Origin of the sequence: Rhodococcus sp. Q (genome assembly GCF_005503035.1) — a bacterium.
Lineage (GTDB): Bacteria > Actinomycetota > Actinomycetes > Mycobacteriales > Mycobacteriaceae > Rhodococcus_G.
On sequence record NZ_SCOY01000018.1, the window covers coordinates 1 to 57,185 of the forward strand.

The following is a 57,185-nucleotide window of genomic DNA, read 5'->3' on the forward strand; positions in this document are numbered from 1 at the left end:
CCGGTGGGTCCGGGGAATTGGACTTTGTAGGGGAGGTTTCGGGGTGCGAGGACGAGGGCCTCGAAGGTTTCGAGGAAGCGGCGTTTGGCGACGGTGTGCATGTCGAGGCTGTGGGTGATGCCGTCGCTGTCGAGGTAGTCGAGGAGGGCGCGTTTGAGGACGGGGTTGTTGTGTCCGTAGTTGAGTGCGCCTGCGCCTGCGAAGAAGTCGAGGTAGTCGCGTCCGTCTTCGGTGCGGAGCCAGGATCCTTTGGCGGAGGTGAAGACGGTGGGCCAGGACCTGCTGTAGCTGCGAACCTCCGACTCCCGCGTCTCGAAGATCGTGATGTCGGGTGAGTCCGTGGTGACTGCGCTCATCGGTGTCCGTTCTCGTGAATCGGTCCTATGGTGTACAGGTCTTCGGCCGTGTGCCCGTCCGGGAAGTGGTCCGGAGTGAACAGTGGCCGTGCGTAGATGCCGGCGCCACGGCGGTCGGCGAGGGTCGTGAACATCGACTGCGAGGCCGCGTTGTCCCCGGTGACGGTCGTTTCGAGGAACCGGACTCCGAATGATGTTGCCTGACCGAGCACCCGGTCCAGCATCGCGACACCGATCCCGCGGCCGCGTGCCCTCTCGTCTACGGCGACCTGCCAGATGAAAAGTGTGTCCGGGGCTTCGGGTCGCACGAACCCGGTGGCGAAACCGATTATCTCCGAGTCGATCTCGGCGACGATCGACGTTTCGCGGAAGTCGCGGCACCACAACAGGTACGCGTAGCTGGAGTTGACGTCGAGGACGCCGGTGCCCTTCGCGATCCGCCACATGTGACCCGCATCGGAGAGGCGCGGCCGACGGAGGAACGCGGTGTCGTCTCGGTACCGGTTCGTGTCGTGGGCAGGGCGGTCGACGAGCTCGGGCACGGGAAGCTCCTTCGGCTGGTCCGGGCACGGAGCGGTGATCCGTCCCCCCGGCGGCTGGGACACCCACCCTGCCCGAGCGACATTGAGCTGGTCCTGCCGACTACTTTGCGATCGTGTTACGACCGTGACGGTCAGTCGAGAAGCCGCGGAAGGCGCATCGTGAACCGTGCGCCGCCGCCGGGGCGATCGCTGTATCCGATCGTGCCGCCGTGCGCCGCGACCGTTTCCGTGACGAGCGCCAGCCCGAGCCCGGTGCCGGAACCACCCGCGGTTCGGCGACCGAGACGGCCCGTGGTGAAGCGCTCGAAGATTCGTTCCCGATCCGAGGGGGCCACACCGGGGCCCGCGTCGTCGACGTCGATCGCGGTGAACGCGCCGTCCCGGCGGACCGTCACCGCCACGAGCCCACGCCCGTGGCGATCCGCATTGTCCATCAGGTTCACCAGTGCCCGTTCGAGCGACAGCTTCCGCGCGGCGACCCGGTCGTCGGTGCTCACGGTGAGCAGGTCCACCGAACGCTTCGACCGGATCAGGGTGTGGGTGAGGAGGGTGCGAACCGACACCGGTTCGAGGTCGCCGGGATGCAGGCCCGCCTCGGACCGCGCCAGAGCGAGCAGGTCGTCGAGGAGTCTGCGCAGGTGATCGAGTTCCGCGCTGATCAGGTCGAGTGCCCGCCCGGAGCGTTCGGGCAGGTCCAGCCGCTGGCGATCCAGGACGGACACACTCGTCACCAGTGTGGTCAACGGTGTCCGAAGCTCGTGGCTGACGTCGCCGAAGAACCGTCGCTCGTGCTCGATCCGGCGTTGCAGTGAATCGACCATGGCATTGAACGAGGTCGTGATGGTGTCGAGGTCGCGGTCGCGCGAACGCACGAGTCGGGTGTCGAGGTCGCCGCCCGAGATCCGGGCGGCAGCGCCTGCCATGTCACGCAGTGGCCTGAGCACTCGACGGCTGGCCCAGAACCCCATCGCGGCACCCGCCGCGGTCGTGACCAGTGCGGACGAGGCGAGGGTGATGCGCAGGATCTGCAACGTCGACTGCAGCTCGATGACAGGCGACAACTCGTACAGGTTGTCGCCTGCATCGTTGAGAACCATCCGCACTCCGATGTACGACTGCCCCGCGACGGTGACGTACACGGTCGCGTTCCCCGCATCGGGCTCCGAGGGCAGCATCTCGTCCGGCAGCGGCGGCCCGTCGGGGTCCGAGGTGGACCACGCCCCGCCCCGTTCCAGGAAGAGGACCGATCCGGCAGGCAGGTCGACCGACTGCAACACGAGGTCGGGTGACGCGTCGGAGGAGTACAGCACGCTGCGGACGAAGTCGGCGTGGCTCGCCGTCTGGCGCTCCGCCGAACGTTCCCGCTGTCCCGTGAGGTACTCGCTGCTGGTGGCGAACACCGCCACGGACAGGACGAGGGACAGCAGTGCGGCGCCGAGCGCGAACGTCAGGATCACCCGGCCGCGCAACCCCAGGCGGCCGCGCAGCGACAGCAGTGCAGGCACGCTAGCGGGGGGCATCGAATCGGTACCCGAGTCCGCGGACCGTGAGGACGATTCGTGGATCGGACGAGTCCTGCTCGATCTTCGTACGGAGTCGTCGCACGTGCACGTCCACGATCCGCTCGTCGCCGAAGAATCCGCGATCCCACACTCTTTCCAGCAGGACACTGCGGCTGAGGACCATGCCCGGCGACTGTGCGAGTTCGCACAGCAGCCTGAACTCTGTGAGCGTCAGGTGCACCGGGTCGTCGCCGCGTCGGGCCACCCCGCCTGCGGGTGAGAGAACCAGGGGGGTGTCCCGATCGTCGTCCAGGACGATGTCGGCGGGCAGGTTCGGTTCGCCCGCGGCGCCGGCCCGGCGCCGCAGTGCCCGTATGCGCGCGGTGATCTCCTTGACCTCGAACGGCTTCGTCACGTAGTCGTCGGCCCCGGCTTCGAGGGCTGCGACCACATCGTGCGTGTCGTCCCGCGCACTGACCACGATGATCGGCACGTCGTGATGGCGCCGAACCTGGCGGATGCAGGTGAAACCGTCCATGTCGCCGAGCACGAGGTCCACGATCATCACGTCGGGCGGACCGTTGCGTTTGAGCTGATCGAGGGCGGTTTCCGCATCCGGAGCCTCGTCGACGTCGTAGCCCTCGTCCTCCAAAGCCATTCGGAGTGCGGCGCGGACACGGTCGTCGTCCTCGACGATCAGCAGATTGGCACCCATCACCCCATAGTGGCAAACCCGGGTCGGGGGTCGGGGTGCCGGAGGGTCAGTGCCAGCCGAATGCGGTGGTGGCGGCGTCGACCGCGGCGGGAACGGCGTCGCTCTTGTCGGGGGCGAGGTCGTGGCCTCTGCCGTCGACGAGGACGAGTGTGTGGGGTGCCGAGATCAGCGTGAGTGCCGCGCGCATCTCGTCGGGCGTGCCGAACGGGTCGCGGGTGCCGTGGACGAACACACAGGGGCAGCGCAGGTCCGGAAGGTGCGCGGTGCGCGCCTTCTCCGGTCTGCCGGGCGGATGCAGCGGGTACGAGAACGACAGGAGTCCGTCGCAGATGTCGGGGCGTTCCGCCGCGAGCATCGACGCCTGACGTCCGCCGTACGAATGTCCACCGAGAATTACCGGTGCGGAGGACAATTCACGGACCGCGGCCACTGCCGTCGCGATTCCGTCGCGATCCTGCGCTGCGGTTGACGGGCTCGGGGGGCCTTTCGGCCTGCGCTGCCGGAACGGCAGGTCGAACCGCAACACCAGGGCACCTGCAGCCGCGAACTCGGTCGCTGCGCGCCGCAGCAGGGGCGCATCCCGGTTGCCGCCCGCGCCGTGTGTCAGTACGAGTGCGGCGACCGGATCGCCGTCCGGCCGGTACAGGTCCCCGACCACGCCGTCGCGTTCGAACAACTCGCTCATACCGTGAAACCTACGGGACGGGCACGTCCACTTCGACCTCGTCGAGGGGGTACGGGGGCGCGCCGGTACCGCTGATCCGCAGGTGACCCCATGGATCCTGCTCGCCGAGCGTCGCCGGACACGCGTCACCGTCGGCGATCGTCAGTGTCAGTGATGCGCGGTCGCGGCCGGTGAGTGCGCCGAGGTCGGAGCCGTCGATACGCCCGTACCAGTGGAAGTGTCCGTCCAGAGGTTCGAAGTGCCCGTTCAGGTGGACGACGGTGTCCAGTGCGGCCGAACCGGTGGTGAGCACGGCAGGCCCGGCGTACGCGACGTCCGGTTCGAGCATCGCGGGGTCGATCGACGGTTCGGTCGCGCGTCTGCGCCTGCGGCGAATCACAGGAACCCTGCCCGCCGCCACATCGCCCGTGACGGCGCCCGCATCAGTCCGGTCTCCTCGAGAAACGCCGCGAGGTCCCCGAATCCGCGGCGCTGCATCTTCCGGAAATGGGGATTCGACAATGCCTGCCGCCGTGCCTCTTTCGGGTCCAGTCCCACCCGCGCGTACATCGCGGGATTGGTGAACAGGCGTTGCAGCAGTGGGCCGCCGACGCCCTGGACGGTGCCCACCCACCACGTCTCGATCCTGCGGCTGCCTGCGACGCGCCTGCGCACCCCCTCGCGGGCGAACTTGATGTGGCGGGCCTCCTCGGTGACATGGATGCGCATCAACCGCGACATCATCGGTTGGAGCTCCGGATCGTCCATGACGCGACGCTGCGTGGCATCGAAGATCTCCTCGCCGATGAGCGCCGCGACCCACAGCATGGTGCCGCGAAAGGTCTTCGGCAGCAGGTTGACCACCACGGCTTGATGCCATCGCAACTGAAACGGCTTGGCGCCCATGGCCGCCACCGCGCGTCCGAACATCGTCATGTGCCTGCACTCGTCGCCCATCTCGGTGAGGACGTACCGGGTGTGCAGCGAGGTCGGGTCCTGGTGCATCAGGTTCCGAAGGAGTGCCTGCAACAGGATGTTCTCGAACCAGGCCCCGACGCTGAGGATGTTCGCGGCTTCCTGCCGGGACAGCTCGATCCGCTGCGTCTCCGTCATCGACTCCCACATCGGGGTGCCGTACAGGGACAGGACGGCCGGGGGCAGGAAATACCGCCCCTCGACGAGTGGGGCGTCCCAGTCGAGGTCGACGACGGGATTGTAGGAGCGCTTGACCGACCCGGCGAGCAGGCGACCCGCGACCACCTCGCGGTCGGTCGGTGTGGGGGCGGGGCGATCGGTGTGTTCGGTGGTGCGCGGCATGCGGCGGCCCTCCGTGGTGTCGGATGTTTCCGTGACACGAGGAACGTAAGGCCGCCGGCACGCCGGGTCAATAGGTGTGTGTAACCAAAGTTCACATGTTGTTTGGCGTGACCGTCACTTGGCGACGGTCAGCAGGAACGCGACGTCCTCGACGGCCTCGACGCGGTGTCGTGTCGACGGAATGACGAGAAGATCCCCGGCCGATCCCTTCCACGAGTCCTCGCCTGCGATGAGCGTCAACGTGCCGCTGAGGACGACCAGCGTCGCCTCGCCGGGCGAATCGTGCTCCGCGAGTTCCTCGCCCGCGGTCAACGCCACCACCGTCTGACGCAGGCTGCGCTGGTGGCCGCCGTAGATCGTCTGCGAACTGCGACCGCTGGACGCGGTGTTCGCCAGCTTGAGTTGTTGCCGCGCAACTGCGGTCAGCGACTTCTTGTCCATGGGCGTGCCTCTCGCTGGGCCAGACCGAATCTTCACGTCGTGCCTCTGCAGTATGGCCCACTCGGCGCGCCCCGGCGCCGCACTTGCCGAACCCGCGTGCCCGGCGTCGTGTCGAGGTCGCTTACTGCTGCCCGGGTGGCGCGGCGAAGGAGTCGAGCTGCGGAGCGGCATACGCCGTACGCAACCGCTCGTAGCGGTAGCGGTTGTAGGCCAACGGTTCGAGGAGGGCCCATTTCGGCAGATGCTTGCGTGCGGTACGGATCGTCGCGGTGTAGATGCGGAACTCCCACGCGCGCCGCGAGTTCCACTCGACACCGAGGAGTTCGCGCATGCGGGGATGGGCGGCTGCCTCCGCGCAGATCCGTGCGGGCCTGGAGAGCAGCGGCGTCGCCACCCGCCACAGCGGGGTGATGAGGACGTGCAGCCAGTGCGGACCGAACAGCGTCGGGACGGGCATCGCGTCGAAGCTCGCGTTCGCCCACTGGAGGAAGTCGTTGTCGGCGAGTTCGGTCGCGGCGACGGAGTTGTAGTACTCCTCCACCTCGGCGACGGTGGCGGGTACGGCGGCCTGGTCGCTGTTCAGGTCGTAGTCGCTCATCGCCAGGATGGTCCGGTAGACGATCTCGCGCTGCTCGGCGTCGAGCTGTTTCGCGTAGGTGGACACGTAGCCGGTGTAGAGGACGAGCAGGCTGCTCGTTCCGACCCATTTCCACAGCGCGGGGTTGAGTGCGCTGTACCGCTCGCCCTCGAACTCTCCCTTGCCTCGGCCGCGTACCTGACCGTGCATGTTCTTGAGGCGCGTCGCGGTCGCGCGGCGGTCGTCGTCGTCGCCGAACAGCATCAGCGGACCCCACATGTAGCTGCGGATGCCGCGGTTGGTGAAGTTCGCGGCGAAGCGTCCGCTCGCGTCGACGGCCGCGGCGACCTCGCGGTAGGCCACCTGGTCGAGGGCGAGCCTGCCGTACAGGCCGAAGGCGAGCGGCATGCCCATCCACCATCGGACGTCGGCGGCGAGCTCATGGTGGGGTTGGCCGGGATGCCACGGCGGGACGGCCGACGCGGTGGTGTCGCTGCCGGTCTCGGGCGGCGCAGCGGTGGTGCGGCGCATGGTTCCCCCTCGAAACTGATTGTGAAAACGCCTGTTGTCAGATTAGCAGCGGACTGCATCTGAGGACGTGCGTATTCAGATCATTTTCGGAGGTGTCGGCGGTGTGCCGGTGACCTGCTTCAGCGACGCGCGTAGGTGACGAACCGGAAGCGCACGCCGTCACGGCTCGACGTCTGCCAATCGCCGGTGGCCGCGGCAACCCACTCCGGGCCCAGCTCCGGTGCGTAGGCGTCACCGTCGACGTCCAGATCCACCTCGGTGACGATCAGACGATCGGCCCCGCCGAGCGTGGCCGCGTAGATCTCGCCGCCGCCCATCACCCAGGTCTCCCCGTCGCCGGCGAGCGCGAGAGCGTCGTCGATCGAGTGCGCTACCTCGGCGCCGTCCGCAGACCAGTCACGGTCACGGGTGACGACGATGTTCCGGCGATCCGTCAGCGGCCGGAACCGCGGCGGCAGCGAATCCCACGTCCGGCGGCCCATCACCACGGGATGACCCGTCGTGACCTCCACGAAGTGCGCCATGTCCTCCGGGATGCGCCACGGGATCGCGTTGTCGCGGCCGATGACCCCGTTCGAGGCCTGGGCCCAGATCAGGCCGAGCATCAGACGGCGACCGGTGCCTTGATCGGGGGGTGGTGCCGATAGCCTGTGATCTCGACGTCCTCGAAGGTGTAGTCGAAGATCGAGTCCCGCTTGTGCAGCGTCAGCGTCGGATACGGGTACGGCTCCCGCGAGAGCTGTTCGGTGACCTGGTCGACGTGGTTGTCGTAGACGTGGCAGTCGCCGCCCGTCCAGATGAACTCGCCGACCTCGAGGCCCGTCTGCTGCGCCACCATGTGGGTGAGCAGTGCGTAGCTGGCGATGTTGAACGGCACGCCGAGGAACAGGTCGGCGCTGCGCTGGTACAGCTGGCAGCTGAGCCTGCCGTCCGCGACGTAGAACTGGAAGAACGCATGGCACGGCTGCAGCGCCATCGCGTCGAGCTCCGCGACGTTCCACGCCGAGACGATCATCCGACGGGAGTCCGGGTTGGTCTTCAGCGTCTCGATCACCTTCGTGACCTGGTCGATGTGCTCGCCGTCCGGTGTCGGCCACGAGCGCCACTGCACGCCGTACACCGGTCCGAGCTCGCCGTCGGCGTCCGCCCACTCATCCCAGATCGTCACGCCGTGCTCACGCAGCCACTCGACGTTCGAGTCGCCGCGCAGGAACCACAGCAACTCGTACACGATCGACTTGAGGTGCACCTTCTTGGTGGTGATCAGCGGGAAACCCTCGCGCAGGTCGAAGCGCATCTGGTGGCCGAACACGCTGCGGGTGCCGGTTCCGGTGCGGTCCGCCTTCGGGGTCCCGGTCTCCATGACCAGCCGCAGCAGGTCCTCGTACGGGGTGTGCACGGGAGCGGGCGTCGGGGAAGTCACGGCCGCCAGTCTAGGCCGTGTCCCTCGGGCGATAGCCTCGCGGCATGCGTGAACTCCTCGTGATCGGCGTCGGCGCCGGTGACCCCGACCAGGTGACGATCCAGGCAGTCAAGGCCATGAACCGGGCCGAGGTGTTCTTCGTCATCGGCAAGGGCGAGCAGAAACAGGACCTCGTGGACCTGCGCACCGGCCTCCTCGACGAGCACATGCGCGGCGACTACCGGATCGTCGACATCGTCGATCCGCCCCGCGATCGGACCCCGAGCAACTACGAGGGCGTCGTCGACGACTGGCACGACCGCCGAGCCCAGGTGTTCGAGGAGGCGTTCGCGGCCGTCGACGGTGTCGGCGCAATCCTGGTCTGGGGTGACCCGTCGCTGTACGACAGCACCCTGCGCATCGTCGAGCGGGTCCTGCGGCGCGGCGTCGTCGGCTTCGACCACACCGTGATCCCCGGAGTGACCAGTGTGTCGTCGCTGGCCGCGCAGCATCGGATCGTGCTCAACCGGATCGGCGAGCCGGTGCTCACCACGACGGGACGGCGGCTCCGCGACGAGGGCCTGCCCGACGGCGTTCGGGACGCGGTCGTGATGCTCGACGCCGAGAACAGCTTCACCACCCTGGACGGCGACTGGGACATCTGGTGGGGCGCATACCTCGGCACGCCCGACGAGACCCTGATCGCGGGTGACCTGCACTCCGTCTCCGACGAGATCGTTCGCACTCGCGCCGAGCTGCGTGAGCGCAAGGGCTGGATCATGGACACCTACCTGGTCCGGAGGCGCTGACCCACTCGTGCGCGCTCGGGGGTCCCCGGAGGCTTCACCCGCGCACGAGCCGCGGAGCGGCCTACGCTGTGGGCATGCCCGAACTGCCCGAGGTGGAGGCCCTGGCCCAGTTCCTGCGCGACCATGCGGTCGGCGCGGTCATCGGACGGGTGGACGTGGCGGCGTTGAGCGTGCTCAAGACGTTCGACCCTCCGATCGACGTCCTCGCCGGCCGTGACATCACCGGCGCCGCCCGTTTCGGCAAGCACCTCGGACTGCGGTGCGGTCAGGAGGACGGTCTCTGGCTGATCACCCACCTGTCCCGGGCGGGGTGGCTGCGTTGGCAGGACAACCCGAGCCAGACGCCCCCCAAGCCGGGCAAGGGTCCGCTGGCGCTGCGGATGCACCTGTTCGCGCCCGACGGAACCACGCCGGCCATCGACCTGACGGAGGCCGGCACCCAGAAGCGACTCGCGGTGTGGCTGGTGCGGATGCCTGCCGAGGTCCCGGGCATCGCGAAGTTGGGCCCCGACGCCCTCGACGTCACCGAACCGGTGTTCGCGGAGCTGCTCGCGAAGTCGTCGGCCCGCATCAAGAACGCACTCACCGATCAGTCGGTGCTCGCGGGCGTCGGCAACGCGTACTCCGACGAGATCCTGCACACGGCGAAGCTGTCTCCCTTCGCGACCGCGAACAAGCTGACACCCGAACAGGTTTCGGAGCTGCGTGTGGTGATGCGCTCGGTTCTCGCCGACGCCGTCGACAGGTCGACCGGGCAGGACGCCGCCAGGTTGAAGGGGGAGAAGCGATCCGGGATGCGAGTGCACGCGCGGACCGGACTGCCGTGCCCCGTCTGCGGCGACACCGTCCGCGAGGTGTCCTTCGCCGACCGGTCGTTCCAGTACTGCCCGACCTGCCAGACGGGTGGCAAGATCCTCGCCGACCGCCGGATGTCGAAACTGCTCAAATAGCGCGTCCGAGTGGCGTCAGCGGCGGTGCTGGTAGCCCACCCACGCCCGTCGCTTGTCTCCGTCGGGGTCGTTCACCACTCGGGCGACGGTGTCGACGACGAGCGTTTCGCGGCGCTCGAGGCTGTAGGCAGGCCACGTTTCCCTCGGACGACCGTGACGGGCGAAGTGCAGCCAGTGGGACTGGACGAGGTTGGTGGCGGCGCGCAGACCGCTACGGCCACCGAGGGCGGTGGCAGCCTTTCCGAGTGGACTGTCGACCGACCCGAACACCGCGAAGAGCTCGGTGGCGTGCGTGGCGCCGAAACCGGTCCAGCGCAGCAGATTCGGTGCGAAATCGTACCTGTAGGAATAGGTGGGTGCGGAGCGGGTGTGACCCTGTGCGACGAGTACCGACGGTTCCCAGAAGCTGACGTCACCGCCGAGTTGGACGGCGGCATGCCGGTCGGGATAGCGCGGGTACGCGGCGAGGATCCGGGACTTCACCACGGGATCCGTCTCGGCGAACATCTTCTCGATCCGGACCGGATCGGTCGGGATGATGTCCAGGAAGCGCGGAAAGATCGTGCCCTCGCTGGCGTTGGTGCCGATGATGAGCGGGACGGGGTGCGCGAGTCCCGCGGCGAACGTGTCCAGCGGGTGCCGGGGCAGCAGGTCGCCGTCGACGACCGGGGCGAAAGCGCGGGTTCCCGGTGCCTCGTCGGCGCCGCGGGCAACGAGTGCATCGCCGACGCGGACCAACTCGTCCACCGCCGCTCCTCCGAGTGCCCGTACCGGGTCGGGTTCGTCCAGCATCTCGAGGAACTCTTCCGCCCATGCCCGGGCACGGCTGCGGCCGTACGCCGATGCCGCGGGCGGACTTTCGGCGATCGCCTGTCGGAACAGGCCGGCCGCGGCGGGAATGCACAGCAGGGTGGTGACCGCGTTCCCGCCCGCCGACTCGCCGAACAGTGTCACGTTGTCGGGGTCGCCGCCGAATGCCGCGATGTTGCGCTGGACCCACTGCAGGGCGGCGATCTGGTCCCGCGGACCGAGGTTGGAGTCGAACGTGCGGTCGCCGGTGGAGTGGTCCGTGAAGTCGAGATACCCGAGTGCGCCGAGCCGGTAGTTGATCGACACGTACACGATGTCGCCGCGCCGGACCAGGCCGTCGCCGCGGTACAGCGGCGTCGTCGGTGATCCGCCGCTGTACGCGCCGCCGTGGATGAACACCATCACCGGGCGCGGTGTCGCACTGCGCGTGGCCGGGGTGACGACGTTGAGCGTCAGGCAGTCCTCGCCCATCCGCATCCGGCGGGTTTCCAGACCGGACTGCGGTGCGACGCAGCCGAATCGGGTTGCGTCACGCACCCCCGACCACGGTGTGACGGGATGGGGAGCGCGCAGTCGCAGGTCGCCGACGGGTGGCGCCGCGTAGGGGATTCCGCGCCAGGTGCGCAGCCCGTGCAGTTCCCGGCCCAGGACCGCGCCGTCCGCGGTGTGGACCACGAGCGGATCAGCCACGCCTGGCCTCCAGCAGTCGCAGCCACACCTCGGACACCGTCGGGTAGGCGGGGACTGCGTGCCACAGTGTGCTCAGTGGCACCGCACCTGCCACCGCGACGGTGGCGGCGTGCACCAGTTCCGCGACCTCGGTGCCGACGAAGGTGGCTCCGAGCAGGACGTCGTCGCCGCGGTCGATCACGAGTTTTGCTCGGCCGGTGAAGTCGTCGCGCGACAGTGACGACCCGGCGACGGCGATGTCGATCTCGACGGTGTCGACGTCGAATCCTTCAGCACGTGCGGTCTTCTCGGTGCGTCCGACCGACGCGACCTCGGGGGTCGTGAACACCACCTGCGGCACGGCGGACCGGTCGGCGATCGCGATGTCGCGGGCCGCGTCGAGCGCCCGTGACTCGGCTCGGGCCGCGATCACGTCCCCGCACACCCGGCCGTGGTACTTGCCCATGTGCGTCAGCGGGGTGCGGCCGCTGACGTCGCCGACGGCGTAGAGCCAGCCTTCCGGCACTCCGGCGACGGTGAGCTGGTCGTCGGTGCGCACCTCGCTCAGGCCGACGCTGTCCAGGCCCAGTGCACCCGTGGCGGGCCGGCGTCCTGCGGCGACGAGCAGTTCGTCGACCGTCACCTCGCCGCCGTCGAATGACGTGGTGACGGCACCGCCGTCGAGTGACACAGTGACGGCACCGCCGTGGACGCGCCCGATTCCCGTGTCCTGCGGCGAGTCCCGCCGGACGGCGTTCACGGCGGTGTTCGTCAGTACCGTCGCGCCTCGTTCGCGCAGTGCCGCCGCGACGGCGTCGCCCGCGAACGGTTCCGCGGACGCGAGCAGCCCGGACCCGCGAACGAGCAGGGTCACTTCCGCGCCGAGGTCGAGGAGCCAGGTCGCGGCCTCACAGGCGACGACCCCACCACCGACGATCGCGATGCGGCCGGGGACTTCCTGCAGGTTCGTCGCATCGCGGGAGGTCCACGGCAGTGCGTCGCGGAGTCCGGGCGTTGCGGGGATCGTCGCCGTCGACCCGGTCGCCAGCACCACCGCGTGCCGGGCCCGCAGCATCTGGGTTCCGTCGGCACCGGTGACCTCGACGACGCGTTCCCCGGCGAGTCTGCCCGATCCGCGCACCACGTCGATTCCGGCTCCGGACGCCCACTGCACCTGACCGGCGTCGTCGCGGTGGGAGGTGAACGTGTCGCGCCGCTGCAGGACAGCGGCAACATCGAGGGTGCTCTCGCCCACGGCTTCTCGCGCTCCGGGCATCGCACGAGCCGCGCCGAGGACGCTGCCCGGCCGCAACAGCGCCTTGCTGGGCATACACGCCCAGTACGAGCATTCGCCGCCGAGCAGTTCGTGCTCGACGATCACCGCGGTGCGATCGGAGCCGGCGATCGCGTATTGCGCCGCGATCTCTCCCGCCGGGCCGCCGCCGATGACGACGACGTCGTACTCACGATCCGCTGCCGGGTTGCTGTGGGGAGGCATGGGACCACCGTAGAACGGTCGGTGCTCGCGCGCCGTTATTGCAGGTAGCCCTCGACCTGCGAGGCGGGGCTGACCGGTACCTCGTCGGCGGGCAACCCGGCGTCGGTGCGGGCGCGGCGTTGCCGCAGCAGGTCCCAGCACTGGTCGAGGGTCTTCTCGAGTGCATCGAGCTGGGCTTGCTCTGTGGCGGGGTCGAGGTCGCCGGATTCGGTTCTCGCGCGCAGGGCGTGCTCTTTGTCGACGAGTTCGCGGATGCGGGCGAGAATGTCCTGTTCGCTCATCGGTGGGCTCCACTCGTGTCGGGGTCGGACGGCTCCACCCTATGCCGGGTCGTCCCAGTGGTGCGCGGTCAATCCGTGGGCGGCGAGTGCAGCGGCGGTCCGGTCACGCAGGCCGGGGTCCTTGGACACGAGTGACAACGTGTAGGTCTCGCCGAGTCGGCACAGGTACACGGACAGCCGATTCGCGGATGCCGCGAGTTGCCGGGCATCGATACCGGGATGCACGGCCCGTGTCGCGATCGCCTCGGCGCGGGCACCGCCCAGCGAGCTCAGCGCGACGGGGATCGGCCCGATGTTCGAGCAGAGCACGTCGCGCTCGCCGGGGTCGGGGGCGAGTCGGTACGCGACCCGGTCGGGGACGAGTTGGAGAAGTTCGGCCGGAAAGCCGGCCGGACTGGACATCGGGGGCTGCAGGTAGGCGCCTCGGAGCAGTGCCCGCACCGTGGCAGGGGAGTCGGACGGGTGCACCGTCACCTCCGTCATGTCGATCGCGTTCGACGCGGAGTCGGTGTCGGTGCGGCGGCTGACGGGGATGCTGACCTGCAGTGCGGTGTCGTCGATGCCCGCAATCGCGGCGGCCACCGTGACCAGCAGGGAGTTGGGGGTTCCGCCGGTGCGGGCGGCTTCGGCGTCCCACCGTGCGGCATCCACGTCGACGATCAGCGCCTCCGGCGCTTGTGCGCCATCGTGGTGGTCGGAGCTGTCGGGCAGGCGCACGGGTGCGGATCGCAGCTCGGCTCGCCGGGACGGGTGCCGGACGAGGCCCGCGACGGCGCGGAGCGTGCGGGCGCCGACAACGGTGACCATGCGGGCGGCGTCGGCGAGGTCGTCGCGGGCCGGGTGTTCCGGATCGGGCGGGACGCGCGTCGCTTCTCCCACCATCGCCGCAGCGATGGCTGCGGCCAGCCCGCGGGCGTCGGCGACGACGTGCGAGCACACCAGGGACACCACGGTTCCGCCGCCGCTCAGTGGCGCCGCCGCCATCCGCCAGCCTGCACCCGCGGTCGGGTCGACGGGTCGCTGCGCCACCTCGTCCGCCCACAGCACGACCGATTCACGGGCGATCGGCTGCGTTGCCCACTCGATCGGCCAGGGGGCGGTGCCGTGTTGCCTGCGCGGCCGGGCGCCCGGTACCCGAGGACGAACGACGGTGTGGGACAGGGGGCCCAGCGCGAGGGTGTCGTGCACCCGCTGAAGTTCGGACGCGTCGACGTCGCCGCCGCGCCACAGACCCTGCATCACGACGGGCGTCCCGTAGCCGCGGTGCGTGCGCAGGAACATCTCGTCGACCACCCTCAGGCGCTGCGCGCGGGGACGGCGCACGGGAGGCTCCCGGTCAGTCCGGGTCGGCGAAATTGGCGGCGCGTTTCGTCATGCCCGCGGTGACTGCTTCCAACTGGTTCGGCGAGCCCATCAGGGACACCTGCAGTTCGCTTTCGAGCAGCAGTGCCCCCGCGGGGTCGCCGCCACTCCACGTCTCGTCGTAGAGCCGCTTCGCCGCCCGGACCGCGTGCGGCGACTTCCCCGCGATCTCGTGTGCCAGTTCGAGCGCCGCGGTGAGCGGATCGTCGACGGTGCGCGTCACCAGTCCGAGCGAGTGCGCTTCGGTTCCGGACAGGATGCGTCCGGTGAAGGTCAGTTCCTTCGCGACGTCGATGCCGACGAGTCGCGGCAGGCTCTGCGTGATCCCCATGTCGGGGACCAGACCCCACTTGACCTCCATGACCGACAGCTTCGCGTCCGGGGTCGCGTAGCGGATGTCGGCACCGAGTGCGATCTGGAGACCACCGCCGAAACAGTTGCCGGTGATCGCGGCGATCACCGGTGCGGGAACGCGGCTCCAGTCGACGGAGACGCGCTGCGCGAGGTTGGCGAGCGCTCCCTCCTCCCGCGCGAGCAGGTCGCTCGGGCCGCCGTCGCTCTGCATGAGGCTGGTGATGTCGAGGCCCGAGCAGAAGCTCTTTCCCTCGCCGTGCAGGACGACGGCGCGGACGGTCCGGTCGTCTGCGAGCTGCGCCGCGACGTCGACGATCGCGTCGAACATCGCCCGATCGAGTGCGTTGTGCTTCTCGGCCCGGTCCAGCGTGACCGTGGCGACGCCTGCCTCGTCGATGTCGACACGAATCCTGCGCTCGCTCATGCTTTTCGACTCTCCTCGGATGTCTCGGCCGATCGGTCGTCCGCGACGACGCATCCGCCGCGTGGGCGTGATGCTCACGGCGTGTCGTGAGCGACTGTACAAGACGGCGTACGGCGCGATCGTGGGGTCGGGGGGCGTGCCCGGGTCTGTCCATACTCGGACAAATCCCTCAGACGGTCCACAGAAAACGGGCGCATACTGGAGACTCAAGAGCCGCTGACCAGCGAAGTCGGCGTTCGAGTTCGTTGTGGAGAGTCGTCATGACCCCGAGCACGCAGTGGACCACATGGGGGAGCGAGATCGAGGTGCGCGTCACCGAATGGGCCGCACTCGGTGAGGCCGCGGGCATCGTGCGTGCGGCACTGGAACGGGCGCGGGACGTATGCGACCTCGGCCGGGGTGACGCCGAGATTCACGCGGTCAACCAGGCGCAGGGCACCCCGGTCCGGGTCAGTCCCGAACTCGGCGGTCTGATCCGTGCCGCACTGTGGGCCGCGCGGATCACGGGAGGAGCGGTGTCCCCGCTGGCTGTCGAAGACCCCGAACGAACCGATCGGTCTGAGGGTGCGGCCCCGATCGCGGGAGAGTCCATCGCGGAAGTGGTGTCGCACGCCGAACCCGACTTCGGCGACATCCGGATCGACGCCGACACCGTGTTCGCCCCGTTCGGCGCGTACCTCGACCTCACGGCCACCGCCAAGTCCGTGGTAGCGCACCGCGCCGCCCGACGTGCCGCGGACACCCTCGAATGCGGCGTGTGTGTGCGGGTGGACGACATCGTTGCCACCTGGGGTCACTGCCCGATCGGAGGTTGGCAGGTGACTCTCGACGGAATTCCGGCCGCGGGACGAGAGGAGGTGGAGGTCCGCGCGCATGGCGCGCTGGCGACGGTGCGGGCCCCTGCTGGCGGTGCGGAGTCGGGGCTGGACGCCGTCACGGTCGCGGCGGATGACGGACTCTGGGCGTACGCCGCTGCGGCCGCGGCACTCGGGCAGGGAGTCGCGGCGCTGCGGTGGCTCACGGAACGCGACCTCGCGGCCCGCGTCATCTATCGGCGCGGCAACGTCCGGACCACCGACGCCTGGCTGCACCTGCCTCCGCACGACTACGCGGCGTGACGGCAGAACTCAGCGATGAAAAGAGCGAGCCCCCAACGGAGTTCCGTTGGGGGCTCGCTCTTCACGCGTTCGACTAGCTGGATCCGAACAGTCCGGCCAGCGAGCCGTTGCCCTCATTCGGGTTGCCCGGGTCGGTGGCCGCGCTCACGGTGACGGTCTTGGTCACCGTGCTCGCGGTGCCGTCGACGGTGACGTCGGCGGTCAGCGTGTGGGTGCCCTCGGTGGGCGTCCAGGTGCAGGTCGCGGTTCCGCCGGCATTGGCGGTCGCGGTGCACAGGGTGTCGGCGCCGTTCTTGACGACGACCGGGGAGTTGGCGTCGGCTCCGATGACCGAGATGATCACCGAGGTACCTGCGCGCGGGGAGATCGGGGTCAGGGCGATCACCGCGGTACCCGCAGGCGGGGCGGCGACGGTGACGGTGATCGGCGCGGAGGCGGGGGACGCGCCGACGCTGTTGGTGGCGACGGCAGTGACGGTCAGGGTGCCTGCGGCGGTCGTGGAGATGTCGCAGTGGAACGCGCCGGCCTGGTCGGCGGTGGCGGTGCAGGTCTTGTCGCCCGCGGTGACCGTGACGCTGGAGGCGGCTTCGGCGGTGCCGGAGATGGTGACGATGTCGCCTGCGGTGACGGCGGCCGGGTTGGCGGTCAGTCCGGTGGGGGCGTCGGGTGCAGGCCGGGCGGCGACGGTGACGGTGATCGGCGCGGAGGCGGGGGACGCGCCGATGCCGTTGGTGGCGACGGCGGTGACGGTCAGGGTGCCCGCGGCGGTGGTGGTGATGTCACAGCTGAAGACTCGGGCCTGGTCGGCGGTGGCGGTGCAGGTCTTGTCGCCCGCGGTGACCGTGACGCTGGAGGCGGTTTCGGCGGTGCCGGAGATGGTGACGGTGTCGCCTGCGGTGACGGTGGCCGGGGTGGCGGTCAGCCCTGCCGGGGCCGCGGGAGCCGTCGGTGCGGCGGTGACGGTGCCGGTCTGCGCGGCGGAGGTCGATGCCGCGCGGGTGGCGTCACCGAGGTACTTGGCAGTGATCGAGAAGGACTGCCCTGCCGCGCCTGCGGCGGGGGTCCACGAGTAGACAGCGATGCCGTTCGAGACGGTGCCGGTGCCGAGCACGGTCCCGTTGTTGGAGAACTCCACCGTGCCGGTCGCGCCGTTCGTGACGGTCGCCCTCAGTGTCGAGACCTTGGTTGCCTGCGGTGCGGGGCCGATGTCGAGTGTGGTCTGGGTGGCGTCCTTGGTCACCGACACGTTGGGTCCGGTGTTGGTGTTGGTCGAGCCGAGGCCCTGGTTGGAGTTGACGCCTGCGCCGGTGGTCAGGGCGGTGTCGCGGGCACAGTCGGCGCCGACGGTGTACTGGACGGTGTAGCTGATGTTTCGGTCGACGGCGCTGCGGATCCAGGAGCCGTTCATGCTCACGGTGGTCGCGTCGGGGGTGGTGGTTCCGACTCCGTTGCCGTTGACCCGCGAAGAGTTGGGGACGTAGGCCAGGCAGGTGGGGTGGATGTCCTTCAGCGCGCTGATGGTGGGCGCGAGGCCGCCGTTCCAGCGGATGTCGTTGGTGACGGTGATGGTTTCGCCCGGGGCCGGGGTGCCGTTGCTGATCGTTCGGTTGAACGTCCACTGGCCGGAGTTCGTGGACTGGCTCACCGGTGCGGCGGCCGCTTCGGTGACGCCGAATGCCGCGGCGAATCCCACGGCCATCACCGCGGTGCCCGCACCGGCCGCGAGCCGTCGCAAGTTGTTGTTTGTCGACACTGCAGAACCCTTCCCAGGATGCCTCGGCCGTGAGCTGAACATGCGTCCAGTCCGGCCATGATTCCGGATCACGGTACGGCATCGGTTCGAATTCGACTCGGGATTCGCTGGGTATTCACACGTCCGGCCGCAGGTCTCGATCGAGCGGGGCGATCGGTTGGGTTCCGTTGCGATAAACGGTGAGCCCCCACCGGAACTCGCCGGTGGGGGCTCACTTCGTCATAGCTGGTTGCTAGCTGGATCCGAAGAGTCCGGCCAGCGAGCCGTTGCCCTCTCCCGGGTTGCCCGGGTCGATGGGCGTACCCACGGTGACGGTCTTGGTCACGGTGGTTGCGGTGCCGCCGGTGGTGACTTCGGCGGTCAGCGTGTGGGTGCCCTCGGTGGGTGTCCAGGTGCAGGTCGCGGTCCCGCCGGCATCAGCGGTAGCGGTGCAGACGGTGTCGGTGCCGTTCTTGACGACGACGTGCGAGTTGGCATCGGCTCCGACGACCGAGATGGTCGCCGGGGTGCCCGACGTCGGTGACGCCGGGTCGACGACGATCACCGCGGCGCCCGCCGGCGGCGCGGTGACGGTGACGGTGACCGGCGCCGAGGCGGGGGACGTACCGACGGAGTTGGTCGCGACGGCGGTGATGTTCAGGCTGCCGGGGGTGGTGGCGACGATGGTGCAGTGGAACGCTCCGGACTGGCTGGCCGTTGCGGTGCAACTCTTGTCGCCCGCGGTGACCCTGACGGTCGAGCCCGGCTCCGCGTCGCCGGCGACGGAAACCGCATTACCCGCGATGACCGACCCCGGGGTGGCGGTGACGTTCGTCGGTGCGGCGGGTGCGGACGGTGCGGCGGTGATCGTGCCGGTCTGCGCGGCGGAGGTCGATGCCGCGCGGGTGGCGTCACCGAGGTACTTGGCGGTGATCGAGAAGGGTTGTCCTGCTTCGCCTGCCGCGGGGGTCCAGGAGTAGACGGCGGTGCTGTTCGCGACGGTGCCGGTGCCGAGCACGGTCCCGTTGTTGGAGAACTCCACGGTGCCGGTCGCGCCGTTCGTGACGGTCGCCGTCAGTGTTGTCGCCTTGGTTGCCTGCGGTGCGGGGGCGGCGGCGAGGGTGGTCTGGGTGGCGTCCTTGGTCACCGACACGTTGGGTCCGGTGTTGGCGTTGGTCGAGCCGAGGCCCTGGTTGGAGTTGACTCCCGCGCCGGTGGTCAGGGCGGTGTCGCGGGCACAGTCGGCGCCGACGGTGTACTGGAGCGTGTAGCTGATGTTGCGGTCGACGGCGCTGCGGATCCAGGAGCCGTTCATGCTCACCGTGGTCGCGTCGGGGGTGGTGGTTCCGACACCGAGGCCGTTGACCCGCGAGGAGTTGGGGACGTAGGCCAGGCAGGTGGGGTGGATGTCCTTGAGGGCGCTGATGGTGGGGGCGAGGCCGCCGTTCCAGCGGATGTCGTTGGTGACGGTGATGGTCTCGCCCGGGGCCGGGGTGCCGTTGCTGATCGTTCGGTTGAACGTCCACTGGCCGGAGTTCGTGGACTGATTCACCGGTGCGGCGGCCGCTTCGGTGACGCCGAATGCTGCGGCGAATCCCACGGCCATCACCGCGGTGCCCGCACCGGCCGCGAGTCGTCGCAGGTTGTTGTTTCTCGACACGGCAGAACCCTTTCCCGGGAAGCCTCGACCGTGACCTGAACATGCGTTCGGTCCGGCCATGATGTCGGATCACCGTACGGCATCGACTGCCGTGTGAGACGGGATTCGCCAGATAATTGCGTGAACGACCGGTCCGGTGCTCAGACCGCGCGGCCCCTGCGGCTGCGGTACCACCGGACCAGGGTGTCGGTCGACGAATCGCCCTGCTGCGCCGGGGCTTCCGGATCGGTGAGGACGGGCTCGAGTTCGAGTGCCTGTACCTTGCCGAGTTCGACACCCCACTGGTCGAACGAGTCGATCCCGAACACCACGCCCTCCACGAACACCTGGTGTTCGTACAGTGCGATCAGTTGGCCGAGCACCGACGGGGTGATCTTCGGTGCGAGGATCGTCGTCGACGGCCGGTTGCCCGGCATCACCTTGTGCGGCACCAACTCCGGAGCGGTCCCCTCGGCGGCGATCTCCTCGGCGGTCTTGCCGAACGCGAGGACCTTCGTCTGCGCGAACAGGTTGCTCATCAGCACGTCGTGCATGGATCCCTCGCCGTCGATCGTCGCGAGATCGTCGGTGGGCTCGGCGAAACCGATGAAGTCGGCGGGTGCCAATCGGGTGCCCTGGTGGAGCAGTTGGTAGAAGGCGTGCTGGCCGTTGGTGCCGGGCTCGCCCCAGAAGATCTCACCCGTCGGAGTGGTGACCGGTGACCCGTCGGCGCGCACCGACTTTCCGTTCGACTCCATCGTCAACTGCTGCAGGTATGCCGCGAAGCGGCCGAGGTCGTTCGAATACGGCAGCACCGCACGGGAATCCGACTCGAAGAAGCTCGAGTACCACAGGCCGATCATGCCGAGGAGTACCGGTGCGTTCGATTCGAGTGGCTGCTCCGCGAAATGGCGGTCGACGGTGTGGAAACCGGAGAGGAACTCGCCGAACCCGTCGCGGCCGATCACGCACATCAGCGACAGCCCGATCGCCGAGTCGACGGAGTAGCGGCCGCCGACCCAGTCCCAGAAGCCGAACATGTTCGCCGTGTCGATGCCGAACGCGGCAACCCGCTCCTCGTTCGTGGACACCGCGACGAAGTGCTTCGCGACGGCGTCCTCACCGAGAGCGTCCACCAGCCATCGGCGGGCAGCGGTGGCGTTGGTGAGTGTTTCCAGCGTGGAGAAGGTCTTCGACGCCACGATGAACAGTGTCGTCGCCGGGTCGAGGCCGGCGAGCTTGCCGACCAGGTCGGCGGGGTCGATGTTCGACACGAACCGGGCGGTCACTGCGCTGTCCACGTAGTGGCGCAACGCGCGGAACGCCATCACCGGGCCGAGGTCGGATCCACCGATCCCGATGTTGAGGACGGTGGTGATGCGTTCGCCGGTCGCGCCTCGCCACTCGCCGGACCGGAGCCGGTCCGTGAAGTCGCCCATCCGGTCCAGCACCTCGTGCACGTCCGCGACGACGTCCTGCCCGTCGACGATCAGACTCGCATCGCGAGGCAACCGAAGCGCGGTGTGCAGCGCCGCCCGGTCCTCGGACGTGTTGACGTGGTCGCCGCGCAGCATCGCGTCGCGGCGCTCCTCGACCCCCGCGACACGCGCCACATCGACCAGGAGTCGCATCGTCTCCCGGTCCACCCGGTGCTTGCTGTAGTCGATGTACAGGTCACCTGCGGTGAGGGTGAGCTCGCGTCCGCGTTCCGGGTCTTCGGAGAACAGGTCTCGCAGGTGCCGCGCGCCCACCACGTCGTGGTGGGCGCGCAGCTTCTGCCAGGCGGAGGTTGCGGTGATGTCGAAGCTCATGCGTCGACCCTAATCCCAGCCGACAACGACCGCTGGGGTGCCGCTGACCTTGTTGATCGATCGTTCAGTTGAGCGCCACCAGCTCGTGCAGGGTCCGGCCACTGCGGACGTCGGTGGTGCCCGAGCGGTGAACGGTCAGCTCGAACGACGACAGGAACCGGAAGTAGCCGGGATGCCCGATGAACCGGTGGGCTAGGGGCCGCACCAGGCGGCTCCCCGCCACCGGGACGTCGTCGAGGAGGTCGTGGGCGTGCACCACCTCCTCGATGTCCAGACGCAGCGACAGCCGGTCGGGCACCTCCAGACCGATCCACTCGGGCCGGGTGCGTCCGGCCCGCTCGTCGAAGACCGGCGGGCCCTCGGTGAGCTCGACCTTGCCGGTGCTGAGGATCACCTCGCCCTGGTGGGCGAGCATCAGCGGCTGGCTGCGGTGCCCGCCCCGCCGTTCCTGGGTGAGGACGGACGCGAACAGCAGCGAGTAGTCGTCGTCGTAGAGGCGGCCCCAGTGCCAGTGGTCGATCACCTTCGTCATGTCACCGAACCCCCAGTTGTGGTCGGCGTAGCCGCGTCCGGTGACCTCGGAGGCGACGCCGTCGATGGTGACGGTCCCCGACACCGACGCGCGCGGCGCTCCGACACACCACCCGAACACCTCCGTGTTGCCGAACCGGGTTTCCCCACCGCCCGGCATCCAGCTCGGGAGTTCGTTGACGAACGTCAGGTCGAGCGTGATGCCGTCCTCGGACACGTACACGTGGTGCACCGGGAGTCCGCCCTCGGGGAACTCCGCGTGGGCGTGGTTGTCGCCGATCCGTACGTCGCACTTGAGGATCGAGGCCGCCGCCCGGGATCGTGGATACCGCTTGCGGACCTGCCTGCGGGTGCCGTCCGGGGCGTACACCAGGATCTCGACGTTCGGCTTCGCGATCGGTGCCGGCTCCTCGGGTCGGCGCAGGTTCAGGAACGCGATCACGGTGTGCCCCGATTCGAGGGTCGCGTCGAAGTACCAGTGCTCGAACGACAGGTTCCGGGGAACGGGGTGCGCAGCGTTGTGTCGGGGCAGGACGGTGGTGAGGACGTCGTCCTCACGGTCGAGTCCGTTCCACGCCTCGGCGATCTCGAGTGTCTCTGTCACACCGCGCCTTTCGGTAGTCGTCATCGCGTCACAGGCCCGTGTACCCGATGTGGACGGTCTTCTCCTCGGTGTCGGCCTCGATGCCGGACCGCCCTAGTTCGCGGCCGATACCGCTGCCGCCTCGTCCACCCCAGGGCAGTGCCGGGTCCGGAACACCCCACCCGTTCACCCACACCATCCCGACGCGCAGCTTCTCGACGACGGAGTGGATGCGGGAGATGTCGGACGAGTAGACCATCGCGTTGAGTCCGAATTCGGTGGCATTCGCGAGCGCCACCGCCTCCTCCGGGGTGCTGAAGGTCATCACCGTCGCGACGGGTCCGAAGATCTCCTCGCGTGCGATGGTCAGGTCGTTGTGGCCGCGGAAGACGGTGGGCTGGACGAACAATCCCGGTCCGTCGAGGCGGGCTCCACCGGTGACGAGGTCGGCGCCCTCGCTACGTCCCTTCTCGATGTAGCCCATGATCCGGTTCATCTGCTTCTCGTTGACGATCGTCCCCATCGTGCTCGACTCGTCGAACGGGTCGCCCATGACGGCTTGCTCGGCGAAGGCGACGAGGCCATCCACGACCTTGTCGGCGATCGACTCGTGCACGATCACCCGCGTGCCCGCGGCGCAGACCTGTCCCTGATGGTAGAAGTTGCCCATCGCGATCCACGGCAGTGCCGAGTCCAGGTCGGCATCCGGGAAGATCAACTGCGGTGACTTGCCGCCCAGTTCGAGCGTCACCTTCCGGAACGTGCTGCCCGCATAGCTGTGGATGCCGCGGCCGACGGCGGCGCTGCCGGTGAACGACACCTTGTCGACGCCGGGGTGCCCGGCGAGCGCTGCGCCCGCGACGGGGCCGAGGCCGGTGACGACGTTGACGACGCCGTCCGGAAGTCCGGCCTCGGTGAGCAGGTCGGCAAGACGCAGGGTGGACAGCGACGCGTCCTCGGCGGGCTTGACGACCGCCGTGCAGCCGGCTGCCAGGGCGGGCGCCAGCTTCCAGGCGGCGATGACGGCCGGGTTGTTCCACGGCGTGATCGCCGCGACGACACCGAGCGGCTGGCGCATCGTGAACCCGAACCGCTTCTGGTCGCCGATGTCGCACAGGGACGCCGACTGTCCCGTCAGCTTGTCCGACCAGCCGGCGAAGTGCCGGAACACCGCTGCGGTCGCCGGAATGTCCCCGGCGACCGAGTCCCGGTACAGCTTGCCCATCTCGAGTGCCTCGAGCGCGGCGAGGGTTTCGGCATCACGCTCGATGAGATCCGCGGCGCGGTACAGGATCTTCCCGCGCTCGGCGGCGGGCATCGTCGACCATTCGCCGTCCTCGAACTGGGCTCGCGCCGCGACGACGGCGTTGTCGACGTCCTGGACGGATCCCGCAGGCAGGTCGGCGACGGACCTGCCGGTGGTGGGGTCGGTGGAAGCGAAGGTCTCGGTGCCCGCGCCTGTGGTCGCGCGACCACCGATCCGGTGCACCGGATCGGGAAGGGTGAACTCGGGAATGTTGCGCACGGTTGTGGTCATCGATCGTCCTCTCGTTCGTGTCGAGCGGGATGGGGGAGACGAACTGTGGTGCCGGGTGATTCAGGAGAAATGCCTGCGCAGGCCGTGCCATGAATCGTCGTATCGGGCTTGACGGTGTTCGGCCGCGTGCGCGAAATCGGTGACGTGCAGCGGCCGTCGCGTCTCGAACATGAACGGCAGTGACCCGTCGAGCTTCTGTGGGGCGAGGTCCGCGGCAACCGCGTTCTCGTACGTCTCGGCGTCGGGTCCGTGCGGCGCCCACATGTTGTGCAGGCTCGCGCCGCCGGGCACGAAGCCCTCGGCCTTCGCGTCGTGCACGCCGGTGACGAGGCCCATGAACTCGGTCATCGTGTTCCGGTGGAAATACGGTGGGCGGAACGAGTGCTCGATCACGTTCCACCGGGGCGGGAACACCACGACGTCCACGTTCGCGACACCGGGTCGTTCGGACGGCGAGGTGAGCAGTGTGAAGATCGACGGGTCCGGGTGATCCCAGGTCACCGAACTCATCACGTGGAATCGGGCGGTGTCGTACTTGTAGGCACCGTGCGTGCCGTGCCACGCGACGACGTCGAGCGGCGAGTGGTCCAGCTCCGCTGCCCACAGTTGGCCACCGAACTTCCGGATCACCTCGACCGTCTCCTCCCGATCCTCGTATGCGGCAACGGGATACTGGAAGTCGCGGGGGTGGGCAAGGCCGTTGGCGCCGATGGGGCCCAGTTCGGGGAGCTCCAGGTGGGCACCGTAGTTCTCGAGGACGTAACCCCGTGCATCGCCGTCGAGCAGTTCCACGCGGAAACCGATCGCGCGGCCGATGACGGCGATCTCGCCCGGGGCGACGTCGACAATCCCCACCTCGGTGTGGATTCGGAGTGCCCCCGACTGCGGGACGATCAGCATTTCGCCGTCGAAGTCGAAGAAGTAGCGCGCGTCCATCGACCGGTTGCAGTGGTAGGTGTGGATCGCGATGCCCGACTGCTCGACGACGGAGCCGTTCGCGGCAAGGGTGTAGAGGCCGTCCACGAAGTCGGTGTCGGCCGCGGGTTCCGGCATCGGATTCCACCGCAGTCGGTTGACGTCGAGGATTCCGTCGGTGAGCGGGGCGGACCGCAGGTGGCCGTTGTCGATGCGGAGGAACGCCCCGTGCCGGGCCGAGGGCAGGATCCGGTACACCCAGGTGCGTCGGTTGTGGACGCGGGACTCGGTGAACGCGGTGGCCGACAGCTGTTCCGCGTACAGGCCGTGCGGTGCGTGTTGTGGACCGTTCTGGCCCCACGGCAGCGTGCCAGGAATCGCCTCGCTGTGGTGCTCGTTCCCGAAGCCGTGCAGGTACGTCAGTGGCGTCGTCGTGGTCATCGGCGCAAACCCCCGTGCGCGTTGAACTCCGCTTCCCTACCTGCCATCTGAGCTCGGTACCAGCTCTCGCGGTGCCGGGTGGTGATGCGCTCCCACAACCGGTTGACCCGGGGTGAGGCGCGGCGGACGTACTCGGCGACCGTGAGGAGCGGCCATCTCAGGACCACCACGAGGATGCCGGGGAACGGGGAGGGCATGTCGTGCTTGGCGCGCGTCGCCGGGCTCATGAACAGCGTGGTGTACGCCGCGTACATGGCGTGGGTGTAGCGGGCACGCAGACGTTCGAGGCCGCGCTGGTCCGGGCGGGGCGCGAACGCGGCAGGGAACGACTCGATGAGTTCGCGCCCGGGGGCGCCCGCGTCGTAGCTGCGTGAGCACACCACCATCGCGTTCAGGCGCATCGAATCGGCGATCGTCTCCGGGAACAGCGAGATGTCGACGCCGAGCAGATACCCCATGTACTTCTGGAAGTGCAGCAGCGCGTTCATGTCCGACCTGCTGGTGTGGATGCCGACGAGGCGGAGCGCCAGCGCGGGCACGGTGCTGCCGCCGAGCAGGGTGAGCATCTGGTAGCCCTGGCTGATCGGGTAACCCCATCGCGCGGTGTCCCATTCGGGGTGCCCGTCGACCTTGCGTCGCACCGCGACGTGCATCACGCGCACCCGCATCGCCGTGGCGCGGCCTGCGGACCCCGGCGTCAACAGTGCGCCCGGTTCGGAGACGTCGATCCAGAACCGGGACGTCTCGAGGTACCGGCGCAGGGCGTTGTCGCCCGCGTACCCGCCCGCGAGTGACAGTGGAGTCGCGACCGCCGCCTCCGTGTACATCTCCAGAGTGATACCCCCGGCGACCGCGAACAGCATCGTGCCCCAGCGCCGCCACACCGCGGCGCCGCGTTCGACGAGTTCGGGGTCCACCCAATCGGGAACCGTCTCGAACTCGTCGAACAGCGCATGCATGCTCGGTGCGGGGTTCTCGATCGATCCGAGGCCCTCGGTCAACGCGCGGTCGAGCAGGGCGCGTCCGGCCTTCGGGTCGTTCTCGTAGACCTCGTCGACGAAGTGTTCGGCGAGTGGGTCTCCGTGGAAGAGGCTCTCGCAGAAGCGCTCTGCCACGGAGCTCGGGGGGAACAATTCGAAGCCGAACGTCGAACCCAGCAGACGCTCCGCCCGCTTCGCACCCGGCTGTTCCTTGGTCTCCCAGTAGCGGAATCCGGTCGGGCAGCGCAGTTCTCCTGTGGGTGCGACGGCGGTGGCGTCCTCGGGTTCGGTGCCGGGGTGGATGGCCATGGTGCTGTTCTCCCAGGATGGTTGGGAACGGACTGTCGATTCGGGTGCTTTCACGCGGCGAGCGCGTGGCCCGCCAACCAGGTGCGGACCTCACCGGTGACGTGCGAGACGCCGTGCGGCTGGTCGACCAGGTAGTGGTTCAGTTCGGGTACCTCGACGAGAGTCGCCGGCGCGTTGGTGAGTGCGGCGTGCATCGCCCGTGATTCGGATGCGAAGGCGGCCTGGTCGCCGAGCAGTGGCATCACCAGCGTCGGGCAGGTGACGCCGGGGAGGTTGCGCAGGGCGTCGGCGTTGGTGTGGTCGATGCTCCACGTGCTGAGCCAGCTGCGGACCGTCACGAACCGGGCGAGACCACCGGCTGCCGTGTTGGCTCGGGCCGGATCGCCGTACATGCTGCCCGGTGCGCGGTCGCTCGGGTCGAGGGTGACGTCGACGAAGCGCGGGTCCGCGACCGTGCGGTGGACGACGAAGCCGCGGTCGGAGTCGCCGGTGCGCTCCAGTTCGGCGAGCCGCTCGAACGCCATGGCGTCGATGCGGCGCATGCGGTCGAGCTGGGCCTGGCGGTACTCGAGAACCCAGTCGCGGTCCAGCGGCGTTGCGCGCACCGGTGCGTAGAGGTCGAGGCGGGGGTCGAGTTCGAGTGGTTCGGATTCGCTCATCGGCGTCGGGTCGATCCAGTGCCGCAGCACGTGCGCGCGACCGGGATGGGCGCCGATGAGCATCAGGCCGTCGGCGGGCGGGAGGTCCGCGTCCGCGAACCCCGTCGGATCGCCCGCGGGAGTGTGTGTGACGCTGCGGTTCTCGGCCTGGTCCTGATAGAAGGCGGCGAGTGAGCCGCCGCCGCTGAAACCGAGCAGGAGGACGCGCTCGAAGCCGAGACGGTCCTTCATCCAGCGCACGGCAGCGCCGACGTCGAGGGCTGCGCGTTCCATGATGAGCGCGGGCTCGTTGGACGTGTAGCGGGTGTTGACGCCGAGCGAGGGGATTCCGGCCTCGGCGAATCCGCGAAGCAGGAAGTGGGACAAGAAGTCCGACGCCGGATGGGCCATCACGATCCCGATGGACCGGTCGTGCTCGCGAGGCGCCACGAGGTTCGCGTGCAGGGTCGGGTAGTGGCGGGACAGGCCGGAATGCATCTCCACGCGGCCGTCGCGGGCCGGCTCGTAGGGGATGCGCTGGAACTGGTCGACGATCACGGTCACGCCTTCCGGATGGATGGTTGTTCACGGTGGGTGGCACGCTGACAAGGGAACCGTACCGTACTCGATGGTATGGAGGAAGGGTTTCGGTGCGACGTGTCCACAGGGCTTCCGGCGCGTGTACACAGGTGCTGCACGCACAAAGGCGGTGTGGACCAAGGAAAAGGGGTGCGAATGCGACCGCGTCAGCGCGGCGCGAACCCGGCGGCCTCCCGGCACATCTGCACGGTCGCCGCCCGCAGGCCCGGATACTCCAGACATGGGAGGTTGCGCGCGCCCCGCACCGCGCTCGGATCATTCGGCGCGACACTGCAATACAGACCCGGTGGTGTCGGGACGGTGTCCTGTTCGGTCGGCGGACGTCGCTCCGATGCAGGCAGGAACCCCGTCGTGCACGGCGGGGGGTCGTTGATCTGCGCGAGGAAGAAGGTGTTCTGTCCCGGATCGTCCGCGTTCACGAGCCCGGCGCTCTGGGTGGACGCGATGATCGGTGGATACAGCACGAGCAGTTGCTCGATCGCGGGGTTGTACACCTGCGCCACCTGGGCGACGCTCGTCAGATTCGCGAGCAGCACAGGCAGTGTCGGACGCAGTCGCTCGACGAGTGCCCTGGTCTCGTCGGCCGCGGGTGCACCCGTGGTCAGCAGCGACCGTACCGACGGGTCGACGGCCGCGACCTCGCCGGTGACGGCGGCCAGCGAGGAGGCCCACGACCGGATCGGGTCGCTGCTCGCGGCAAGCGCGTTCAGTACGGGTGCGGAGTCGGTGACCAGTGCGGCGAGCGGATCGCGGTCCGTCGCCGCGGCCTCCGCCAGCAGGTTCGTCGACGTCACCAGGTCGGCGAGCGCGGGACCGGAACCGTCCACGGCGGTGAAGGATTCGTCCAGGACCCGCCGCAGCGCCTCCGGGTCGACCGAGGACAGTGCCGCGTACAGCCGGTCGAGGGTCGGGCCGATGCGCTGCGGCACCGACGCCCGATCCCGCGGGATCACCGACCCCTCCTCCAGGAAGGGTTCGTCCGACGACGCGGGGATCAGGTCGACGAACTGCTCGCCGATCGCCGACATGCTGTGCGCCTCGGCGTCGACATCCGCGGGTACCGGGACATCGGAGTCCAGCGACAGCACGGCGCGCGCACCCTCGGGGGTGGCGTCGAGGTCGACGACCCGCCCGATCTCGGTGCCGCGATAGGAGACGTTCGCCTGCGGGTACAGCCCAGCGCCGTCCGGAAGCAGCAACGTCACCTCGTACCGTCCGACGCCCGCCTGCTGAGGGAGTTGCGCGTAGCGCACCGCCACGAACGCGACCGCGAGCAGTCCGACGAGTCCGAATGCGGTCAGGCGCCATCGAAGTGACCGGGTCACGGCGTGCCTCCCGGGGTTGGGGCGGGAAAGAACAGCCGACCGAGTTCGGGGAGGGTGACGGCCGTGGCCGTCTCCGGTGCGAGCGCGCCGATGACACCCTCCGGTCCAGCCAGCCGGCCCTGCAGCGGTGTGCCGAGAAGCAGCGCCTTGTCGAGGGTGGCGCTCCGCAGGTCGAGGGTCACCTCGCCGTTGGCGTAGTCGCCGCGCACCGCGTTCCGGTAGGTGTCGATGGGGAACGGATACGTGAGCAGATACCGCAGCGACTCGGTGAGTGACGGACCGGAATCGGCCAGTGCCCGCAGGACCGGTTGCAGCGACTGCAGATTCGCGGTCAGATCGGCGCCGGTACTCGTCACGACGGAACTCGCGGCGTCGCCGAGACGGCCGAGCGAGTCGAGGGCGCGAACCAGGTCCTGGCGCCTCGTCGCGATGGTGTCGAGTGCAGGCGCGGCGCTGTTGACCGCGCGGGTGACGTCGTTTCGGTGTGCGGCGACGTCGGCGGCGAGTGCGTCCAGCCCGTCGATGGTTCTGGTGATGTCGGACTTCTGGTCATCGAGGGTGGCGAGCATCGTGTCGAGCCGGGCGAGCAGGCGCCGCACGGTGTCCTCGCGTCCGCCGAGTGCCGCGTCGAGCTCGGTCATGATCTCCTGCACCTGCGCGAGGCCGCTGCCGCCGAGCACCATGGCCAGCGACGACAGGGTTTCCTCGGTGGTCGGATAGGCGCTCGCTCGGTCGAGCGTGATGCGGTCCCCGTCGGCGAGCCGACCGGTCGGCGGTTCGTCTGCGGGCGCGGACAGTTCCACGTGCATCGCGCCGAGCAGGCTCGTCTGCCCGATCCGCGCGGTGGCGTTGGCGGGCAGGACCACGTCGGCGTTCAGGCCTACGGTGAGGAGCGCGTATCCGGGGCCGAGTCGGATGTCGGTGACCGAGCCGACGGTCACGTCGTCGACCATCACCCGCGAGTTCGGGGTGATCGTCGAGACGTCCGGGAGTTCGATCGAGACCGTCACCGCGTCGTCTCCGCGGCCCTCCGTCGCGGGCAGCGGCAACGACTCGACGCCGCGCCACCCGCACCCGGTCGTCGCGACGGCCACCGCGAGCAGCACGCCCGCTGCGCCCACTCTCATCGGGGTGCCCCGCTCTGGACGACCTGGCCCGGCAGGGCGGTGACACCACGCATCGGATTCGATTGCAGTGGGAGATAGTCCACGGCCAGCGTCGTCAACACGGGGCCGAGGTACTGGACGCACAGTTCCGCACCCCGCTCCGCGCCCACCTGCTCGGCGGCGGCGAGCGCCGAGCAGATGAAGTCGACCGGGTTGGCGAAGTTGTTCGGCGCCAACGCCGAGACGACGGCGTTCTGCGCCGGCTGATAGATGTTGCTCATGTTCGCGAGCGCGGTCGGCGCGACGTGCAGGATCTGTGTGATGCCGTCCCGCTGCGCGGCCAGGTTCGCGAGCACGTCCGACAACTGCTCGGCCGTCGTACCGACCGCGTCGCGATTGTCCCGGACGAACCGGGTCACGTCCCCGACCGCGGTGTCGAGTGTGGTGATCGCCGACCCGATGGTGTCGGTGTTGGAACCGAGGACCTCCGACACGGTGGCCATCCTGGTGTTGAACTCCACGATCTGCCGGTCGCTCCGTGCGAGGGCCGCGACGAAGACCTGCAGGTTGCGGACCGTCGCGAACAGGTCGGTGCGGCCGTCGGAGAGGATCCGCATGGCATCGGAAAGCTGGATCAGGGTGGAGTGCAGGTCGTCCCCCTGCCCGTCGAGGGTGGCGTCGAGCGCATCGACGAGTTCGCCTGCAGGTCCGGCGTTCTCGCCGTCCGTACCCGTGTCCGCCGGCCCCAGCGCCGCGGCGAGCCGGTCCAACTGCTCGGTCATCTGGTCCCACTCGACCGGTACCGCGGTGTGCGAGAGCGGGATCAGTGCCCCGTCGGCGAGGGTGTCGCCTCCGGTGTAGGCGGGGGCGAGCTGCACGAAGCGGGCCGCGACGAGGCTCTGCGAGACGATGATCGCGTCCGCGTCGGCGGGGATCGGTTGCGAGCGTTCGACCCGCATCCGCACCCGATTGGCCTCCGGTCCGGGCTCGATTGACTCCACTCGGCCGACGGTGACGCCCATGACCCGGACGTCGTCGCCGGGATACAGGCCGGTCGTGCTGGTGAACTCGGCCTCCACGACGATCGACGTCACGCGTGGCACGACGGCGTAGGAGATCGCGAGCAGCGCCGCGAGGCCTACACCGATCACGAGCCACGTTCGGCGGACGCGGCGACCGGGGTCGTCGGTGCTGGACTTGCGCACAGGCACTCCGTTCACGGGGGTGTTCCGTTCAGGGCGGAGAGGGGATTGACGGTGCTGTTGTCTCCGGGGGCGGGCCCCATGCCGAGCGCCGCGCGGACGAACGGGGCGATGATCTGACCGGGGATCAGGTTCTGGATGTACGAGTTGAAGAACGGGCCGCTCGACACCGCCTCGCCGAGCTCGGTGATGTACGGACCGAGCCGGTCGATGGCGGACGTGATCGAATCCCGATTGGACTGCACCACCGTCAGGACCGACTGCAGGGAGGCCAACGTCGGCGCGAGCTGGGCCTCGTTGTCGGTGACCACCCCGTCCAGGTGCCGCGACAGAACGGTGACGTTGTCGAACAGGGCATCGAGGACCGCCCGTCGATCCTGCAACTCACCGAGCACCGAGTTCGCGTCGGTCAGCAGGCCGTCGATCTGCCCGCTGCGTTCGGCGAGCAGAGCCGTGACGGTCTCCGCCGAGCCGAGGAGATCGCGCAGGGAGTCGTCCCGCTCCGCGACAGCCGCCGACAGCCGTCCCACGCCGTCCACCGCGGCGGCCACGTCGTCGGGGACGCGGCGCAGCGTGGACGTGAGCACCCGCATCGACTCGGCGAGCTGCTCGGAGTCGATGCGTTCGGATCGGTCCGTCAGATCGCCGAGTGCCTCGGTCAGCTGGTACGGCGAGGTGGTCGAGTCCGTTCCGATCGTGGTGCCGGGGCGCAGCTGCCCGTCACCGGCCGGGGTGACGCGAAGATTCCGCGCGCCGAGAACCGTTGCGGTGGCGATGTCGACACGGGTGAGTTCGCCGAGCCGAACCGGAGCGTCGACGGTGAACGACACGGCCACGGCGGCGCCGTCGATGTCGATCCCCGTGACGTGTCCGGCATCGACCCCGGCGACGCGGACCGGCGCCCCCACCTGGAGGCCGCCCGCGTCGAGGAACAGGGCGCGGTAGCCCGCGGCCGAGGAGACGAACGGCAACGACCGTACCTGCAGCGCCGCGAGGACGATCGCGAGAACCACCACGGTGCCGACGATGCCGAGCCGGAACACGTTTCGGCGTGAGTAGCGTTCCATCATCTGGGGGCGCACCTTCCCGTCGGCTGCCCGAACAGGGGAGTGGTGACGTCCGCGCCGTCAGGGCCCGTGAACTTCACCTTCAACGCGCACAGGTAGTAGTTGAAGAAGTTTCCGTACACACCGAGCCTGCTCAGCGCCGCATACGTTTCCGGCAGTCGGCTCAGGACGCTGTCGAGCGTGTCGCGGCCGTCGTCGAGTTGCGCTGCCGTGCGGCCGAGCTCGGTGACGGTCCCCTGTAGCGGGGGCCGGGCCTCCTCGAACAGGGCGGCGACGTCCGCGGCGGCCGTGTCGATGTGATCGAGCGCGTTGCCCCACGTCTGCCGTTCCTCGGCGAGACCGCGGGACAGGTCCGCGGCGCGGTCGAGCGCGACGGCGAGGGTGTCGCGACGATCGGCGAGGGTCGCGACGGTGGCGTCGAGGTTGTCGATCACCCGGCCGATCACCACGTCCCGGTCCGCGAGCGTCGTGGCGATCGACGCGGTGCGCGCGAGCACGGATTCGACGGTGGCGTCCTGACCCTGCAGAAGCGCGATCAGCTCCGCGGACAGGGCATTGACCTCCTCGGGTGCCAGCACCCCGAACAGCGGCTTGAATCCGCCGAGCAGTTCGTCGAGGTCGAGGGCCGGGGACGTCCGGTCGAGGGGGAGGGTCGCGTCGCCGCTCAGCAGCAGTCCGCTCGTTCCGGGGTCGATGTCGAGATACCGGTCCCCGACGAGGTTCTGGTAGCGGACGGCGGCGGTCGCGTCGTCGGTGAGCGGTGCGGAACTGTCCACCGTGAACTCCACGAGGGCGGTTCCGTCCGGGGTGATCGAGACGTCTCCGACACGCCCTGACTCGACGCCGGAGATGCGGACGGCATCACCCGAGTGCAGCCCCGACGCATCGGTGAACAGTGCCCGGTACCCCGTCGTCGGCTGGAACCGGAACTCGCCGAACACGATCACCAGCCCCGCCGTCACCGTGAGCATCACCGCGGTGAACAGGGCGACACCCACGGTGCGGCCCCTCATCGCGCACCCGCAGGCGGCTGTGATGTCGATGCCGGCGGCTGTGGCACGAGAACGGCGAACAGGGTGTCCGGGTCGACCGTCGGCGAGGTCCGGTTGTGGGCGAAGACGTCCGCGCCGGTGTCCGCCGCGACGTACGGCGCGGGTACGTCGGCCGGCGTCAATTCGGGCAGCGCGCCGCAGCGCGGTCCGCCGGTGGCGCGGACCTCGGGGAGGTCCTCCGGATACGTGTAGGCGTCGACGCCCCACACGATGGTGCTGTTGAGGAGCATCGTTCGTCCGTTGCCGCCGGAGATCTTCTCGGCCGCGATCCGGGCGACGTCGGCGCCCTGGATGAAGCAGGTCAGTCCCGGTGAATACTCCTCGAGCAGTTCCGTTGTGGGACGGAGCCGCGACAGGGACTCGGTGAGCGCAGCGGTGTTGTCCGACAGGACGGGAGTCCCGACATCGGCGAGACCGGTCGCCGCGACCAGCAGGGTGTCCAGTGAATCCCGCTGCGCGACCACAGTGTCGGCGGTGGTGGTCAGTGACCGGGCCGCGGCGAGGAGATCGGGTGTCGCGGCGCCGAGGGTCTCGGCGACCGTCGCACCCGAGTTCAGGTCGGCGGAGAGCGCACCCAGTGTCGGTTCGAGCGCGCCGAGCACCGCGTCGAGATCGTCGAGGGCGTTTCCGATCGACGCGCCCTGCCCTCGCAGCGCGGTCGCCGTCGCGGTGAGCGTTGCCTGGAGCTGATCCGGCTGCACGACCGTCAGGATGCGGTTGAGTCGGTCGAGGATCGAATTCGTCTCGGTGGAAACCGAAGTCGCGGGGATGACCGCCCCGTCTGCGATCGGCGTCATGGTTGCCGCGGGCGCCTCCGGGTCGGTGAGCGTCACCTGTTTGGAGCCGAACACGGTGGTGGCGGCGATGGCGGCGCCCACATCGGAGGGCACGCCGCCCGCGGCGTCCTCGGACAGTTCCACGTGAATCACCGCCAGATCGTTGTCGCTCGCGACGTCGGCCACCCGGCCGACCTCGACGCCGTGGTACTTCACCAGCGACCCGGTCTGCAGCAGCAGGCCGGCGCGGTCGGCCTCGACCCTGACCCGAATGACGTTCCCGCTCAACTGTCCCGAGTACGCCAGGTACGTCACTGTGGCCAGCCCGGCCAGCAGCGCGGCCATCACGAGCGCGGCGACCCGTGCGGCGATCATGCGGCGAGGTGGACGGCTCGGGCGCTGCCGTACAGGGCCAGCGCGACGGCGAGCGTCACCGTCACCACGGCGATCAGCGACAGACGGACTGCGCGCCCGGTTGCGATGCCGACGCCCGCCGGACCTCCAGTCGCGTTGTAGCCGTAGTACGTGTGGATCAGCATGACCACGAACGCCATCACGATCACCTGCACGAACGACCAGAGAATGTCCGACGGGACGAGGAACGTCGAGAAGTAGTGGTCGTACACCCCGCCGGACTGCCCGAGGACCAGGACCGTGGTCAACCTGCTGGACACGAAGGAGGTGATCAGCGCGACCGCGTACAGCGGAATGACGGTGGCCATGCCGGCAAGGAGTCGGGTACCGACGAGGTAGGGGACGGACCGGATCGCCATCACCTCCAGCGCGTCGATCTCCTCGCTGATCCGCATGGCACCGAGCTGCGCGGTGGTGCCCGCGCCGATCGTCGCGGCCAAGCCGATCCCGGCGGTCACGGGGCACACGACCCGAACGTTCAGATAGGCGGACAGAAATCCGGTGAGGGACTCGATCCCGATGTCGCCGAGTGAGCTGTGGCCCTGCACAGCGACCGTCGCGCCCGCGAACAGCGTGATGAAGCCGATGATGACGACGCTGCCGCCGACCGCGGCGAGCAGTCCGGTCCCCAGCCCGACCTCGGCGATCGAACGCAGCGTCTCCGCGCGATACCTGCGCAGTGCCTTCCCGGTCGACGCGATCGCGGAGCCGAAGAAGAGGGCGCTTCGTCCGAACTCGTCGACCGCGCGCAGGGCCGATCGGTAGCCGTGCGTGATGCGGCGCGCTGCGCGTCCGGTCGAGATATTCGCCATCCAACCCTCCTCCAGATCTCCTGCATCGCTACCGCGCCGGGACTCGATCGGACGTCGTCAGGTAGCAGCGAGAGCAAGTCCGATCGACGTCAGCAGCATGTTCACCAGGAACAGTGCGATGAACGCGAAGACGACCGTCTCGTTGACGGCCTGACCGACGCTCTTCGGCCCGCCGGTCACAGACAGTCCCCGGTAGCACGCGATCAACCCCGCGACGGCACCGAAGACCGCGGCCTTCGCCTGCGAGAGAAGAAGTTCCGGTAGTCCGACCAACAGGGTCAGACCCTGGACGTAGGCGCCCGGGTTCACGTCCTGCAGATACACCGAGAAATAGAATCCGCCGACGAGTCCGATCGCGCAGACCGCACCGTTGAGCAGCGTCGCGACCACCGTCGCGGCGAGCACTCGCGGCACCACCAGTCGGTGCACCGGATCGATGCCGAGCACCTCCATCGCGTCGATCTCCTCACGGATGGAACGTGATCCGAGATCCGCGGTGATCGCCGTTGCCGCGGCACCCGCGACGACGAGAACCGTCACCAGCGGGCCGATCTGGGTGATCGTTCCCAGACCGGCGCCTGCCCCCGACAGGTCGCTCGCGCCGATCTCGCCGAGCAGTGAGTTCAGCGTGAACACGACGAGAACGGTGAAGGGAATCGACATCACGATCGTCGGCAGCAGGGCGACACGGATCGTGGCCCAGCACTGGTCGAGGAACTCCGACCACTGGAACGGTCTGCGCCGCAACGCCGCAGCGGTGTCCAGGGTCAGCGCGTAGAACTCACCGAGGGTGCCGACGGCACCGCGAAAGGCGCCGGACGCGACGGGCGCGCTCACGAGACCACCCGGTACCGCAGCATCATCTCGTGGTCCTCGTGGTCGAGGATGTGACAGTGCCACATGTAGCCCTGCAGAGCGGTCTCGGCTCCGGTGGCGTGACCGTGGGAGGTCCTGGTGGCCACCGACGGTGGGGTCGCGGGGCGCTGGAACGGGGCGTCGGGATCGAAACCGAGTTCGTCGGCGGTGGGGAAGCGGACGAGGATCCTGGTGACGGTGCCGCGGTCCGCGCGCACGGTGTCCTTCCAGCCTGCCTCCCACGGCGCGGGCGGCATCAGGGGACCGGCGAGGAAGGGCTCCGGATCGGGTGTCCATTTCACGCCGAGCGGCGGCTGAATGTGTGTGGCCTGCAGTTCCACCGTTCGCAGCGGCTGCCTGCCGAGGATGCGGAACATCACCAGGTGCAGGTGGATCGGGTGCGGATCGTCGGTGACGTTGACGATGTCCCACCGCTCCACTGTCCCGGCCTTCGGCATCTCGATGTCCGGGTCCGTGTAGCGGAGATTGTTCAACGCCATGTATGCGGGCGGAACCCGGAGGGCGTAGGGCTGACTCACCGACACGGTGCGTGTCCTGGTCGGGGTCGGCAGCGGAGGCAGGGGGTCGGGGGTGCGCCCACCCGCCCGCAGCGTCGCCGGGACGGGGCCGTTGAATCCGCGGGCGGAGCCGACCGTGAATCGGCAGAACAGCGGCATGGCGACCGCGCCGAGCATGGCCGCCTGGAACGGCGGTGCCTCGTCGTTGCACAGTAGGACCGAACCGTCGACGCCGGAGAAGTCGACGAGCAGGTCGTAACGCTCACCCGGTGACATCCGGATGGCGTTCGTCGGGACGGGGGCGTCGAGCAGTCCGCCGTCGTTGCCGACGACCCAGAACTGCATGTGGTTGCTGAAATGCAGGTTCCAGACGCTGTAGGAGGTGGCGTTGATCGCGCGGAACCGGTACAGGCCCCGCGCGACCGGGATGTCCGGCCAGACGGCGCCGTTGACGAGACCGACGTCCCCGACCGCGCCCCCCTCCCACGATCCTTCCGACACGACCGGGGTCGATCGCAGGCTCATCGCACCGTCCTCGCGGAAGATCTTCTCCTGCAGGATCAGTGGCATCTCGAACTCGCCCGCGGGTAGACCGAGGGGGTTGTCGGGTGTGCCGGTGTCGAAGCGGTCACGCAACAGGTAGGTGCCCGCCAGCCCGGCGTACACGTTCGCTCGGGTGATCCCCATCGCATGATCGTGGTACCAGAAGTGCCCCGCCTGCTGCCGATTCGGAAATCGGTATGTAATCGATTCGTTCCGATGGACGAGTTGTTCCGCGTGGCCGTCGCTGTCGGGTGGCGTCTCGCCGCCGTGCAGGTGCACCACGATCGGGGGCGTGGTCCGGTAGGCCTCGTCCGCGCCGTGCAGGGACGTGTCGATGTCGCGGGCGAACGGATGCGAGGTGAGGCGGTTGGTCACGGTCAGCGTGGTGGTCTCGTCGGCCTGCGCCTCGATCGTCGGTCCCAGGTAGGTCGGTGCCGCGTTGTCGACGTGGTAAGCGAAGGTGTCCGCGGGCGCGTGGTCGGGGTGGAAGCGATGACGTGCCGTGACCGCCGACATGGTCAGCCGGGTGCCCGAGACGGTCGGTGGGCGCTCGACGGTGGACCGGAACGGTGACATCGGAGGCGAGTGGAACAGGAGTGGGTTGTCGATGGCCGTGACCCGCGCCGGCTCCCGCGCGAATCCCTGCCCGGCCCCGAATCCCACGGTGGCCGACCAGCCCATGCCCGCGGTCGCCGCGCCGCCGACACCGAGTGCACGCAGCAGCGTCCGCCTGTCCATGGATCGCTCGGTCACGGTGCATCTCCAGTCCTTGGCAACGGCGGTGACCGTACCACACCGTATGGTACGGTCAAGTGTCTGGAATGATGCTGGAACAGGTCACTTTTGCGAAGGCGAGGAGAGCGTCATGACGGCGAGGAGAGACGCGTCCCAGAGCGCTCGCGCTGCCCGTGGTTCGGGTGCCGGAACGCGGCAGCGGGCTCCGAGGCTGTCCGTGGACGACTGGATCGAAGCCGCCTTCGACCTCCTCGTCCGCGAGGGTGTGACGGGCGTGAAGATCACCCGCCTGTGCGAGGAGCTGGGCGTCACCAAGGGCAGCTTCTACTGGCATTTCCCCGACATCGACCATCTGATGAAGGCCGTCGCGGATCGCTGGTGCGCCATCCAGAACGAGACCCTCCTGGCGCTCAAGGAGACGACTTCGATTCCCGGCGACCAACGACTCGAGGCGATGGCGGCGCAGCTCATGTCGCAGCGCGGCTGGGCGGTCGAGGTCGCGGTCCGCGACTGGGCGCGTTCCGACAGTCAGGTCGCGGATTCCGTTGCACGACTGGACAACCAGGTGTTCGACGTCGTGCAGAGCACTCTGCTCGACCTCGGCTTCGACGCCGAGGAGGCGCGCCTGCGCAGTGGTGTCCTCGTCTATGCGGGTGTCGGCTTCCTGCACGCCCGAGACCACCTGCCCGATCCGACCATCGACGAGGTGCGGCGCGTGTTCGCGCTCCTGACCACCCGCGACTGAGGCGGCTCCGCCGCTCGTGCGCGCTTCGGGGTGAGGACACCCGCGAACCATGCACGAGCACGAAGTGCCCTGTTCGCGTCGGTGCAGTCGAGGTTCTCGACGACCTGAACGCGGCAGGATTCGACGTCGGCGTCGGCCCAGGTGTCTACGACATTCACTCCCCGCGAGTTCCTGGTGTCGAGAAGATCACCGCATCGCTTCGTGAGGCGCTGGCGGCCGTTCCCGCGGAGCGGCTGTGGGTCAACCCCGGCCTGAAAACCCGGCGGCCCGGTCGAGGTCGAGGCGTCGCTGAAGAACATGGTCGACGCCACCCTGGCGGTGCGCGCCTCCCTCCCGCTTGCGGGGGAGGAGTGCCTAGGACGGATAAGGCTGGCGGGTACTGAGATTCACGTCCACCCGAACGGGCTGACCGATCTGGGGGAAGGCCCGCTGCGCACAGTCGGTGCGCTCGCAGATCTTGCAGCCTGCGCCGATCGGATCCGGCGACATCTGTTCGTCGAGCCGCAGGCCCCGGGAGTACACGAGTCGGCTGGCGTGGGTGATGTCGCAGCCCAACCCGATCGCGAAGCTGCGTTGCGCGGTTCCGTAGGGGCGGGGGTCGTCGTCGGTGGTCCGGGCGATCCACAGGTATGTCCGGCCGTCGGGCATCTGCGCGACCTGGGTGAGAATCCGCCCGGGCATTCCGAACGCGTCGTGCACCACCCACAGCGGGCAGCTGCCACCGATCCGCGAGAAGTGGAACGCGGTGGCGGACTGCCGTTTCGAGATGTTCCCGGCTCGATCGGTGCGGACGAAGAAGAACGGGATGCCGCGCCGGGTCGGGCGTTGCATCGTCGAGAGCCGGTGGCAGACCGTCTCGAATCCGACCTCGAACTGCAGCGCCAGCATCTCGATGTCGTAGTGCAGGCGTTCCGCCGCGTCGAGGAACGGGTTGTACGGCAACAGCAGTGCCCCGGCGAAGTAGTTCGCGAGTCCGATCTTCGCCAGGTCGCGGGAGCCCTCTCCGAGACCGGTGGCGGACTCGACGAGCGCGTCGATCGTGGCCAACTGGGTGAGAAAGGCGAGCTGGGTCGCGATCTGGAACGCCCGCTGTCCGGGTGTCAGGTGCCGGGACAGGGTAAGGATGCGGTTCGCCTCGTCGAACGAGCGTTTCGGTCCCGGTCGGTCGGGCGGATCGGTGCGCAACCGGACGACGATGTCGTGTTCCGACTCGAGGAGTGCCGTCAGCTGGTTGTCCAGAGAGCCGGGCCGGAGGCCGCTCTCCGTGAACAATCGTTCGGCGGCGTCGTCGAGTTCGGCGATGTGATTGTGCCTGTCGTAGAAAAAGTCTCGAACTTCCTCGAACGGCATCGGCATCGAAGTCTTCGAGGTCGCCTCCGACGGCGCGGACAGATGGACGCTGTACTGCTCCAGCCGTTCGGTCGCTGCCAGCAGTCGGCGGTGGACTCCGACGAGCGCTGTTCCGATCTCCGGCATCCTGGCGACCAGTTCGTCCACCATCGCCGGGCTGGGCGCCCCCGTGCCGATCGCGCGGAGGACGTCATGGAGATCTGCCGCGAGCCTCGCGTCCTGGTCGGCCGCGAAGAACTGCGGATCGAGATCGAAGGTCGCGTTCAGCTTCAGCAGGACCGGCACAGTCAGCGGACGCTGGTCGTTCTCCAACTGGTTGACGTAACTCGCCGAGAGGTCGAGTGTCCGGGCCAAATCCAGCTGCGTCAGGCCGCGTTCCTCCCGCAGCCGGCGTAGCCGCGGTCCGCCGTAGATCTTCTGCATGGCTGCCGCCTTCGTGATCGAGTCCAGAGGCCGCCCACGAATGCATGCCCGAACGAGCCCCCGTCACCGCCCGGAGAGCGGGCACGGCGCCACCTCGATCGGGTACGCACACCCAGTCCACGAGGCGGCACACCGCCAGGTACGGCGTACCCGGCGCAGCGGGCAGGTCTTCGGACTCGCAGGCGCTCGCGTGTGAGGCGAACCTACTGGCCGTCGCTTCCCGGACTCGCGTCCAGTGCTGGTGACGGCGGTCGTTCCTGCATACCGCTGCGGGACAGTTCCGGACTCACACCGGATTCCCTCTCGTGCCCTCGGGCACTTCGACGCCACCGCGACCTTCGGGGCTCCTCACGGTCGAGGCGGCGAACCAACTGCACCGTCGATTCTAGAGGTCTCGGATCGTCGGAGGAGACCCCGGACCTGCGAACTCGCCTCGACTCGTGCCGACGAGGTCGTCGTGTACACGCGGATGATGTCCCACTGCAGCTGCTCCTTCGACGTGACGTGCGCGAAGAGCTCCGCCGGTCGCACCGCTACCCGGCTTCCGATCCCGGACATACGTGCGTCTCGAAAGCCCTACGCCGCGAACAGATCCGACGTGATCTCGCGGATGGCATTCGTGGTCTCGTCTATGGCGACCCGGGCGCATCGACTGGGACCTCCGGGCCGGCTCGATCCGGAGATCGAAACCTGGTCGTGTCGGTCGTGTCGGCAGCGTACGGTCCGCGGCCGGGCCGTGACACGGTTCGATCCTGCGGACTTCAGTGCCGTGAATTCTTCTGTTCTGCAAAGTGTGTGGGGTCGGAGCGGTCGGATTCGCAGCATTCGCAGAATTCGCCGACACACACCACCGAATTACGCAGGTTCAGTCTCTTCCCGTCGCGTCGGGTCCTCCATACGCTGCGAACATCGCCGGGTCGATCGGTCGCTTCCCGGCCGAGTTCCAGTACCAGGCGCCGACACAATCGGAGGACATCATCTTGAAGACGCATCCCGTCCGCACCTACCGCTCCGCCGAGGACTTCCCGCGCAGCGAGCACCTCGCGTGGAAGATCGCCGAGGTCGCGACCGACTCCGTCGAGGTGCCCGCGGACACCGCCGAGATGATCGTCAACCGGATCATCGACAACGCTGCCGTCGCCGCAGCGTCCGTTACCCGCCGCCCGGTCGCCAACGCGCGGGCGCAGGCGCAGTCGCATCCGTACAGCCGGTCATCGTCGGAGTCGCACGGATCGACTGTGTTCGGCGTCGGTGGCACGTTCTCGCCCGAGTGGGCGGCGTGGGCCAACGGCGTCGCGGTGCGTGAGCTCGACTTCCACGACACCTTCCTGGCCGCCGAATACTCGCACCCGGGCGACAACATCCCGTCGATTCTCGCGGTCGCGCAGCACGCCGGGCGCACCGGCCAGGACCTGATCCGCGGCCTCGCCACCGGCTACGAGATCCAGGTCGACCTGGTTCGTGCCATCTGCCTGCACGAGCACAAGATCGACCACGTCGCCCACCTCGGCCCCTCCGCGGCCGCGGGCATCGGCACCCTGCTGGGCCTCGACACCGAGACCGTTTACCAGGCGATCGGTCAGGCGCTGCACACCACCACTGCCACCCGTCAGTCGCGCAAGGGCGAGATCTCCAGCTGGAAGGCCTACGCCCCGGCCTTCGCCGGCAAGATGGCCGTCGAGGCCGTGGACCGCGCGATGCGCGGCGAGGGCGCCCCGTCCCCGATCTGGGAGGGCGAGGACGGTGTCATCGCCTGGCTGCTCGGTGGCCCGAAGGCGGAGTACAACGTGCCGCTGCCCGGCCCAGGCGAGGCCAAGCGCGGCATCCTCGACACCTACACCAAGGAGCACTCGGCCGAGTACCAGAGCCAGGCACCGATCGACCTGGCATTCCGCCTGCGCGAGCGGGTCGGCGACCTGAGCCAGATCGCGTCGATCGTCCTGCACACCAGCCACCACACCCATTACGTGATCGGCACCGGCTCGAACGATCCGCAGAAGTTCGACCCCAAGGCGTCGCGCGAGACCCTCGACCACTCGATCATGTACATCTTCGCGGTCGCGCTGCAGAACGGCACCTGGCACCACGAGCGGTCCTACGCTCCGGAGCGGGCGCAGCGTCCCGACACCACCCTGCTGTGGCAGAAGATCTCCACCGCCGAGGACCCGGAGTGGACCCGTCGCTACCACTCCACCGACCCGAACGAGAAGGCCTTCGGTGCCCGCGCCGAGGTCACCCTCAAGAGCGGTGAGGTCATCGTCGACGAGCTCGCCGTCGCCGATGCGCACCCGCTCGGCGCTCGCCCGTTCGCCCGCGACCAGTACATCGCGAAGTTCCGCACCCTCGCCGAGGGCGTCATCGCACCGGCCGAGCAGGACCGCTTCCTCGCCGCAGCGCAGCGCACGCCGGAGCTGAAGGCCGGTGAGCTGAACCAGCTCACCTTCACCGTGTCGGATGAGGTGCTCGACCGCTCGCCGAAGTCGCCGCAGGGCCTGTTCTGATGACCGGACTCATCGCCGCCGCAACCTCCGCGGCCGAGAAGCGCGACGCCTTCCGTGCGAGCCTGACGTCGGAGGGCATCACCCGGCTGCCGGGCGCGATCAACCCGCTGACGGCCAAGCTGATCCAGGAGATCGGCTTCGAGGGCGTCTACGTCTCCGGCGGCGCCCTCTCCGCCGGCCTCGGTCTGCCCGACATCGGACTCACCACCCTCACCGAGGTCACGGCGCACAGCGCCCAGATCGCCGGCGTCACCGACCTTCCCGTCCTGGTCGACGCCGACACCGGATTCGGTGAGCCGATGTCCGCGGCCCGCACCGTCCTCGCCTTCGAGGACGCGGGCATCGCGGGTCTGCACCTCGAGGATCAGGTCAACCCGAAGCGGTGCGGCCATCTCGACGGCAAGGCGATCGTGCCGACCGACGAGATGGTGCGTCGGCTGCGGGCCGCCGTGACGGCACGTCGCGACCCGAACTTCGTGATCTGCGCTCGCACCGACGCCGCTGGTATCAGCGACACGACCGCTTCCGGCACGAGGGGCATCGACGCGGCCATCGAGCGAGCGAAGGCGTACGCCGACGCCGGGGCCGACATGATCTTCACGGAGGCCTTGCACACCGAGGCCGACTTCGAGAAGTTCCGCGCTGCCGTGGACATCCCGCTGCTCGCGAACATGACGGAATTCGGCAAGTCGCAGCTCATTCCGGCACAGACCCTGCAGAACATCGGCTACAACGCCGTGATCTACCCGGTCACCACCCTCCGTCTCGCGATGGGGGCGATCGAAGCCGGGCTGCGCGAGATCCACGCGAAGGGCACGCAGGAAGGTCTCGTCGATCAGATGCAGACCCGATCGCGGCTGTACGAACTGCTCGAGTACGAGCGCTACAACGAATTCGATTCCGGAGTCTTCAACTTCACCCTCGGAGGGAACCATTAGCGCTTCTCCTACCTGCCAGCAGGAGATTTCACGCTCGGACCGCAACCCGACCGACCCCAGGGAAGGGGCGATCAGACTGACTGACATCGTCAACACGTGTGTGGCCGCGCTCTGCCACAGCCAGGATCACCCCGGCAGCATTCCGATCCCGACCCTCGGCATGACCGCAGGACCAGCATCGGAAAACCCGTTCACCGAGTCCGAGACGCTGCTTGGCTCTCGCAAAACACCTCGAACACGTCATGGACGTGTACGCGGGTCGCACCACCACCACCCTCCGGCCGGCCCGCATGCCCCGTTCGAGAAGTTCCCGTTTCGCCGCACCGATCGCAGCATCCGCCGCCTTGCGCGCCATCGTCGACTTGCTGAGGAACGTCGGGTTGAAGTCCTCCACCGCAATCAACTCGTGGCTGTCGACCACTCGTTTCGCCCATACCCGCGAATCGTATTCGGTTTGCCGGGCCGCCTTCTTCTGCAGTTTGGCGGCTTGCCGCTTCGCCCGCTCGTAGCCCTTCGACTGCGGACCCTTCTTCCCGGTGTGGCGGCGGGCCATCTTCCGCTGCGCCTTCGCCAACTCCGCCGCACACCGTCTTCGGTGCCCGAGGTACGGCAGATCGAAGACCGCGTCGGTGGTGGTGGCCGTGGTCGTGACACCCCAGTCGACGCCGATCCCGGCTCCAGCCTCCGGAACCGGTATGGCGACCACGTCCCGTTCGACCACAAAGGAGGCGTACCAGTGCCCCAGCGAATCTCGGAAAACCCGGACACTCGACGGCTCCGACGGCAACTCTCGCGACCACACCACCGGAATCGTGACACCCTTGGCCAGTATCAGCCGACCGTCGCGGATTCGGAATCCACGCCGCGTGAACTCCAACGACGGCAAGGTCGTCTTGCGGGGCTTGACCGTCGGCCTGCCCCGGCCCTTCACCGTGAACGACTGATCCAGCGCCTGACCATAGGTGCGGAGCACCTGCTGCTGCGCTACTTGTGAACCCTCCCGCAACCAGCCACATCGTCTGCGGGCCTCCGTCAGCAGCGCCGACAGCTGCCCGAACGTCATTCTGGCACCGGACCTCTGCAGGTGGACGGCCTCGTTCCACAGGAACCGGCACCGGCTCCACTCCGCCATCAAGGCAGCCTCCGCCTGCGCTCCGGGCCGCAACCGGAACGAGTACCGAACCACCTCAACTCCCATGTGCAGCAACGTAACCGACACCACCGACAGAAAAGGAGATGGCGCTTCCTCTCCCCCGGCAAGAGGGAGCATCCGCGCCAACTATCAGATGACGACCTCCCTTCCGACGATCTACAAGGGCCTCGCCGGTGTCGTCGTTGACACCACCGCCATCTCGAAGGTGGTACCCGAGACCAACTCGCTGACCTACCGCGGCTACGCGGTGCAGGACCTCGCGGAGCACTGCAGCTTCGAGCAGGTCGCCTATCTGCTCTGGAACGGGGAGCTCCCCACCGACGCCCAGCTCGAGCAATTCGTCCAGCGTGAGCGGGCCAACCGCCGCGCCGACCGGTCGCTGCTGCAGCTCGTGGCGAAGCTGCCGGAGAACTGCCATCCGATGGACGTGGTCCGGACGGCCATCAGCTACCTCGGTGCCGAGGACCCGGAGGAATGGGACAACGACCCGAAGGCATTGCGGGGCAAGTCGCTTCGCATGATGGCGGTGCTGCCGACCATCGTCGCGGCCGACCATCGCCGCCGCCACGACCTCGAGCCCATCGCGCCGCACAGCCACCTCGGCTTCGCCGAGAACTTCCTCAACATGTGCTTCGGGAAGGTGCCGGACAAGGAGATCGTCAAGGCCTTCGAGGTCTCGCTGATCCTGTACGCGGAGCACAGCTTCAACGCGTCCACGTTCGCGGCGCGCGTCGTCACCTCCACCCTCTCGGACATCTACAGCGCCGTCACCGCCGCCATCGGCACCCTCAAGGGTCCGCTGCACGGTGGTGCCAACGAGGCGGTCATGCACGACATGATCGAGATCGGCGAGCCCGAGAACGCCGAGGAGTGGATGCGCGGCAAGCTTGCCCGCAAGGAGAAGGTGATGGGCTTCGGTCACCGCGTCTACCGCAGCGGTGACTCACGCGTTCCGACGATGCGCAAGGCGTTCGTCGACGTCGCGCAGCACACCGGCGGAGACAAGTGGGTCGAGATGTACGAGATCCTCGAGCGCACCATGAACGCCGCCACCGGAATCAAGCCGAACCTCGACTTCCCCACGGGCCCGGCCTACTACCTGATGGGCTTCGACATCGAGGTGTTCACCCCGATCTTCGTGATGAGCCGCATCACCGGATGGACGGCGCACATCATCGAACAGGGTGAGTCGAACGCGCTCATCCGGCCGCTCAGCGAGTACACCGGCGTGCCTCAGCGCGCGGTGGGCGCCTGAGCGCCGGGCGGCGCGTCGATGCAGGGTCGAGCGACCCTCTGGTCGAGGTGATCACTGCTGCCGCGAGATACATCGACGACCACCTGTGGACCAGGTCGGCGCTCACCGTGAGGGACCGTAGGAAACTGATCGCGCACGCCGTTGTGCGCTCGGCCCCGTCGCATGGAGTTGCGGCGTTGATCCTGCGTCTGTTCCAGCACACCGACGTCTGTCCCGCCTGGCACAGGGAGGTCGGTGTCACTACCGACGAACTCGCTGCGGTCCTGCGTGAGACGCGGTTTCGTGATGCGCACACAGCGACGGATGTCGGTCATGTCGTTGTAGAACCCATCTGCCGCTCTGTCGGCGCCAGTTCGGGAGGATCCCCGGAACTGGGGGCCCGCGGACCGAGTGGTCGATGAAACATATTGGGAAGCAGAGCTGTTCGACTGTGATTCTCGCACTCGGTCTGGATGCGAGGCACGGCTGGTCTGAGCCTCGTCTCAGCGGCCTCGTCGTAGGTTCGAGGGGACCACACCACTCGGCGAAGCCGTGGTCGGTTGGCCAACGCCCGGCCCCTCTCCGACATGTCATTTGGCGGCGTACCCGGGATCGATAGGCACCTCACGGGTCGCCCGCGCGAAGTTCAGGGTGATGAAGCGCAGGCAGTGTCGGAGTCGCTAGGACAACTCACTGCGCAGAAGTTCGGCCCCAGCGGCGAGCGCGACCATCTTGTCTCGTGCGACGCGTCGGCCCAGTGGCGCCATACCGCAATTGGTACTCGGGTAGAGCTTGTCCGCGTCAACGAACGGGAGGGCGCGACGAAGGGTTGCGGCGACCTCTTCGGACGTCTCGATGCCGTCGCTCGCCACATCGATCGCTCCCAGCATGACCTTCTTGCCTCGAAGCAGTTCGATCAGGTCGACAGGTACCCGCGAATTGTGACTCTCCAGCGACACGAAGTCGATCGATGACTGTTGCAGCAGTGGGAACGACTCTTCGTACTGGCGCCACTCGGCCCCGAGCGTTGCCTTCCAGTCGGTGTTGGCCTTGATGCCGTAGCCGTAACAGATGTGAACGGCAGTTTCGCAGCTCAGCCCGTCGGTCGCCCGCTCGAGTGCCGCGACGCCCCAGTCCTTCAGTTCGTCGAAGAACACGTTGAACGCGGGCTCATCGATCTGGATGATGTCGACGCCGGCCGCTTCCAAGTCCTTTGCTTCTTGGTTCAGGATGGCCGCGAACTCCCATGCGAGCTTTTCGCGATTCTTGTAGTGGTCGTCGTAGAGCGTGTCGATCATTGTCATGGGGCCGGGCAGGGCCCATTTGATCGGCTGGTCGGTCGCTGCTCGAAGACGAGCCGCATCGGCTGCGAACACCGATTTTTCGCGGCTCACCGCGCCGACAACCGTCGGGACGCTCGCGTCGTAGCGGTCGCGAATTCGCACGGTCTCGCGCCGGTCGAAGTCGACGCCACCGAGGTGCTCGATGAACGTGGTCACGAAGTGCTGGCGCGTCTGTTCACCGTCACTGATGATGTCGAGCCCGGCACGACGCTGATCGTGTGCCGCGAGCGTCTGGGCGTCGAGTTTCCCTTCGCGCAGTTCGTCGTCTCGCAACTTCCACGGCGACCAGAGCTTCTCTGGCTCCGAGAGCCACGAGGGCTTGGGCAGGCTACCGACGATGGAGGTGGGGAGGAGTGTGTTCATCTCTGGAGCCTTTCGGTCTCGTACGGTCAGGCGGATTGCTTGGTAGCCCACTGCTCGAGAACAGCGCCATACGGTTTCATGAGGTTCACCTCGGTGAACTTTCCCTGTGTGGTCGCGAGTTGTGTGCGTTCGACACGGTCGTAGCTCACTTGCGGAAGTGAATAGTTGCCGTTGTCGAGACTCGGCTGGTACACCTCCGACGCGGCAGTGTTCGCGTTGTAGATCTCGGGACGATAGATCTTCTGAAACGTCTCCATCGTCGCGATCGTTCCCGCGAGTGCGAGGAACGAATAGTCGTTGAGCAGGTCACCGCGGTGATAGAAGGCCAACGGAGCGACGGACCCCTGAGGCATGAAGTAGCGAACCCGCAGGCCCATCTTCCCGAAGTACTGATCGGTGAGCGACTTCTCATCTGCCACGTACTCCACCCCGAGAATCGGGTGGAAATTCGTGAGGCGGCGGTACGTCCTGGACGTCGAAACGCTGATGCAGATGACCGGTGGCTGCGAGAACCGTTCGCGATACTCGTCCGATTCGACGAAACGCTGAAAGACCTGCCCGTGCAGATCACCGAAGTCGCTGGGGATTCCCGTCGCTTGGTGCCCAGGAAGGCGAACGCTGAAATCGTAGTCGCGAATGTACGAGGAGAAGTTGTTACCGACGATGCCCTCCGTGCGGGCGCCCGTGGTGGTGTCGACGATGCCGACGTCGAGCACCTCGATCACAGGAAACGCCGCGTCATCCCCGGCCGACGCGAGATGCAGGTCCACCGAGACGATGTCGAGTTCGAGTGCATAGCGGTCGCCACGCGGATTGTCCCAGTGCACCAACTCGTTGACACGGGTGTTCATCATCGTCACCGCGTTGCGCAGATTCCGCCGACGATTCTCGCCGCGTGCGAGATTCGCGAAGTTCGTCGTGCTGCGCGAGTTGGTCGACGGGGTGTAGTCCTCGTTGAAGCGCGTAGTGCCGATGCTGAAAACGCATTCGTTCGTCATATTGACCCGTTGCCCCAATCATGTGCGGTGAGTGCAGCGACGAGCGCGTCATTGCACGGTTCACTGCCTGAGATTTCGCAGCACTTCAACCGAATACCCGATGGTCCAGGGCCGAACTTTCAGGCCGAGAACACTGGGAGGCGATTATCCGAAGTGGCGTGGAAGTCAGTGTAAGTAGACCCGCAGACATAGGCTAATTGCCGAATGCGATGGCTGGGCATAGCCACCGCCTATGTCAGCAGGTCGACTCCGAACCCCGAAACGACGTCGCGCATCTCCGCCACGAATCGCTGAGCCTGAGCGGTCAAGGACACCGAGGCATGGCCGATCCAACCGATCTCGATGTGCTCGTCCACGTCGAGCGGTACAGCGACGATGGACGGATCGAGATCGTCCGAGATGATGCCGGTGGAGATGGTGTACCCGCCCAGGCCGATCATGAGGTTGAAGATTGTCGCTCGATCGCTCACCCGAATGTCCTGCTTCGACGACCGGGTGGAGAGGATCTCTTCGGCGAGGTAGAAGGAGTTGTTCACGCCCTGGTCGAACGTGAGCCGGGGCAAGTCTTCGAGATCGTTCAGCGTCACACTCTTGCGCCCTGCGAGAGGGTTCGTGCGGGCGATGAAGATATGTGGCGACGCCAGAAAGAGCGGCGTGAAGACCAACCCTGCTTCGCGAATCAGTTTGTTGATCACGTTTGCGTTGAACTCGTTGCGATAGAGCACACCGAGTTCGCTTCGCAGCGTGCGAACGTCCTCGATGATCTCCCACGTGCGTGTCTCTCGAAGACTGAACGAATACTCCGCGGCTTCTGACGCTTTCACCATGCGGGCGAACGCGTCGACGACGAACGAGTAGTGCTGAGTTGACACGGCCAGGAGTCGGCGTGAGGGCCCGCGGCCGAGATACCGCTGTTCCAGGAGTTCCGCTTGCTCGACCACCTGGCGCGCGTAGCCGAGGAATTCCGCCCCGTCCTCGGTGAGGGTCACCCCGCGGGTCGAGCGAACGAAGAGTGTATGTCCCACGCGACTTTCGAGGTCTTTCAGCGCGGACGACATGGTCGGTTGCGCGACGTAGAGCAGGTCCGCCGCGGCACTGATGGATCCTTCGGCGGCCACCTCCACGAAGTACCGCAACTGCTGAAGGGTGATTCCCCGCACCGATCCGGCGAAGTCCCGTGCCATGGCAAGAACCTATCGCACCTCTACACCTCGCCGACGCTGCGGATGACTGGTGTGCCGTCCACGGGCGCGTCATCGACAACCGGCTCAAGGTTGCCCCGACGACGACAAAACCCGCTCGTGCAGCGGACAAACAGCGCAACGCAGCCTGGGATGGGGATCGCCCACCGCGCGACGACGAGGTGATCGGTGGAGAATGCCGAACGCAGATTCTGGCCGACGGCGGCGTCAGCGTTCACGCCGCTGTTCGTCGAGGGCCCGCCGCGCCTCCTCGTGGAGCACCGAGACCAGTTCTGCTTCCAGAGCGACGAATTCGGGAGACGTCATCATGGACAGTTCCCTCGGCCGGGGCAGGTCGACGCGCACCTCGTGCCGCACCGTCGCGGGTCGAGCCGACAGCACGACCACCCGGTCGGACAGGTAGACGGCTTCGCGGATGTCGTGGGTGATCATCAGCACCATCCAGCGGTACCGCTGCCACACCTCCTGCAGCCACGCCTGCATCTCGGTGCGGGTCAGCGCGTCGAGGGCACCGAACGGCTCGTCCAGGAGCAGTAGCTCGCGATCCTGCACGACGGTGCGCAGCAGGGCCGCGCGTTGGCGCATGCCGCCCGACAACTCGGCCGGGCGCGCGTCCTCGAAACCGGACAGTCCGAACACCGGGAACAGTGCGCGAGCACGCTCGCGGGCCTGCGCCTTCGGCACGCCCTGCACCTGAAGTCCCAGAACCGTGTTGTCGAGCACGGTGCGCCAGGGGAACAACAGATCCTTCTGCGGCATGTAGGCGCAGTGCCCGGCGGTGGCGGTGTCGGCGCCGACCCGGACGCTGCCGGAGTCGGGGTGGTCGAGCCCGGCGAGCATTGCGAAGACGGTGCTCTTGCCGCAGCCGCTGGGGCCGATGACGGAGACGAACTCGCCGGGCTCCGCGGTGAACGACACACCGCCGAGCACCGGTAGGTCGGGGCGATTGCGTCCGGGCTGCGGGAACGACTTGGTGAGCGCGTCGACGACGAGGCGGTTGTCGTGGGTGCCGGTCACGTCGACCCCTGGCCGCTCGTGCGTGCCCACGGCGCGACCACACGCTCGATCGCGAAGGTCAGCAGGTACAGCGTGATGCTGACGAGCGCGGTCACGAGGACCGCCGCGAGGACGAGGTCGGTGCGGAACGAGTTCTTCTGCAGGCTCATGTAGATGCCGAGTCCCTTGCTGGCTCCGACGTATTCGGCGAACACGGCGCCGACGACGGCGTAGGTGATGCCGATCCGGAGTGCGGTGAAGAAGCGCGGGAGAGCGGAGGGCAGTCGCGCGTAGCGGAACACCTGCCCGCGAGAGGCGCCCATGCTCCGCAGCAGAGCGCCCGCGTCCCGGTCGGTGGCGGCGAACCCCTCGATCAGACCGATCGCCATGGGGAAGAAGGTGACGAGTGCGATGACGAGGACCTTCGGCAGCAGCCCGAATCCGAACCAGATGATCATCAGCGGTGCGATCGCGATGATCGGCAGTGTCTGGGACACGACGAACAGCGGCACGAAGGCGCGCCGCAGCCAGGGGGAGAAGTCGACCACGATCGCGAGCGCCCATGCCAGCGTCAGCGATACCGCGAAACCGATCAGCGTCACCTGAAGGGTGGCCGCGGCGTGAACGCCGATCTCGTCCCGGTGCGACCACCCCTGCTGGAGGACTCGCAGTGGAGACGGCAGCAGTTGTGGGCGGATCCCGCTGACGTCCACGTAGATCTGCCACACCGCGACGAGTACCGCGACCATGACGACGGACGGCACCGCCCAGCGGAGCGGGGAACCGCGCAGGGAACCGCTACGGGCCGGTGAGGTAGTCATTGGTGAAGTACGTCGACCAGTCGGGTTCCTCGGTCAACGCAGCGCCGTCGGGGCCGGTGAGAAGCCCGCTTCGGTAGAGGAAGCCGGAGTTCGCGGCCCACTGCTCCGCGGTCTGGGTGCCCACCTTGCCATCGGCGTCCTTCATGAACTCGGCGGCGAGCATCCGCTGGCTCTCGACCACCAGCGTCTCGTCGTTGAAGGCGCCGGGGTTGGCGTCGATGAGGTCCTGCGCCGCCTGGTCCGGATTGTCCGCGGCGAACTGGTAGCCGCGCTGCAGTGCCTGCACGAACTTCGCCGCCCGCTCCGGGTTGGCGCCCAGCCAGTCCTCGTTGGCATCGACGACGATGGCGTAGGCGTCCGGGAAACCGTAGTCGGTGTAGCGGAAGTACGTCATCGGTGTGCCGTGATGCTCGGCCTCGATGCCCTCCCACGCGAGGTAGGAGACGGTGAAGTCCGCCTTGCCGGAATAGACGGCCTCGTACGCCGACGTTCCGAGCGTGACGGACGTGAACTGGCCTGTGCCACCATCGTTCCGGATCACCTGCTGGAGAGCTTCCTCCTCGCCGGGATCACCGAAGCCGGCGTAGGTCTTGCCGTCCAGATCCTTCGGGCGGGTGATGTCGGTACGGTCCGCCTTGACGCCGATCCCCGTCGCCCAGTGCTGCAAGGGTGCGAGCACGGACAGCGTGTGCGCACCGGACGCGCGGGAGAACGTCGACGAATTGTGGGTGCTGATACCGAATTCGGCGTTGCCTGCGTCGACCACCGTGTCGACGGACGTGTTGTTGTACGGCAGCACCTCGACGTCGAGACCCGCGTCGGCGAAGTAGCCGCGCTGCTGCGCCACGAAGAAGCCGGTGTGGTTGGTGTTCGGCGTCCAGTCCAGCGCAAACCGGATGGTCTCGTCGGACCCGCCGTCCTGACCGCAGGCACTCAGCGTCGTCAAAGCCAGTGCGGCGGCGGCAATCCCGGTGAGGGCGCGCCTCATGCGACCGCTCACGACGCCGGCCAGGGCTGGGTGTTCAGGGCGGTGTCCCAGAACAGGAGCTCGTACCGGGTCGCGACGGTGAACGCGGTGACCATCGCGTCGCGCTCCGCCTCGCCGGCGACCTCGGCCGCAGCGTCGACCAGCGACCGCGCGGTCGCCGCGGACTGCTGGAACTCCTCGGCGTCATAGGTCGTGACCCACTGCGCGTACGGGTGCCCCGGATCTGCCGCGAGCACCTCCGCGGCGCTCGCGGCCAGACCACGTCCCACGTCGGCGTAGATCCAGAAGCACGGCAGCGCCGCCGCCGCGCCGACCGCGTACGGCTGCGTGGCCGCGGTCGCGATCAGGTACGACACGTAGCCGAGGCACGCCTGCGACGGTTCCGGCTCACCGGCGCGCGGCGGCAGCAGGCCACCCTCGAGCAGATCCGCGTGCAGGGCCGTTTCCACGGTGGCCGCGGCCGCGGACGAGTTCGCCCAGAACGCCGCGGTCTGCGGGTCAGGCGACTTCGACGCGAGGATGGCCAAGGCCTTCGAGTATCCGGCGAGGTACAGCGAGTCCTGCTCGACGTAGGTGCGGAACGCCTCGAGCGGCAGCGTGCCGTCGCCGAGACGGCGCAGGAACTCGAGGTCGTCGATCGCGACCCGCAGGGTCTTCGTCCGATCCCAGAGGTACTCGGTGAATCCTCCGGACTCGGTGCCCCCGGTGAATCCGCCGGATTCCGTGCCATCGGTGAATCCTTCGGATTCCGTGACATCGGTGAATCCTTCGGATTCCGTGACAGGCGCGCGCAAAACCATGACATCCCTTCGTCAGCATTACCTGGACAGGTTCTCGGGTCTCATCTCAGCCCCGCGTTCGCGGAGCACCCCGTGTCAGAACACCGACGACGGTATCAGCACGGGATCGGGCGGCCGGAGGGGCTGGGCCAGGGAATGCGGCCACCGAGGGCTCCTCGGACGCCGATCACCCGAACGAAGTCACGACGACACGCCGTCGGTGCAGCCGTTGTCGGTGGGGGAAAGGGTAGGTCAGGACGCCGAGGCCGCACGAGCGGCCGCGGCGAGTGGATCCACCGGGCGCCGCCCGGATTGTCCGAGTCTGCCGGTCCCGGCTCAGCGACCCAGCGGTCCGCGGCCGAGTCGCAGCAGCAGCATCGCGAGGGTGTGACCCTCCTGGCCGAGCTCGCCGAAACGCTCGAGGACCTTCATCTCCCGGCTGTGCACGAGGCGGGGGCCGCCGGACGCCATGCGGGTGCGGCCGATGATCTGCGACACCTCGCTGCGGCGCTTGATCGCGGCGAGGATCTCGGCGTCGAGCCGGTCGATCTCCTTGCGGAGTGCGTCGATCTCGGCCTCGGTGGTCGGGATCTCGGTGGTGGGGACGTCGCCGTTCGAACCTGCGTCGTTCGCCGCGTTCATGTCTTCTCCTCGTGTCACACACTGGATCGTCGTCGGCCCCGCCGGTCGTTACCCGATCCAGGCGTTTCACGAAAAAGCCCCGGATCGCTGTTGCGGACCGCGGGGCTCGTGGGGGGTGTTCAGGCCACGGGCACCGGAGTCCGGTACCCGTAGAAAAATCGCCAGTGGTGGCGATCGAAGGCGCTGAGCATGGCCCCATTTTGCCATGCTCGAGGGGGTGCGCCCGGTTGGGGTGCGGGCGGCGGACCCCGATGTCGGCGCCCGGCGGTAGCGTGGACGGGCAATGAACACATTCTCCGCTGCAGCCCAGGCCGGCCACCGCACATCCACCGCGGATCTCCTCGACGGACTGAACCCGCAACAGCGGGAGGCTGTCGTCCACACGGGGTCGCCGCTGCTCATCGTGGCGGGCGCCGGGTCGGGCAAGACCGCCGTCCTGACCCGCCGCATCGCCTACCTGCTCGCCGAACGAGATGCCACGCCGAGTCAGATCCTGGCGATCACGTTCACGAACAAGGCGGCCGCGGAGATGCGCGAACGCGTCTCCCAGTTGGTCGGTCCGCGCGGCGGGAACATGTGGGTGGCGACGTTCCACTCGACGTGTGTGCGAATCCTGCGTATGCAGGCGGCGTTGCTGCCCGGCCTGAACTCGAACTTCACCATCTACGACGCGGACGACTCGCGCCGGCTGCTGACGATGATCTCGAAGGACCTCGAGATCGACCAGAAGAAGTACTCGGCTCGGCTGCTGGCCACGCACATCTCGAACCTGAAGAACGAGCTGATCGGACCGGAGCAGGCGGCCGAGGACGCCGACCGTGACACCAACGAGGTGGTTCGGCTGGTCGCGCGGGTGTACGGGCACTACCAGGCCCGACTGCGGGCCGCGAACGCCCTCGACTTCGACGACCTGATCGGCGAGACCGTCTCGGTCCTGCAGCGGCACCCGCAGGTCGCCGAGTACTACCGGCGCCGCTTCCGGCACGTCCTCGTCGACGAGTACCAGGACACCAACCACGCCCAGTACGTGCTCGTGCGCACCCTCGTCGGCGAGGAGGGAGCAGGCACGGCGGCGGTGCCGACCTCAGGCCAGGTTCCGCCATCGGAACTGTGTGTCGTCGGTGACGCGGACCAGTCGATCTACGCGTTCCGCGGCGCGACCATCCGCAACATCGAGGAGTTCGAGCGCGACTACCCGCAGGCGCGGACGATCCTCCTCGAACAGAACTACCGCTCCACCCAGAACATCCTGACGGCCGCCAACGCCGTCATCTCCCGCAACACCGGACGCCGGGACAAGAAACTGTGGACGGACTCCGGCGAGGGCGAACTGATCATCGGGTACGTCGCCGACAACGAGCACGACGAGGCATCGTTCGTGGCGTCCGAGATCGACCGGCTCGTCGACGCCGGGGACGCGAAGTTCGGCGACGTCGCCGTCTTCTACCGGACGAACAACTCCTCCCGCGCGCTGGAAGAGGTGTTCATCCGGCTCGGGCTGCCGTACAAGGTGGTCGGCGGGGTCCGGTTCTACGAGCGCAAGGAGGTGCGTGACGCCGTCGCGTACCTGCGGGTGCTGGAGAACCCCGACGACACGGTCAGTCTGCGCCGCATCCTCAACACCCCCCGCCGCGGCATCGGCGACCGCGCGGAGGCGTGCGTCTCCGTGCACGCCGAGCGGCGGGGCATCGGTTTCGCCGCGGCCCTGCGTGACGCCGCCGCGGGCACCGTTCCGCTGCTGAACACCCGCTCGCAGAAGGCGATCGTCGCGTTCGTCGAGATGATGGACGAGATCCGGGACGGCATGCAGCCCGACGACGCCGGACTGATCGATATCGGCGACGTGGTCGAGTCGGTACTCGACAAGACCCGCTACCGGGCGGAGCTCGAGGCCAGCAGCGACCCGCAGGACGGTGCCCGGCTCGACAACCTCAACGAACTGGTCAGCGTCGCACGTGAATTCAGCTCCGACGCCCGGAACGCCGCAGGTATCGAGTCCGAGATCGACGAGGCCCTCGAAGGTGCGCTCGCGGCCGCGGGCGAGGACGATCCCGCGCTCGGTGACGGCGAACCCGATCCGGGTTCGCTGGCCGCGTTCCTCGAACGGGTGTCGCTGGTCGCGGACTCCGATCAACTTCCCGACAACGGCGACGGCGTGGTCACGATGATGACGCTGCACACCGCGAAGGGCCTCGAGTTTCCCGTCGTCTTCGTCACCGGATGGGAGGACGGCCAGTTCCCGCACATGCGGGCTCTCGGCGATCCC

Annotated in this window: 52 protein-coding genes, 1 pseudogene and 2 riboswitches (1 of these 55 running past the window's edge); of the genes and pseudogenes, 9 read left to right on the forward strand and 44 right to left on the reverse strand. The window is 68.1% G+C overall.

Annotated features, from left to right (window positions below; all coding sequences use genetic code 11):
* From FFS72_RS16825 to FFS72_RS16875, 11 genes are all read right to left on the reverse strand, one after another.
* Positions 1-356 (reverse strand): aminotransferase class III-fold pyridoxal phosphate-dependent enzyme (locus FFS72_RS16825; RefSeq protein ID WP_137875002.1); only part of this gene is annotated, 356 nt, incomplete at its 3' end.
* Positions 353-898, reverse strand: coding sequence for a diaminobutyrate acetyltransferase (ectA, locus tag FFS72_RS16830; RefSeq protein WP_283235422.1), 546 nt, complete (start codon positions 896-898; stop codon positions 353-355). The genes FFS72_RS16825 and ectA, both read right to left, overlap by 4 nt.
* Positions 899-1,029: 131 nt before the next feature.
* A complete protein-coding gene (locus FFS72_RS16835) occupies positions 1,030-2,418 on the reverse strand; it encodes a HAMP domain-containing sensor histidine kinase (protein WP_137875003.1) in 1,389 nt (462 codons plus the stop codon).
* Positions 2,405-3,115 carry a response regulator gene (locus FFS72_RS16840; protein WP_137875004.1) on the reverse strand — a complete coding sequence of 237 codons (711 nt, stop codon included), beginning with the start codon at positions 3,113-3,115 and terminating at the stop codon, positions 2,405-2,407. Before FFS72_RS16840 ends, FFS72_RS16835 begins: the two co-directional genes overlap by 14 nt.
* 46 nt (positions 3,116-3,161) lie before the next feature.
* Positions 3,162-3,800, reverse strand: coding sequence for an alpha/beta hydrolase family protein (locus FFS72_RS16845; RefSeq protein ID WP_137875005.1), 639 nt, complete (start codon positions 3,798-3,800; stop codon positions 3,162-3,164).
* Positions 3,801-3,810: 10 nt separating this feature from the next.
* Positions 3,811-4,179 (reverse strand): DUF4873 domain-containing protein, encoded by a 369-nt coding sequence (locus FFS72_RS16850; RefSeq protein ID WP_137875006.1) that lies wholly within the window; start codon positions 4,177-4,179, stop codon positions 3,811-3,813.
* Positions 4,176-5,096, reverse strand: coding sequence for an AurF N-oxygenase family protein (locus FFS72_RS16855; RefSeq protein ID WP_137875007.1), 921 nt, complete (start codon positions 5,094-5,096; stop codon positions 4,176-4,178). Before FFS72_RS16855 ends, FFS72_RS16850 begins: the two co-directional genes overlap by 4 nt.
* A gap of 114 nt (positions 5,097-5,210) precedes the next feature.
* Positions 5,211-5,537, reverse strand: a complete 327-nt coding sequence (locus tag FFS72_RS16860; RefSeq protein ID WP_137875008.1) for a cupin domain-containing protein — start codon at positions 5,535-5,537, stop codon at positions 5,211-5,213.
* A gap of 121 nt (positions 5,538-5,658) precedes the next feature.
* On the reverse strand, positions 5,659-6,645 hold the full coding sequence (locus FFS72_RS16865) for an oxygenase MpaB family protein (protein ID WP_171018720.1): 987 nt from the start codon (positions 6,643-6,645) through the stop codon (positions 5,659-5,661).
* A gap of 119 nt (positions 6,646-6,764) precedes the next feature.
* Positions 6,765-7,250: a dihydrofolate reductase gene (locus tag FFS72_RS16870; RefSeq protein ID WP_137875009.1), complete on the reverse strand. Its 486-nt coding sequence runs from the start codon at positions 7,248-7,250 to the stop codon at positions 6,765-6,767.
* Positions 7,250-8,008: a thymidylate synthase gene (locus FFS72_RS16875; protein ID WP_249353377.1), complete on the reverse strand. Its 759-nt coding sequence runs from the start codon at positions 8,006-8,008 to the stop codon at positions 7,250-7,252. Before FFS72_RS16875 ends, FFS72_RS16870 begins: the two co-directional genes overlap by 1 nt.
* Before the next feature lie 104 nt (positions 8,009-8,112).
* Here FFS72_RS16875 and cobF point away from each other — a divergent pair, with 104 nt between their 5' ends.
* Entirely contained in the window at positions 8,113-8,856 is a 744-nt protein-coding gene (cobF, locus tag FFS72_RS16880) for a precorrin-6A synthase (deacetylating) (RefSeq protein ID WP_137875010.1), read from the forward strand.
* A gap of 74 nt (positions 8,857-8,930) precedes the next feature.
* Positions 8,931-9,806, forward strand: a complete 876-nt coding sequence (locus FFS72_RS16885) for an Fpg/Nei family DNA glycosylase (protein WP_137875011.1) — start codon at positions 8,931-8,933, stop codon at positions 9,804-9,806.
* A gap of 15 nt (positions 9,807-9,821) precedes the next feature.
* On the opposite strand, the gene FFS72_RS16890 is transcribed toward FFS72_RS16885, so the two are convergent.
* The 5 genes from FFS72_RS16890 to FFS72_RS16910 are packed head-to-tail and all read right to left on the reverse strand — an operon-like array spanning position 9,822 to position 15,204.
* A complete protein-coding gene (locus tag FFS72_RS16890; RefSeq protein ID WP_137875012.1) occupies positions 9,822-11,306 on the reverse strand; it encodes a carboxylesterase/lipase family protein in 1,485 nt (494 codons plus the stop codon).
* Positions 11,299-12,783, reverse strand: a complete 1,485-nt coding sequence (locus FFS72_RS16895; protein ID WP_137875013.1) for a dihydrolipoyl dehydrogenase family protein — start codon at positions 12,781-12,783, stop codon at positions 11,299-11,301. The genes FFS72_RS16890 and FFS72_RS16895 overlap by 8 nt, the downstream gene beginning before the upstream one ends.
* Positions 12,784-12,818: 35 nt before the next feature.
* A complete protein-coding gene (locus FFS72_RS16900; RefSeq protein ID WP_137875014.1) occupies positions 12,819-13,064 on the reverse strand; it encodes a DUF2630 family protein in 246 nt (81 codons plus the stop codon).
* Positions 13,065-13,103: 39 nt separating this feature from the next.
* A complete protein-coding gene (locus FFS72_RS16905) occupies positions 13,104-14,387 on the reverse strand; it encodes a hypothetical protein (protein ID WP_249353373.1) in 1,284 nt (427 codons plus the stop codon).
* A 13-nt stretch (positions 14,388-14,400) separates the two neighbouring features.
* Entirely contained in the window at positions 14,401-15,204 is an 804-nt protein-coding gene (locus FFS72_RS16910; RefSeq protein ID WP_137875015.1) for a crotonase/enoyl-CoA hydratase family protein, read from the reverse strand.
* 260 nt (positions 15,205-15,464) lie between these two features.
* Between FFS72_RS16910 and FFS72_RS16915 the strand changes: the two genes are divergently transcribed.
* The gene (locus tag FFS72_RS16915) at positions 15,465-16,322 is read left to right on the forward strand and encodes an FAD:protein FMN transferase (protein ID WP_137875016.1); all 858 of its coding nucleotides are present in this window, start codon (positions 15,465-15,467) and stop codon (positions 16,320-16,322) included.
* A 73-nt stretch (positions 16,323-16,395) separates the two neighbouring features.
* Here FFS72_RS16915 and FFS72_RS26985 read toward each other — a convergent pair whose 3' ends face one another.
* The 17 genes from FFS72_RS26985 to FFS72_RS17000 all read right to left on the reverse strand — a co-directional run bounded on the left by FFS72_RS26985 (position 16,396) and on the right by FFS72_RS17000 (position 38,446).
* Positions 16,396-18,075, reverse strand: a complete 1,680-nt coding sequence (locus FFS72_RS26985) for a beta strand repeat-containing protein (protein ID WP_137875017.1) — start codon at positions 18,073-18,075, stop codon at positions 16,396-16,398.
* A 232-nt stretch (positions 18,076-18,307) separates the two neighbouring features.
* Positions 18,308-19,714 carry an Ig-like domain repeat protein gene (locus FFS72_RS16925; protein ID WP_171018721.1) on the reverse strand — a complete coding sequence of 469 codons (1,407 nt, stop codon included), beginning with the start codon at positions 19,712-19,714 and terminating at the stop codon, positions 18,308-18,310.
* A gap of 140 nt (positions 19,715-19,854) precedes the next feature.
* The gene (gene pgi / locus FFS72_RS16930) at positions 19,855-21,504 is read right to left on the reverse strand and encodes a glucose-6-phosphate isomerase (protein WP_137875019.1); all 1,650 of its coding nucleotides are present in this window, start codon (positions 21,502-21,504) and stop codon (positions 19,855-19,857) included.
* A gap of 64 nt (positions 21,505-21,568) precedes the next feature.
* Positions 21,569-22,639, reverse strand: a complete 1,071-nt coding sequence (locus FFS72_RS16935; protein WP_249353374.1) for a lipocalin-like domain-containing protein — start codon at positions 22,637-22,639, stop codon at positions 21,569-21,571.
* A 28-nt stretch (positions 22,640-22,667) separates the two neighbouring features.
* Positions 22,668-24,155, reverse strand: a complete 1,488-nt coding sequence (locus tag FFS72_RS16940; RefSeq protein WP_137875021.1) for an aldehyde dehydrogenase family protein — start codon at positions 24,153-24,155, stop codon at positions 22,668-22,670.
* A gap of 60 nt (positions 24,156-24,215) precedes the next feature.
* Positions 24,216-25,511 carry a homogentisate 1,2-dioxygenase gene (hmgA, locus tag FFS72_RS16945; protein ID WP_137875022.1) on the reverse strand — a complete coding sequence of 432 codons (1,296 nt, stop codon included), beginning with the start codon at positions 25,509-25,511 and terminating at the stop codon, positions 24,216-24,218.
* Entirely contained in the window at positions 25,508-26,800 is a 1,293-nt protein-coding gene (locus tag FFS72_RS16950) for an oxygenase MpaB family protein (protein WP_137875023.1), read from the reverse strand. Before FFS72_RS16950 ends, hmgA begins: the two co-directional genes overlap by 4 nt.
* A 50-nt stretch (positions 26,801-26,850) precedes the next feature.
* A complete protein-coding gene (locus tag FFS72_RS16955) occupies positions 26,851-28,002 on the reverse strand; it encodes an alpha/beta hydrolase family protein (protein ID WP_249353375.1) in 1,152 nt (383 codons plus the stop codon).
* A 182-nt stretch (positions 28,003-28,184) separates the two neighbouring features.
* Positions 28,185-29,363 carry an MCE family protein gene (locus tag FFS72_RS16960; RefSeq protein WP_137875024.1) on the reverse strand — a complete coding sequence of 393 codons (1,179 nt, stop codon included), beginning with the start codon at positions 29,361-29,363 and terminating at the stop codon, positions 28,185-28,187.
* A complete protein-coding gene (locus FFS72_RS16965) occupies positions 29,360-30,490 on the reverse strand; it encodes an MCE family protein (protein ID WP_171018722.1) in 1,131 nt (376 codons plus the stop codon). Before FFS72_RS16965 ends, FFS72_RS16960 begins: the two co-directional genes overlap by 4 nt.
* Positions 30,487-31,674 (reverse strand): MCE family protein, encoded by a 1,188-nt coding sequence (locus FFS72_RS16970; protein WP_137875025.1) that lies wholly within the window; start codon positions 31,672-31,674, stop codon positions 30,487-30,489. The genes FFS72_RS16965 and FFS72_RS16970 overlap by 4 nt, the downstream gene beginning before the upstream one ends.
* Before the next feature lie 11 nt (positions 31,675-31,685).
* Positions 31,686-32,741, reverse strand: a complete 1,056-nt coding sequence (locus tag FFS72_RS16975) for an MCE family protein (RefSeq protein WP_137875026.1) — start codon at positions 32,739-32,741, stop codon at positions 31,686-31,688.
* Positions 32,738-33,751 carry an MCE family protein gene (locus FFS72_RS16980; RefSeq protein WP_137875027.1) on the reverse strand — a complete coding sequence of 338 codons (1,014 nt, stop codon included), beginning with the start codon at positions 33,749-33,751 and terminating at the stop codon, positions 32,738-32,740. Before FFS72_RS16980 ends, FFS72_RS16975 begins: the two co-directional genes overlap by 4 nt.
* On the reverse strand, positions 33,748-34,941 hold the full coding sequence (locus tag FFS72_RS16985; protein ID WP_137875028.1) for an MCE family protein: 1,194 nt from the start codon (positions 34,939-34,941) through the stop codon (positions 33,748-33,750). The genes FFS72_RS16980 and FFS72_RS16985 overlap by 4 nt, the downstream gene beginning before the upstream one ends.
* On the reverse strand, positions 34,938-35,792 hold the full coding sequence (locus tag FFS72_RS16990; RefSeq protein WP_137875029.1) for an MlaE family ABC transporter permease: 855 nt from the start codon (positions 35,790-35,792) through the stop codon (positions 34,938-34,940). The genes FFS72_RS16985 and FFS72_RS16990 overlap by 4 nt, the downstream gene beginning before the upstream one ends.
* Positions 35,793-35,849: 57 nt before the next feature.
* Positions 35,850-36,629, reverse strand: coding sequence for an MlaE family ABC transporter permease (locus tag FFS72_RS16995; RefSeq protein ID WP_137875030.1), 780 nt, complete (start codon positions 36,627-36,629; stop codon positions 35,850-35,852).
* Complete coding sequence (locus FFS72_RS17000) at positions 36,626-38,446, reverse strand: multicopper oxidase family protein (RefSeq protein WP_137875087.1); 1,821 nt, start codon at positions 38,444-38,446, stop codon at positions 36,626-36,628. Before FFS72_RS17000 ends, FFS72_RS16995 begins: the two co-directional genes overlap by 4 nt.
* A 127-nt stretch (positions 38,447-38,573) precedes the next feature.
* Between FFS72_RS17000 and FFS72_RS17005 the strand changes: the two genes are divergently transcribed.
* Together FFS72_RS17005 and FFS72_RS17010 are read left to right on the forward strand one after the other, a co-directional pair.
* The gene (locus tag FFS72_RS17005) at positions 38,574-39,188 is read left to right on the forward strand and encodes a TetR/AcrR family transcriptional regulator (RefSeq protein WP_137875031.1); all 615 of its coding nucleotides are present in this window, start codon (positions 38,574-38,576) and stop codon (positions 39,186-39,188) included.
* An 86-nt stretch (positions 39,189-39,274) separates the two neighbouring features.
* Positions 39,275-39,521: pseudogene (locus tag FFS72_RS17010) on the forward strand (5-methyltetrahydropteroyltriglutamate--homocysteine S-methyltransferase); the annotation flags it as partial.
* Between the two features lie 21 nt (positions 39,522-39,542).
* Here the strand turns inward: FFS72_RS17010 and FFS72_RS17015 are convergent.
* The gene (locus tag FFS72_RS17015) at positions 39,543-40,961 is read right to left on the reverse strand and encodes a short-chain fatty acyl-CoA regulator family protein (RefSeq protein WP_137875032.1); all 1,419 of its coding nucleotides are present in this window, start codon (positions 40,959-40,961) and stop codon (positions 39,543-39,545) included.
* A gap of 162 nt (positions 40,962-41,123) precedes the next feature.
* Positions 41,124-41,280, reverse strand: a riboswitch (cobalamin riboswitch).
* Between the two features lie 661 nt (positions 41,281-41,941).
* On the opposite strand from FFS72_RS17015, the gene prpD reads away from it, so the two are divergent.
* Both prpD and prpB read left to right on the forward strand, forming a co-directional pair.
* Complete coding sequence (gene prpD, locus FFS72_RS17020) at positions 41,942-43,462, forward strand: 2-methylcitrate dehydratase PrpD (protein WP_137875033.1); 1,521 nt, start codon at positions 41,942-41,944, stop codon at positions 43,460-43,462.
* Complete coding sequence (gene prpB / locus FFS72_RS17025; RefSeq protein ID WP_137875034.1) at positions 43,462-44,400, forward strand: methylisocitrate lyase; 939 nt, start codon at positions 43,462-43,464, stop codon at positions 44,398-44,400. Before prpD ends, prpB begins: the two co-directional genes overlap by 1 nt.
* Positions 44,401-44,428: 28 nt before the next feature.
* On the opposite strand, the gene FFS72_RS17030 is transcribed toward prpB, so the two are convergent.
* On the reverse strand, positions 44,429-45,598 hold the full coding sequence (locus tag FFS72_RS17030) for an RNA-guided endonuclease InsQ/TnpB family protein (RefSeq protein WP_137875035.1): 1,170 nt from the start codon (positions 45,596-45,598) through the stop codon (positions 44,429-44,431).
* 88 nt (positions 45,599-45,686) lie between these two features.
* On the opposite strand from FFS72_RS17030, the gene FFS72_RS17035 reads away from it, so the two are divergent.
* A complete protein-coding gene (locus FFS72_RS17035) occupies positions 45,687-46,808 on the forward strand; it encodes a bifunctional 2-methylcitrate synthase/citrate synthase (protein ID WP_137875036.1) in 1,122 nt (373 codons plus the stop codon).
* Between the two features lie 659 nt (positions 46,809-47,467).
* On the opposite strand, the gene FFS72_RS17040 is transcribed toward FFS72_RS17035, so the two are convergent.
* From FFS72_RS17040 to FFS72_RS17080, 9 genes are all read right to left on the reverse strand, one after another.
* Complete coding sequence (locus tag FFS72_RS17040; RefSeq protein ID WP_137875088.1) at positions 47,468-48,493, reverse strand: methionine synthase; 1,026 nt, start codon at positions 48,491-48,493, stop codon at positions 47,468-47,470.
* 26 nt (positions 48,494-48,519) lie between these two features.
* The gene (locus FFS72_RS17045) at positions 48,520-49,491 is read right to left on the reverse strand and encodes a putative oxygenase MesX (RefSeq protein WP_137875037.1); all 972 of its coding nucleotides are present in this window, start codon (positions 49,489-49,491) and stop codon (positions 48,520-48,522) included.
* Positions 49,492-49,721: 230 nt separating this feature from the next.
* Positions 49,722-50,675 carry a LysR family transcriptional regulator gene (locus FFS72_RS17050; protein ID WP_137875038.1) on the reverse strand — a complete coding sequence of 318 codons (954 nt, stop codon included), beginning with the start codon at positions 50,673-50,675 and terminating at the stop codon, positions 49,722-49,724.
* A gap of 20 nt (positions 50,676-50,695) precedes the next feature.
* Positions 50,696-50,911, reverse strand: a complete 216-nt coding sequence (locus FFS72_RS17055; protein ID WP_137875039.1) for a hypothetical protein — start codon at positions 50,909-50,911, stop codon at positions 50,696-50,698.
* Positions 50,901-51,710, reverse strand: a complete 810-nt coding sequence (locus FFS72_RS17060; protein WP_137875040.1) for an ABC transporter ATP-binding protein — start codon at positions 51,708-51,710, stop codon at positions 50,901-50,903. The genes FFS72_RS17055 and FFS72_RS17060 overlap by 11 nt, the downstream gene beginning before the upstream one ends.
* The gene (locus FFS72_RS17065) at positions 51,707-52,510 is read right to left on the reverse strand and encodes an ABC transporter permease (RefSeq protein WP_137875041.1); all 804 of its coding nucleotides are present in this window, start codon (positions 52,508-52,510) and stop codon (positions 51,707-51,709) included. Before FFS72_RS17065 ends, FFS72_RS17060 begins: the two co-directional genes overlap by 4 nt.
* Positions 52,488-53,498 carry an ABC transporter substrate-binding protein gene (locus FFS72_RS17070; RefSeq protein ID WP_502704125.1) on the reverse strand — a complete coding sequence of 337 codons (1,011 nt, stop codon included), beginning with the start codon at positions 53,496-53,498 and terminating at the stop codon, positions 52,488-52,490. The genes FFS72_RS17065 and FFS72_RS17070 overlap by 23 nt, the downstream gene beginning before the upstream one ends.
* A gap of 8 nt (positions 53,499-53,506) precedes the next feature.
* Positions 53,507-54,298, reverse strand: a complete 792-nt coding sequence (locus tag FFS72_RS17075) for a TenA family protein (RefSeq protein ID WP_137875043.1) — start codon at positions 54,296-54,298, stop codon at positions 53,507-53,509.
* Positions 54,286-54,381: riboswitch (TPP riboswitch) on the reverse strand. It overlaps the preceding gene by 13 nt.
* A 232-nt stretch (positions 54,382-54,613) precedes the next feature.
* The gene (locus FFS72_RS17080; protein WP_050062813.1) at positions 54,614-54,919 is read right to left on the reverse strand and encodes a chorismate mutase; all 306 of its coding nucleotides are present in this window, start codon (positions 54,917-54,919) and stop codon (positions 54,614-54,616) included.
* 283 nt (positions 54,920-55,202) lie between these two features.
* On the opposite strand from FFS72_RS17080, the gene FFS72_RS17085 reads away from it, so the two are divergent.
* Positions 55,203-57,185, forward strand: the 5' portion of a protein-coding gene (locus tag FFS72_RS17085; RefSeq protein ID WP_137875044.1) for a UvrD-helicase domain-containing protein. It continues 507 nt past the right edge of the window; only the first 1,983 of its 2,490 coding nucleotides appear in the window; its start codon is at positions 55,203-55,205; its stop codon lies off the right edge, out of view.

Excerpts from the sequence above, each read along its gene's own strand:
- FFS72_RS16835 (WP_137875003.1), bottom strand. The coding sequence starts at position 2,418 with ATGCCCCCCGCTAGCGTGCCTGCACTGCTGTCGCTGCGCGGCCGCCTG.
- FFS72_RS16840 (WP_137875004.1), bottom strand. The coding sequence starts at position 3,115 with ATGGGTGCCAATCTGCTGATCGTCGAGGACGACGACCGTGTCCGCGCC.
- FFS72_RS16845 (WP_137875005.1), bottom strand. The coding sequence starts at position 3,800 with ATGAGCGAGTTGTTCGAACGCGACGGCGTGGTCGGGGACCTGTACCGG.
- FFS72_RS16855 (WP_137875007.1), bottom strand. The coding sequence starts at position 5,096 with ATGCCGCGCACCACCGAACACACCGATCGCCCCGCCCCCACACCGACC.
- FFS72_RS16860 (WP_137875008.1), bottom strand. The coding sequence starts at position 5,537 with ATGGACAAGAAGTCGCTGACCGCAGTTGCGCGGCAACAACTCAAGCTG.
- FFS72_RS16865 (WP_171018720.1), bottom strand. The coding sequence starts at position 6,645 with ATGCGCCGCACCACCGCTGCGCCGCCCGAGACCGGCAGCGACACCACC.
- FFS72_RS16870 (WP_137875009.1), bottom strand. The coding sequence starts at position 7,250 with ATGCTCGGCCTGATCTGGGCCCAGGCCTCGAACGGGGTCATCGGCCGC.
- FFS72_RS16875 (WP_249353377.1), bottom strand. The coding sequence starts at position 8,008 with ATGGAGACCGGGACCCCGAAGGCGGACCGCACCGGAACCGGCACCCGC.
- cobF (WP_137875010.1), top strand. The coding sequence starts at position 8,113 with ATGCGTGAACTCCTCGTGATCGGCGTCGGCGCCGGTGACCCCGACCAG.
- FFS72_RS16885 (WP_137875011.1), top strand. The coding sequence starts at position 8,931 with ATGCCCGAACTGCCCGAGGTGGAGGCCCTGGCCCAGTTCCTGCGCGAC.
- FFS72_RS16895 (WP_137875013.1), bottom strand. The coding sequence starts at position 12,783 with ATGCCTCCCCACAGCAACCCGGCAGCGGATCGTGAGTACGACGTCGTC.
- FFS72_RS16900 (WP_137875014.1), bottom strand. The coding sequence starts at position 13,064 with ATGAGCGAACAGGACATTCTCGCCCGCATCCGCGAACTCGTCGACAAA.
- FFS72_RS16910 (WP_137875015.1), bottom strand. The coding sequence starts at position 15,204 with ATGAGCGAGCGCAGGATTCGTGTCGACATCGACGAGGCAGGCGTCGCC.
- FFS72_RS16915 (WP_137875016.1), top strand. The coding sequence starts at position 15,465 with ATGACCCCGAGCACGCAGTGGACCACATGGGGGAGCGAGATCGAGGTG.
- pgi (WP_137875019.1), bottom strand. The coding sequence starts at position 21,504 with ATGAGCTTCGACATCACCGCAACCTCCGCCTGGCAGAAGCTGCGCGCC.
- FFS72_RS16940 (WP_137875021.1), bottom strand. The coding sequence starts at position 24,155 with ATGACCACAACCGTGCGCAACATTCCCGAGTTCACCCTTCCCGATCCG.
- hmgA (WP_137875022.1), bottom strand. The coding sequence starts at position 25,511 with ATGACCACGACGACGCCACTGACGTACCTGCACGGCTTCGGGAACGAG.
- FFS72_RS16950 (WP_137875023.1), bottom strand. The coding sequence starts at position 26,800 with ATGGCCATCCACCCCGGCACCGAACCCGAGGACGCCACCGCCGTCGCA.
- FFS72_RS16965 (WP_171018722.1), bottom strand. The coding sequence starts at position 30,490 with ATGAGAGTGGGCGCAGCGGGCGTGCTGCTCGCGGTGGCCGTCGCGACG.
- FFS72_RS16975 (WP_137875026.1), bottom strand. The coding sequence starts at position 32,741 with ATGATGGAACGCTACTCACGCCGAAACGTGTTCCGGCTCGGCATCGTC.
- FFS72_RS16980 (WP_137875027.1), bottom strand. The coding sequence starts at position 33,751 with ATGAGGGGCCGCACCGTGGGTGTCGCCCTGTTCACCGCGGTGATGCTC.
- FFS72_RS16985 (WP_137875028.1), bottom strand. The coding sequence starts at position 34,941 with ATGATCGCCGCACGGGTCGCCGCGCTCGTGATGGCCGCGCTGCTGGCC.
- FFS72_RS16990 (WP_137875029.1), bottom strand. The coding sequence starts at position 35,792 with ATGGCGAATATCTCGACCGGACGCGCAGCGCGCCGCATCACGCACGGC.
- FFS72_RS17000 (WP_137875087.1), bottom strand. The coding sequence starts at position 38,446 with ATGGACAGGCGGACGCTGCTGCGTGCACTCGGTGTCGGCGGCGCGGCG.
- FFS72_RS17005 (WP_137875031.1), top strand. The coding sequence starts at position 38,574 with ATGACGGCGAGGAGAGACGCGTCCCAGAGCGCTCGCGCTGCCCGTGGT.
- FFS72_RS17015 (WP_137875032.1), bottom strand. The coding sequence starts at position 40,961 with ATGCAGAAGATCTACGGCGGACCGCGGCTACGCCGGCTGCGGGAGGAA.
- prpB (WP_137875034.1), top strand. The coding sequence starts at position 43,462 with ATGACCGGACTCATCGCCGCCGCAACCTCCGCGGCCGAGAAGCGCGAC.
- FFS72_RS17030 (WP_137875035.1), bottom strand. The coding sequence starts at position 45,598 with ATGGGAGTTGAGGTGGTTCGGTACTCGTTCCGGTTGCGGCCCGGAGCG.
- FFS72_RS17035 (WP_137875036.1), top strand. The coding sequence starts at position 45,687 with ATGACGACCTCCCTTCCGACGATCTACAAGGGCCTCGCCGGTGTCGTC.
- FFS72_RS17040 (WP_137875088.1), bottom strand. The coding sequence starts at position 48,493 with ATGAACACACTCCTCCCCACCTCCATCGTCGGTAGCCTGCCCAAGCCC.
- FFS72_RS17045 (WP_137875037.1), bottom strand. The coding sequence starts at position 49,491 with ATGACGAACGAATGCGTTTTCAGCATCGGCACTACGCGCTTCAACGAG.
- FFS72_RS17050 (WP_137875038.1), bottom strand. The coding sequence starts at position 50,675 with ATGGCACGGGACTTCGCCGGATCGGTGCGGGGAATCACCCTTCAGCAG.
- FFS72_RS17065 (WP_137875041.1), bottom strand. The coding sequence starts at position 52,510 with ATGACTACCTCACCGGCCCGTAGCGGTTCCCTGCGCGGTTCCCCGCTC.
- FFS72_RS17070 (WP_502704125.1), bottom strand. The coding sequence starts at position 53,498 with ATGAGGCGCGCCCTCACCGGGATTGCCGCCGCCGCACTGGCTTTGACG.
- FFS72_RS17075 (WP_137875043.1), bottom strand. The coding sequence starts at position 54,298 with ATGGTTTTGCGCGCGCCTGTCACGGAATCCGAAGGATTCACCGATGTC.
- FFS72_RS17080 (WP_050062813.1), bottom strand. The coding sequence starts at position 54,919 with ATGAACGCGGCGAACGACGCAGGTTCGAACGGCGACGTCCCCACCACC.